Origin of the sequence: Mesorhizobium sp. M0663, assembly GCF_040320585.1 — a bacterium.
Taxonomy (GTDB): domain Bacteria; phylum Pseudomonadota; class Alphaproteobacteria; order Rhizobiales; family Rhizobiaceae; genus Mesorhizobium.
On the sequence record NZ_JAMYPX010000019.1, the window covers coordinates 1 to 57,671 of the forward strand.

Consider the following 57,671-nt stretch of genomic DNA (forward strand, 5'->3'; position numbering starts at 1 on the left):
TGCCGGTCGATGCCATACCAAGCCGTCGAAAACTGCTTTCCCGGCCTTCAAAAAAGCCCCATTAACTCACCAACCAGGATTTCGCTTCCCGTGCAAAGCCCTCACAAGGGGAGAAGGGAAGAACCAGGCAGCGTCGATCAGGAGCGCGGCCTGGTCTTTTGCGGGTCGTAATGGGCGAAGGCGACGACGCGCGCCGGCAGCCGCTTGCTGTGGCCGTCGAGCTTGCCGATCTCGACCTCGGTGCCGATCGCCGAATGCGCGACGTCGAGCCTGGCCAGCGCGATGGTCTTGTTCAGCACCGGTGAGCGCATGCCGGAGGTGACGACGCCGATCTGGGCCCGGCCGACATGCACGCAATCGCCGTGGCCGACCGCGATATTGGCGTCGATGTCGAGGCCGACCAGCTTCTTCTGCGGGTTTTCCTTGCGCCGGATCAGCGCCTCGCGGCCGATGAAATCGTCGCTCTTGGTCTTCAGCGGTACGGTGAAGCCGATGCCGGCCTCGAACGGATCCGTCTGGTCGGAAAACTCGTGAGCAGCAAAGATCAGCCCGGCCTCGATGCGCACCATATCGAGCGCCTGCAGCCCCATCGGCTTCAGGCCGTGCGGCTGGCCGGCCTGCCAGATCGCGTCGAAGACCTTTTCGGCGTCGCGCGGATGGCACCAGATCTCGTAGCCGAGCTCGCCGGTGTAACCGGTGCGCGAGACAACGACCGGAATGCCGTTGCCGCCGCCGATGCGGGCGACGGCGAAACGGAACCATTCGAGTTCGTCGATCGACGGCTGCAGCGGCGAGGTCCAGATGATCTGCCGCAGGACGTCGCGGCTTTTCGGTCCCTGCACGGCAACATTGTGCATCTGGTCGGTCGAGGAGCGCACCAGCACGGTGAGGCCGAGTTTTTGCGCCGTTTCGCGCAGCCATTCGCCGGATAGATCGTCGCCGCCGACCCAGCGGAAATTATCCTTGCCGAGCCTGAGCAGCGTGCCGTCGTCGATCATGCCGCCATGCTCGTAGCACATGGCGGAATAGACGACCTGGCCGACGCCGAGCTTTTTGATGTCGCGGGTCAGCGTGTATTGCAGCAGCGCCTCGGAGTCCGGCCCGGTGACCTCGAACTTGCGCAGCGGCGACAGGTCCATGATCACGGCGTCCTGCCGGCAGGCCCAGTATTCATCGATCGGGCTTTGCCTGGCGAAGGAATTGGCCAGCCAATAGCCCTTGTACTCGACGAAGTTGCGGGTGTGCTTGGCAAAGCTCGAATGAAAGGCGGTCTCGCGGGTCATTTTCGGTTCCGAATCGGGCGTCATGCGTCTGGCGATCGCTCGCGAGAATTTGTGCTGGCCGGGATAGGTTCGCACATGGATGTCGGTCAGGTTCCAGCCATTGGCCGGCGTCGTATCGTCGGGGCAGGCGGACGAGACGCAGACGATGTCCGTGAGCGCCCTGAGTAGCACATAGTCGCCCGGCCGCGACCACGGCTCGTCCGATACCACGACGCCATGCGCGTCGATGGCCGTGTTGAAGAAGAAGTTGATCGCCATCCAGCCGGCGCGAGGCGTGACACCCTTGTCGGCCAGCGCGCGGTTGAAATTCTCCGAGCAGTTGGGATGGCCGGGATAACCGATGTCGTCGTAATATTTGGCCGCGCAGGCGAGCGCGAATGCATCGTGGCGGCCGCAAGTGTCCTGCACAACCTCGACCAGCGGCTCCATGTCCTGGTCGTAGTATTTCGAGTGCAGACCGGGCATCGGATAGCTCGAACCCATCAGCGTGCGCGTCGTCGTCACGTCGAGCGGATGATCGCGGCCCTTGTCCAGCTTGCGCGCCGAAAAGCACTGGAAGTCGGTGCATTGACGCCCGTCGACATCGATGATCTGCAGATAGTCGCCCGCCTTGACGAAGTAGGCCTCCGCCGTCGCCGAATGGACGCGCAGGTCGAGCACGGGATCGGCCAGCGGGTCGGCAAGCCCGGATTTTGCCGCCGGGCGGATGGTGGCGCGGCGGACGATGACGCTAACCGGCGTCGCCGTATCGTGGCCGTCGACCAGCATCGGCCCGCCGGGCGCGGCAATCAGCATCGACCCATCGCGGGCGACGGTAAAAGCCTGTTCGGTACCGGCAGGGGTGGCGCCGCCGAAAACGCGAACCGCCTTCGCCTGGTCGATCTGCACCTGGCGCCGCTCGAGCCCCCGGCGCAAGGATGCGAGGCTGTCGTCGCCTTCGGCCAGCAGCGCCTTGATGCCGGCGGCATTGCTGTTCGATTTCTCGCCGAGAATGCCGGGATCGGTCGCGTCGCTGCTGTCCCATGCCAGCAGCTCGCAGGCCTGCCCGCCCTCGACATCGCGCACGGTGACAATGTCGCCGGCCTCGACCTCGATCAGCACCGCACCATTGCCCTGAACCGAGTAGCGCTCCATCCCGGCCGGCAGCGTAATCTGGCCTGGCCGCAGGATCAGGCTCGGCCGGGGCGGTCCGGCGACGACGGCGGGGTAGGGCGACTGGCTCATCTCAACCTTGGTTTCGAGAAACAAGTTTGCCTGTGTGTGAAATTATTTTAGCGGGAAGAATAGGATAGAAGAGCCGGAGTTGGCAAGTGAAGGCGGCGCGCGCGCCTCTTCCTTCTCTCCTTGTGGGAGAAGGTGGATCGGCGCGCAGCGCCGAGACGGTTGAGGGGTGTTGGACGGAGTGCCGTCATAGCCAAGCTGGAGCACCCCTCATCCGACCGAGCTTCGCTCGGCCACCTTCTCCCACAGGGGGAGAAGGGAAGGTGGCGCACAATCCTACCCCAATTCCTCGGAATGCCCGATCTCGACGCCATACTCGGCGGCAGCGTCCAGCATCGTATGCCACAGGCTTTCCGCGAAGGTGGCGAACACCAGAAGATTGAACACCGCCTGTCCGTTCGGCCGGTCATTGGCGCGCCAGAGATTGATGCTGGTGTGATCGACCGAGGTCGCCGCAGCGGTGCCGGCCGGGAACGCCGCGGGGTGCAGGTCTAGCGACGACAGTTTGGCCAGCATCGCGCGCGCCTTTTCTCCGGAAACGCTGATCAGCGCGCGCGCATGCGACTGGTCGGACAACGAGGCGGATTGCGCAAACGCCTGGCTCAGCGGTTCGCTCGCGTGCTTGCCGCCATTGGACAGGACCAGGAACTGATCCGGTCCCGACCAGATCAGCCTAGCGTCGGGAGTTCGGGTCGCCTTGGGCGTTTCCGGGGCGGCAACGCCGAAGCGGGTTTCGGCGGCCTTCGCCAGTTCTGCCGCTTTGCCGCGCCGCGCCATCACCTGGATCAGGTCGAAATTGCGGATCTCGGTGAGCGATACGCCGGCCGCCGTGCCGCGCGCGCCATAGGCGCCGACAACAAGCGCTTTCTCCAGCGGACTGCGGGCAATCCAGGAAAACTCAGCCACGCTGGCGCCCTCCATCCGGATCGTATAAGACCGGGCTGCACAGCTCGACGTCGTAGTCTTCGCCGCGTAGCGGATCGTGCGCATGGACGATCTCGCCGATGCGCTCGCGGCCACGCTCAACAAGCGCCAGCCCGATCCACTGGTCGAGCATGGGCGAGAAGCAGACCGAGGTGACGTAGCCCTGGTCGTTATCGGGGCCGGGCGTCTCGCCCTTCGGAATGATATGCGCGCCGGAGCGCAGGCGGCGCGTCTTGTCGACGGGCTTGATGCCGACGACGACCTGCCGGTCCGGGGCAATCAGCGCCTCGCGGCCGGCCATGACGCGGCCGATGAAATCTTTTTTGGTCGACATCATCTTGCCAAGGCCGAGGTCGGCGGCCGTCGTCGTGCCGTTCAGCTCCGGTCCGGCGACATGGCCCTTTTCGATGCGCATGACGCCGAGCGCCTCGGTACCGTAGGGCGTAACGCCGAACGGCTTGCCGGCCAGCATCAAATTGCGCACCAGCGCCTCGCCATAGCGGGCGGGAACCGAAATCTCGAACGCCAATTCGCCCGAAAACGAGATGCGGAACAGCCGCGCCTTGATGCCACCGCGAAGCGCAACTTCCCGCGCCCCCATGAAGGGAAAGCCTTCGTTCGACAAATCCTCCGCCGGATCGACCATTTCCCGAAGCAGGTCCCGGGTCTTCGGCCCGGCGATCGAGAATTGCGCCCACTGGTCGGAGACCGAGGTCAACTGCACGTCGAATTCCGGGAACAGCACCTGCCGGCAGAATTCGAGATGCTGCATCACCAGCCCGGCCTTGGCGGTGGTGGTGGTCAGGAAATAATGATCCTCGGCCAGCCGCGACGTCGTGCCGTCGTCATAGACGATGCCGTCCTCGCGCAGCATCAGCCCGTAGCGGGCTTTGCCGACGGCGAGACTGGAGAAGGTGTTGATGTAGACGCGGTCGAGAAAGGCGCCGGCATCCGGGCCGTGCACGTCGATCTTGCCGAGCGTCGAGACATCGCAGAAGCCGACGCCGGAGCGCACCGCCTTGACCTCGCGGGTGACCGATTCCAGCCAGTCCTTTTCGCCGGCGCGCGGATACCATTGCGCCCGCTTCCACAGGCCGGCGTCGACGAACACCGCGCCCTGTTCGGCTGCCCAGTGATGCGACGGCGTCAGCCTCGTCGCATGGAAGTCTTCGTCGCGATGATGGCCGGCGAAGGCGCCGATGGCGACCGGCACATAGGGCGGGCGGTAGATCGTCGTGCCGGTTTCGGGGATCGATTTGCCGCTGATTGCCGCCATGATGGCGAGACCGGCGACGTTCGAGGTCTTGCCCTGGTCGGTGGCCATGCCGAGCGTCGTATAGCGCTTGAGATGCTCGACCGATTCGAAACCTTCGCGCTGCGCCAGTTCGATATCGGACGCGGTCACGTCATGCTGGTAATCGACGAAGGCTTTCCCTTTGCCGGCCACATACCAAAGCGGCGTCAGCGAAAACGCCTCGCTGTCGGCGACCGGCGATGTGCCGGCATTGCCGCTGCGTCCAGCACCCTGCGCTGCCGCAGCACCCGCGGCAAAGCCCTGGCGCAGGCAGTCGCCCAGCCCGAAGGCGCCGTTGGCGGCGCCGACGGCCACCATGCCGGGCGGCGCACCATCCGGTACGAAGGCTGCGATATCGTCCTGCCATTTCGGCCGGCCGCGATGATAGGAGGTCAGCCCGACCGCCGGATTCCAGCCGCCGGACACGGCAAGCCCGTCGGCTTCGACTTCCGCCCGTGCGCCGCCGGCGAGCGACACGGAGATTTTCCGGACCTCGTCCTTGCCGCCTTCGACCCCGCTGACCGAGCCGTTGAGCACGGCAAAGCCGCCTTTGGCGGCAAGCGCGCGATGCGCGGCGGAGACGTCCGGGCGCGCGTCGATCACCGCCGCGATCTGCAAACCGGCGGCAAGCGCGGTCTCGACCGTGCGCCAGCCATCCTCATTGTTGGTGAACAGCGCGATCCTCTTGGCAGGGGTAACCGCGTAGCGCGCGACATAGGTCCGCATCGCCGAAGCCATCATCACGCCCGGCGTGTCGTTACCGGCAAAGACGATCGGCCGCTCGATGGCGCCGGCGGCGACGACGCAGCGCTTGGCCACGATCCGCCACAGCCGCTGGCGCACCTGGTGCTCGGGCGGCGAGGGCAGGTGGTCGTTGACCCGCTCGATGGCGCCATAGGTGCCGCAATCATAGACGCCGAACAATGTCGTGCGGGTCATGATGCGGACATCGGGCAGTGCGGCGAGTTCGGCCAGCGTGCGCGTAATCCATTCGGCCGCCGGCGCGCCGTCGATCATGCCGCCGTCGGCGAGCAGACGGCCGCCAAGCGCAAAATCTTCCTCGCACAGGATGACGCGGGCGCCGCCGCGCCCGGCCGCCAATGCCGCAGCCAGCCCGGCCGGGCCGGACCCGGCAATCAGCACGTCGCAATGCGCCCAGGCCTTGTCGTAATGGTCGGGATCGGCGACGCCGGGGGCGCGGCCGAGGCCGGCGGCGCGGCGGATCGCCGGCTCGTAGACCGCTTCCCAGAATTTCGCCGGCCACATGAAGGTCTTGTAGTAGAAGCCGGCGACGAAGATCGGCGCGAACAGCTGGTTGACCGCCATCAGATCGTGGCGCAGCGACGGCCAGCGGTTCTGGCTGGCGGCTTCGAGCCCGTCATAGAGTTCGGCCGTGGTCGCCTTGGTGTTCGGCTCGCGCCGCGCTCCGCTGCGCAGTTCGACCAGCGCGTTGGGCTCCTCCGAACCAGCGGTCAGGATGCCGCGCGGCCGATGGTATTTGAACGAGCGGCCGACCAGCTTGACGCCATTGGCGATCAGCGCCGAGGCCAGCGTGTCGCCTTGGAAGCCGGCAAAGCTCTTGCCGTCGAAGCGGAAGCTCAGCGGCACGGCGCGATCGATGAGACCGCCGCTCTCCAGCCGGTGTGTCTGCGCGGGGCCAACCATCAGACCCCAACCTCGGCGGCACCAACGCCTGCAGCCGGTTCGACCGCCGAAATCTCATGGGTCAGCGTGTTGCGGGCGACCTTCAGCCAGGCCCGGCAGCCGCCGCCATGGTACCAGTATTCGCTCATCGGCCCGGCGATGTTGTCGCGCAGATAGACGTAGTCGAAGACCTCGTCTTCGGTGGCGCCGGCCGCCGGACGCACGGGCTTGGCGTCGCCCAGATAGGTGAACTCGCCGAGTTCGCGTTCGCCGCAGAAGGGACAGACAATGCGCATGCTTCTTCAGCCAGCCTTCAATGCAGGTTCGGTTGGGCGCCTTGGCCCTTTTCGTCGATCATCGCACCTCGCCGGAAGCGGTCGAGGCGAAAGCCGATAGCCTCCTTGTGCGGCTCGTCGCGCGCCAGAAGATGGGCAAAGACCAGGCCGGAGCCGGGCGTCGCCTTGAAGCCGCCATAGCACCAGCCGGCGTTGAGATAGAGCCCGTCGACCGGTGTTTTGTCGATGATCGGCGAGCCGTCCATCGACATGTCCATGATGCCGCCCCACTGACGCAGAAGCCGTATCCGGCCGATCATCGGCATCAGCGCCATGCCGCCTTCGCAGACGTCTTCCATGACAGGCAAATTGCCGCGCTGGGCGTAGGAATTGTAGCCGTCTATATCGCCGCCGAAGACCAGGCCGCCCTTGTCGGACTGGCTGACGTAGAAATGGCCGGCGCCGAAGGTCATGACATTGGGGATCAGCGGCTTGATCGCCTCGGAGACGAATGCCTGCAGCACATGGCTTTCGATCGGCAGCCGCATGCCGGCCATCGCCGCGACGCGCGACGAGGAGCCGGCGACGGCCATGCCGACCTTGCCTGCGCCGATCCTGCCGCGGCTCGTCTCGACACCGGTCACCTTGCCGTCGGCGTCGCGGACAAAACCGGTCACTTCGCAGTTCTGGATGATGTCGACGCCGAGCGCGCTCGCCGCATGCGCATAGCCCCAGACCACGGCGTCGTGCCGTGCCGTGCCGCCACGTCGCTGCAAAAGCCCGCCTTGCACTGGAAAGCGCGCATTGTCGAAGTTCAGGAACGGCATCATCTTCCTGACCGCCGTCAGATCGAGCAGTTCGGCATCGATGCCGTTGATGCGCATGGTGTTGCCGCGCCGCGCATAGGCGTCGCGCTGCGCGTCGGAATGGTAGAGATTGATGACGCCGCGCTGGCTGACCATGGTGTTGTAGTTGAGGTCCTGCTCCATCCGCTCCCACAGCTTCATCGAAAGCTCGTAGAAACCGGTATTGCCGGGCAGCCCGTAATTGGAGCGGATGATGGTGGTGTTGCGGCCGGCATTGCCGGAGCCGATCCAGCCCTTTTCCAGCACCGCGACATTCCTGATGCCGTATTCGCTGGCGAGGAACCATGCCGTCGCCAGGCCATGGCCGCCGCCGCCGATGATCACCACGTCGTAGTGGCTCTTCGGGCTGGCGTCGCGCCAGGTGCGCTGCCAGTTCTTATGGCCGGAAAATGCCGCCCGGGCGAGGGAGAAGATCGAGTATTTCATGAACCTGTTTCGCGCCGGGCGTGCAACAATTCCGGATCAGATGTCGAGCGTGTGGTCGCGCTCCCACTGGGTGAAGTGGGAAGCATAGGAATTCCATTCCTGCTGCTTGAGCTTTAGATAGGCCGACGAGAATTCCTCACCCAGCGCCGTCTTGAGCGATTTGTCATTGTCGAATTCGCGCAATGCGTCGAGCAGGTTGAGCGGCAGCTTCGGCGCCCCTTCGACCGTATGGCCGAACTGGTACATGTCGATGTCGTAGCGCCTGCCGGGGTCGGCCTTCGAGCGGACGCCGTCAAGGCCGGCGGCGATGATGACGGCCTGCAGCAGATAGGGGTTTGCCGCGCCGTCCGGCAGGCGCAGCTCGAAGCGGCCTGGCCCAGGTACGCGCACCATGTGGGTGCGGTTGTTGCCCGTCCAGGTCACCGTGTTCGGCGCCCAGGTGGCGCCGGAGATGGTGCGCGGTGCGTTGATGCGCTTGTAGGAATTGACCGTCGGGTTGGTGATGGCGGCAAGCGCGGACGCATGTTTCATGATGCCGCCGAGGAAATTCCTGCCCTTGGCCGACAGGCCGAGCTCCATCGCATTATCGGCAAAGACATTGGTCTTGCCGTCTTTGTCCCACACCGAGATATGCGCATGGCAGCCATTGCCGGTCAGGCCCTGGAAGGGTTTAGGCATGAAGGTTGCGCGCAGGCCGTGCTTTTCGGCGACCGATTTCACCATGAATTTGAAGAAGGAATGCTTGTCGGCGGTCGCCAGCGCATCGTCGAAGGCCCAGTTCATCTCGAACTGGCCGTTGGCGTCCTCGTGGTCGTTCTGGTAGGCGCCCCAGCCGAGCGCCAGCATGTGGTCGCAGATCTCGGCGATCACATCGTAGCGGCGCATCACCGCTTGCTGGTCGTAGCAGGGCTTCGACGCCGTGTCGTATTCGTCGGAAATCGTCTTGCCATCCGGCGAGATCAGGAAGAATTCGGCCTCGACGCCGGTCTTGATGTGCATGCCGTCGCCGGCCGCCTCCGCGATCAACCGCTTCAGCGTGTTGCGCGGCGCCTGCTCGACCGATTTGTCGTCCATGATGCAGTTGGCGGCGACCCAGGCGACCTCCGGCTTCCAAGGCAACTGGATCACCGAGGCCGGATCCGGCACCGCCAGCATGTCGGGATGCGCCGGCGTCAGGTCGAGCCAGGTGGCAAAGCCGGCAAAGCCGGCACCGTCCCGCTGCATGTCGGCGATCGCCTGCGCCGGCACCAGCTTGGCGCGTTGCCCACCGAACAGGTCGGTGTAGGATATCATGAAATATTTGACGCCCTTCTCCTTGGCGAAGGCGGCGAGATCGTTCCCCATTATAGTTCCTCGCTTACTGGCATTTGGTTGGTTTTAGAAGCCGTTCTTGCCCGGTATCCAGTTGGTGCCGGCCAGCGGCACGCCGGCCATGGCGGCGGCTTCGATCGTCAAGGCGACAAGATCCTCGGGCTCGAGATTGTGCATGCTGTTCTTGCCGCACGCGCGTGCGATTGTCTGAGCCTCAAGTGTCATCACCTTAAGATAATTCGCCAGCCGCCGTCCGGCCGCAATCGGATCGACCCGTTTCATTAGCTCGGGATCCTGCGTGGTGATGCCGGCCGGGTCGCGACCCTCGTGCCAGTCGTCATAGGCGCCGGCGGTGGTGCCGAGCTCGTTGTATTCCGCCTCCCAGCGCGGGTCGTTGTCGCCGAGCGCGACAAGCGCTGCCGTGCCGATCGACACCGCGTCGACGCCGAGCGCCAGCGCCTTGGCGACGTCGGCCCCGTTGCGTATGCCGCCTGAGACGATCAGCTGCACCTTGCGGTGCATGCCGAGATCCTGCAGCGCCTGCACCGCCGGCCTGATACAGGCAAGCGTCGGCTGGCCGACATTTTCAATGAACACTTCCTGGGTCGCCGCAGTGCCGCCCTGCATGCCGTCGACGACGACGACATCGGCGCCCGATTTCACCGCAAGCGCGGTATCGTAATAGGGCCGCGCGCCGCCGACCTTGACGTAGATCGGCTTTTCCCAGTCGGTGATTTCGCGCAGTTCGAGGATCTTGATCTCGAGGTCGTCCGGCCCGGTCCAGTCGGGGTGGCGCGAGGCCGAGCGCTGGTCGATGCCTTTCGGCAGCGTGCGCATTTCGGCGACGCGGTCGGAGATCTTCTGGCCGAGCAGCATGCCGCCGCCGCCTGGCTTGGCGCCCTGGCCGACGACAACCTCGATCGCGTCGGCACGGCGCAGATCGCGCGGGTTCATGCCGTAGCGCGACGGCAGATACTGGTAGACCAGCGTCTTCGAATGGCCGCGCTCTTCCTCGGTCATGCCGCCGTCGCCGGTGGTCGTCGAGGTGCCCGACAGCGTCGCGCCACGGCCGAGCGCTTCCTTCGCCGGGCCGGACAGCGAGCCGAAGCTCATGCCCGCAATGGTGATCGGGATTTTCAATTCGATCGGTTTTCTCGCATAGCGCGAGCCGAGCACGACGCTGGTGTCGCAGCGCTCGCGATAGCCTTCGAGCGGATAGCGCGAGATCGAAGCACCGAGGAACAGAAGGTCGTCGAAATGCGGCAGCTTGCGCTTGGCGCCGGCGCCGCGGATGTCATAGATGCCGGTCGCCGCGGCGCGGCGGATCTCGGAAAGCGTGTAGTCGTCGAAGGTCGCGGATTTGCGCGGCGTCGTCGGCGGGTTGCGATAGGTCATTGAGCCTCAATACGCGTCGGCGTTGTCGATATTGAAATTGTAGAGGGTACGAGCCGAGCCATAACGCTTGAACTCCGCCGCCTTGACGCCGGTCACGCCGGCGCGGTCGAGCAAGCCTTGCAGCAATTCGAGATGCTCGGGCCGCATCTCCTTGGCGATGCAGTCGGCGCCGAGGCTTTCGACCTTGCCGCGCACGAAAAGCCGCGCCTCGTAAATGGAATCGCCGAGCGCATCGCCGGCGTCGCCCAGCACCACGAGGTTGCCGGACTGCGCCATGAAGGCCGACATATGGCCGATATTGCCATGGACGACGATGTCGATGCCTTTCATCGAGATGCCGCAGCGCGACGACGCGTTGCCTTCGATGACGAGCAACCCGCCCCGGCCGGTGGCGCCGGCATACTGGCTGGCGTCGCCTTTGACGATGATTGCGCCGGACATCATGTTCTCGCCGACGCCGGGTCCGGCCGAGCCATGCACGGTGATGGTGCCGCCGTCGTTCATGCCGCCGCAATAATAGCCGACGCTGCCGCGCACATCGATGGCGACCGGCTGGTCGACGCCGACGGCGACCGAATGGCTGCCTCGCGGGTGGAGCACCTCCCAGGCGGTCTCGTTCGAACCGGGCGCCAGATCGTGCAGCGCCTGGTTGAGCTCGCGCAGCGACATTTCGGCCAGGTCGAAGACCCGCGATGCCTGGCCCGGCTCGCGCGCGGCCTTGGAGAGGTTGCCCGTATTGAAGGCATTGCTTGCCGGCATTGGTTCAATGCTCCCAGAAATAGACGGTTGCGGGCTCGGGTTCCCAGACCTTCGCATTGTCTATGCCGGGCAGTTTGGTGAGCGCACGATATTCCGAGCCGAAGGCGACATACTGGTCGGTTTCGGCCATTACGGCGGGCTTGCAGGCGATCGGATCGCGCACCACGCCGAAGCCGTTCTTGGTGCCGACGACGAAGGTGAAAAAGCCGTCGAGATCGCTCAGCGTGCCTTCCAGTGCCTCGCCCAGATTCTTGCCATGCGCCATCTGCGAGGAGAGATAGGCGGCAGCGACCTCGGTGTCGTTCTCGGTCTCGAATGTCATGCCTTCGCGGATCAGCTCGCGGCGGACATTGTTGTGGTTGGACAGCGAGCCATTATGCACCAGGCACTGGTCGGCGCCGGTCGAGAACGGATGCGCGCCCATCGTCGTCACCGCCGATTCGGTCGCCATACGGGTATGGCCGATGCCGTGCGTGCCGGTCATCTCGCGGACGCCGAAACGGTCGACGACCGCTTCCGGCAAGCCGACTTCCTTGTAGATTTCGACGACGTCGCCGGCGCCCATGATGCGGATGTCGGGGCGCAGCGTCTGGATCGCCTCGCGCGCTTCGTCGATCTTGGCAGGCGTCGTCCGGACCACGGCATGCGTCGACTTCGCAGCAATGCTCACCGGCGCGCCGATTGCCTTGGCGAGTTCGGCGTCGAGGCCGCGGAAATCGCGCTCCGGCTTGGCCGACTGAATGGTGATCTTGGCTTCATTGGAGGGCGCGCCATAGATGGCGATGCCGGCGCTGTCGGGACCGCGATCGCTGAGCGAGATCAGCATCTCCGACAGCATCGCGCCAAGCTGGGGCTCGAGCGACTTGTCCTTCAAAAACAGTCCGACGATTCCGCACATGTCAGCCTCCGCGAGTTTGTTCCCTCCGAGATGTATCGAATGAGTCCCGGGAATTCAATGGTATGAAAAAAATTTTCCTGTCGTTATATATCGGCTGAGGCGCCGCCGGCCGCACTATCGCTGCGCTGGCCGCCATTGTGAACCCATTTGGCATAGCGGATGCGGGCGATCTTGTAGGCATCCAGGATCGACAGGGCATAGATCAGGAAGCCGCCGGCATGGCGTCCGACGAAGCTGGCGTCGGGCGGCGCGATCTTGGCGGTGACCCAGGCAAGGATCACCATGAAGAACAGGAATTGCAGGCCGCGCACCGGCACGCCGAGCACGACCTGCCCGCTCGCCGGCAAGACAATCGCAGCGCCCAGAACCAGATAGGGGCTCGGTGGTGCGGGGGAGGTGGTGATCTGGCTGGTCATGCTGCTTGCCGTTCGCTTTGATTGATGGCATCGCGCAGCGCCGAAGCCGACGACAGCAGCCTCTCGATCAGCACCGGATCGAGCCTGACCGTGCCGAATTCGGCTTGCCGGAATACGCCGTAGCGCGCCCGCTCGGCCTCGGCCAGCAGCCAGACGATGCGCACGCCGTTCGGCGTGATCAGCAATTCCTTGGCGCGCTCCTCGGCAAAGACATCGAGGTGGCCGGCGATGACGGCTTCGGGGAAGCGCACGCCCTTGCGGTCGCTCCGCAGCACCGCCTCGGCCGGAAACCCCGCCGCCTTCGGCAGCGTATGGACGAGATGATCGAAATTGGAAAAAGTCGTCGGCGATCCCGGCCGCATCATCATATCGAAAGTGCCTGGTATCGCGACCTTTTCGGTGATCGAAACGCTCAGCCAGCGCGCCGGCAGCTTCCTGATCGCCAGCGTGTCGACGATGGTCCGCACCTGCACCCGCCGGCCGTTCCACGAGCCGGCGAAGGTAACGACGCCGGCAGTGCCGTCCGAGACGTTGGCCGCGTCGGGGATGACGGCGCGGACGCCGGCTTCGTCGGCGGCAAGCCCGGTCGAAGCCTTGGCGCGGCTGGCCCGCGCAAGCCAGGCTATATGGAGGACGAGAGCCAGGGCAACCGCCCCGGCGAGCAATGCTGAGATCACCTAACGCACCTCGTCACGCAAATGCCCGCCCAGACCGGGCGCGCCGTCAGTAGCCCTGCGGCTTCGGCCACGGCATAGTGAACTGGGCACCACGGCGCACGAATTTGTAGCGGTAGAAGTGGAACCACAGCGAGATCAGGAAGTAGAAAGCGACCATGGCGATCAGCTGCGAGCCGAAGCCGAGGAAGATCGCAAAGAAGGTGACGACGCAAAGGCAGAACAAGACGATAGCCGGCAGCGGATGGAACGGATGGGTGTAGCCGCGGCGGATCGAGCCGAGCGGCCACTTTTTCCTGAACATGATGATGTTGATGCTCATGAAGGTGTATTGCAGCACGCCCGACAGGATCGAGAAGGTGATCGCCTGGTTGAGGTCGGCGATGAAGGCAAAGGCAAGCGCGATCGGCAGCAGAAACAGGATCGAGCGATAGGGCGTGCGGTATTTCGGATGCACCGCCGAGAACCAGGTCGGCAGATAGCGGTCGCGGCCGAGCGAAAACCAGGCGCGCGCGGCGTCGTTGATGCAGCCATTGGCGGAGGCGAGCGCGGCAAGTAGCGTCGCGATGAACAACAGGTTTTCCAGCAGCGCACTGCCGGTCAGTTTGCCTGCGTCCCACAGCGGATAGTAGGTGATGCCGAGATATTCCCAGGGCATCAGCGAGGCGCAGACATACCAGGTCATGGCGGCCGCGATCAGAAGCGTGATCATGCCGGCCATCGTGCCGTAGGGCAGCGAGCGCGCCGGCGAGCGCACTTCCTCGGCCGCCTGCGTGGTGCCCTCGATGCCGAGATAGTACCAGATGCCGAACTGGAAGGCGGCGATGACGCCGATCCAGCCATAGGGCAGGGCGTTGCCCGGGGTCACCAACTCGTTCAGCTTGAGCACGGCGCCTTGCGTCCACGGGCTGACCGAGAAGAACAGGATGACGATCGAGACATAGGCGATGGCGGTGATGACGAAATTGACGTTGAGCGTCATCAGCACGCCGCGATAGTTCAGCCATGCCAGCACGACGATGGTCGCGGCGATGAAGGAATTGTGGTTGAGCCCCTCGACGCCGGCTTTGGCGACGATGGTGTCGCCGAGCAGGATCGCGTCCGACACTTCGAGCATGGTGTAGGCAAAGACCAGGAACAGCGCGACGTTGAAGGCCATCAGCGGCCCGACAATGTGCTTGGCCTGGGCATATTGGCCGCCGGCGGCGGCAACCGTCGAGGTAACTTCGGAATCGATCATCGCGACCGACGTGTAGAGCAGGCCGACGATCCAGCAGACGATCAGCGCCGCCAGCGCGCCGCCCTTGTCCGCCGCGAAATTCCAGCCGGTGAATTCGCCGACCAGAACGATGCCGACACCGAGCGCCCAGACATGGGCGGGGCCGAGCACCCTGAGCAGTGAAACCCTGTCGCCTTGCACTTGCACCGCTGGTTCAGCCGTGATCGTCATCGTTCAATCCCCCACTCAGATCCGGTGTTTTTCGGACACGGCTTCAAGTTCGCCTTCCCTGGACGAGGTCAGCATCTCTTCGGAATAGGTCGTGTCGATCTTGAACCAGTCGTAGAGCATCCACAGCGCGAGCACGATCGAGATGCCCCAGCATGCGTAAGAGAGTGCCACCCACATGACGATGCTTCCTATCTATTTGTCGCCGAACTTTTCGTCGATGACGTCGCGGTATTCGCGGTCCGATGCGCGGAACAGAAAGATGAAATAGCCGATCAGCACTGCCGCCATGATGATCAGCGTCGGCCAGTCGATGATGTAGTGGAACCGGTTCTGGATGATGTCGTGCGCGGTTTCCGGCGTGTAGCCGAGCTTTTCCCAGATCGAGGCCATGGTCGGGTTTTGTCCGAGCGCTTCCCACGTCTTGGCGTCGAGCGCGTCAATGGATTTTGCCGCCCCTGCCAGACCTAGTTTCAGCGGCAGCCACAGCGCGACGAAAATCGCGACCACGACGACGGCGATATCGAAAACCTGTCCGGCCTTGCTCTGTTCGGGCGGTGTATAGCGGGCCATGCGTCTCCCCCTCAGGACTTGCGGTTGCGGTAGGCGTCGGCGTTCTTGATGTCGAGGCCGTAGATGAAGTCCTTGTCTTCCTTGTAGTGGTTGACCATCGCCAGGATCGCGGCCGTGTTGAAGATCAGCACCGCGGCGGCGGCGACCGCGACGACGAGCTTGATGCCGGCGTCGGGGACGTATGGCCATGTCATGAACAGGACAAAGAGGATCGTCGCCCACAGGCAGACGATCAGGAGCATGGATCCACGCACGTCGGAACGGTACAACGCTTCCACGCGCTGTTGCAGGTCGGACATCGGCTTTCCCCTTTTTCAACGCCGGTCCGGATTGGCCGGTCATTGCCCTCTTTCAAGAGAGTGAAATTTTTTTCATAAAATCCGGCCGAATTCTGGAATTGTCAAGACGATTTTACGCGACGTTAACCGTTAGTTTGGGCGCGCCGGATTTGCCTGACAATGAAATTATTTGCTTACGGGTATTGCAGGCTCCCGGCGTTTGCGATCAATATTCAAGGCAACGCTCCCGCCTGTGTGCAGGGAGCAGGGGAAAGCAAAAAAGTTTCTTTCGAACGGAGGACAGCGGATGACGGCATCCTGGAGATTTTCGACGCTTGCGGATCGCCATCGCGCGCTCGGCTCGAAGCTCGAGGACTGGAGCGGCATGGGCACCGCCTGGACCTACGACAAGGACGCGGACGAAGAGTATATCGCCATCCGCACCAAGGCCGGCCTGATGGATGTGTCCGGCTTGAAGAAGGTTCACATCACCGGGCCGCACGCCTCGCACCTGATCGATCTGGCGACGACGCGCGACGTCGAAAAGATCTATCCCGGCAAGTCGGCCTATGCCTGCATGCTCAACGAGGCCGGCAAGTTCACCGACGACTGCATCCTCTACCGCACCGGCCCGAATTCCTGGATGGTCGTGCATGGCTCGGGCACCGGCCATGAAGAGCTGCAACGCGCTTCGGTCGGTCGCGACGTGTCGCTGCGCTTCGACGACAATCTGCACGACCTTTCGCTGCAGGGGCCGCTAGCCGTGGATTATCTGGCAAAGCATGTGCCCGGCATTCGCGACCTCAACTATTTCCACCACATGCAGACGCAGTTGTTCGGCTTTCCGGTGATGATCTCGCGCACCGGCTACACCGGCGAGCGCGGCTACGAGATTTTCTGCCGTGGCCAGGACGCCGGAACGATCTGGGACAGGATCCTCGACGAGGGCAAGAGCGCCGGCATCATCCCGTGCCGCTTCACCACGCTCGACATGCTGCGCGTCGAGAGCTACCTGCTGTTTTACCCCTACGACAATTCGCAGAAATACCCGTTTGAGAACGAAGGCCCCGGCGACACGCTGTGGGAGCTTGGTCTCGACTTCACCGTCAGCCCCGGCAAGACAGGCTTTCGCGGTGCCGAGGAGCACTACCGCCTCAAGGGCAAGGAGCGCTTCAAGATCTTCGGCGTGCTGCTCGAAGGCAAGGAGCCGGCCGACGAGGGCGCACCGGTCTATCGCGACGGCAAAAAGGTCGGCGTGGTGACCTGCGCCATGTATTCGCCGCTGGTCAAAAAATCGATGGGCATTGCCCGGCTCGAGGTCGACTGCGCGGTACAGGGCACCAGGCTCGAGATCCGCAACAAGAGCGGCGCCATCAGCGCAACCGCCGAGCCGCTTCCTTTCGACGATCCGAAGAAGACCAAGCGCACGGCGAAAGGCTGAGGCATACTGCGGGTATGGCAGCGAAAAGCATCATCAGCCGGCCGGTCTATGGGACCCTGTCTCCGCAGCCCGGCAAGCATCATCTTTTCATAGCGGATGCAGAAGGAGCGCTGGCCATTGCCGATCTGGCCGCCAAGGCACCGGCGGATTTCTTCGGCGGCGCCCGCATCATCTTCATTCCCGGCCGCGACGGAAAATACGCCGATGCGGTCGAAGCCCTGAAGCCGGCACAGTTCTACCTCGGTCATTCCTTTGCCAGCGCCCTGCCGCGGCTGAAGCAGATGCTGGCCAACGCGCATATGGGCCTCAGGCTCTATCTCGCCGGCACCGAGGGGCTGATCGGCCAGGCCATGCAGGCGGCGCTCGAAGCCGGCATCGACCACACCTCGGTTCAGACCGAGCATCGCGGCTCGCTGGCGCGCCGCATGCAGTGCGTCCATTGCAAGGGCATCACCGAGAACGTGACGACGCAGCCGGCAACCTGTTCGCATTGCGGCCTGCTGCTTCTGGTGCGCGACCACTATTCGCGGCGCCTCGCCGCCTTCCAGGGCGTCTGCATCAACGCCGAGGACCGCAGCGAAATTCCTCCGATCGAGGAGGTCTTTCGATGAGCGCCGGCACAACTAAGCTCGATGTCGTCGTCAGCGATGTCGTCCCGGTCAACGAGCTGGTGACGCGCTTTCATTTCCGCCGGCGCGACGGCGAGCTTTTGCCGACCTTCTCCGGCGGCGCCCATGTCGTCGTCGAGATGCGCGATGGCGAACGCACCAGGCTCAATCCCTATTCGCTGATGGGCTCGCCGCTAGACACCCGCGAATACACCATCTCGGTGCGCCGCGACGACGCCGGCCGCGGCGGCTCGTTGTTCATGCACAGGCAGGTCAGGCCGGGCACGGAGATGGTGGTCAGCTATCCCGTCAACCTGTTCTCGCTCGATCTGCGCGCCAGGAAGCATCTGATGCTGGCCGGCGGCATCGGCATCACCCCGTTCATGGCGCAGACCGCGCAGCTGGCGGCGGAAGGCGGCAATTTCGAATTGCATTACACCTGCCGCACCGCCTCGCTCGGCACCTATGCCGACCTGCTGAGAGAGCGCTACGATCACCGGGTCAGGCTCTATCACGACGACCGCGACGAGCGCGTCGATCTCGACCGGCTGTTGTCATCGCAGCCGCTCGGCACGCATCTCTATGTCTGCGGCCCGTCGGGCATGATTGGCTGGGTGCGCGAGCGTGCCGCGGCGCTCGGCTGGCCTCCGGAGACCGTGCATTTCGAGCATTTCGCGGCGCCGCAGCCCGGCGCCCCCTTCGACGTGACGCTGGCGCTCAGCGGCAAGACCATCCGTGTCGACGAGCAGCAGAGCCTGCTCGAGGCGATCGAGGCGGCCGGCGTCGATCCGCCCTATCTCTGCCGCGGCGGCGTCTGTGGCCAGTGCGAGACCAACGTCATTTCGCATGACGGCAAATTCATCCACAGCGACCACTGGCTGAGCGAGGAAGACCACCGTTCGGGCTGCAAGATCATGCCCTGCGTCTCGCGCTTCGAGGGCAGGTCGCTGGTGCTGGAAAGATAGGAGGCGAGCTTGGGCATCACCTTTCGCAAGGAAACGTTCCGCGACGACTTCACCTTCAGGAACAGCCCCGAGCACATCAGGCGGTTCCCGTTCCCGTTCCATGAAGACAGCTACATGTATGCCGTCAACATCGAGCCGCATGTCGTCGGGCCGAAGGGCAGCGTGCTGGAGAATTTGATCGACGTCGACGAGCACTATGTCGCCGAGATGCAGGACCGCGCTTTGGTGCTGGCCGAGGATCCGCTGCGCTGCCAGTCGCTGCCGCACATGACGCTGGCCGGCTGGGATCTGCTCGAGCTTTTGATGGAGCAGCAGGCGCTGGGCTATCCCGAGCATTTCACGCTGACGCGCGACGGCGACCGCTGGCGCTGGATCAACCGGCCGCTTGGCATCGACGACAGCTTCACCTTTGGCGATGTCTCGACGCTGCCCTATGGGCCGATGGAATACATCACCCGCCAGAGCCAGGGCGATTTCTGCATTCTCGACCAGCGCGACGGCAACCTGTGGATGGATGCCGGCATGGTCACCACCCAGGCAGACTGGTCGCTCGATTTCGACATCGGCATGAACTTCTTCGAATGGCACGCGCCGGTGCCGCTGGCGCATGAGAAGGGCATATTCGTCCGGGCGCTGAAATTCCTCACCAACATCCAGCAGGGCAAACCGGCACGCCGGCTGAACTGGACGATGACCATCAATCCGCGCCTCGATACCAGCCCGGAAAATTACCACAAATGGGGTCCGGACCGCGCCACGGTGACGCCGGAAAACGTCGGCGACAAGGTTCATCTGCGCGTCGAGCTGCAGAGCTTCTGGCGGCTGCCGCGCTCGAATGCGATCGTCTTCCCGATCCGCTGCTACCTGATCAAGATGGACGAGCTGGTGACGCAGCCGAAATGGGCACGGCGCCTGCACCGCGTCATCCGCGACCTGCCCGAGGAACTCGCCAACTACAAGGGCCTGACGCGTTACCGTGCGACGCTGGTCGAGTGGCTGTCGAAGTTGGATGACGGCAGTGCGACGTCGCCGGGGTTTGGGCCGGATTGAGGTTCTGTTTGCGAGGTTCGCGCTGCCCGTCAAGCTGCCAATCTCCCCCCAAGAGGGGGAGATGCCCGGCAGGGCAGAGGGGGGCGCCGTAGAGCGCCGGCCTTTAGCCCCCTTGCGACCAATCGAGGACGAGCTTGCCCTGCAGTTCAACGTAGCAGCGCGTGGAGGTTACGGCATGGATCCTAGGGTCTCCGCTACGTCGCTTCGCTCCTGCTCCGCCCTAGGATGACGAAGTGAGGGACGCTTCAGCTAACCTCGAAACTTGCGAATTGCCGTCGGCCACCAACCTCTAAGCCGCGATGCAACTGCCAATCTCCGACATCCGCGATTAGCCTTGGACCCCACGCCTTCGTCATCCTAGGGCGAAGCAGGAGCGAAGCGACGTAGCGGAGACCCTAGGATCCATGCCGTTACCGTGGCCGTGGAGTGCAGCGATCCAGGATTGCTTGTGCGCCCTCATCTCCGGCTCACCCCGCGCTCTGCGGGTAGCAGATGATCGACAGATAGCGCATCGGCAGAACGCTCAGCACTTCCGGTCCGTGCGGCGCGTCGGCGTCGAAGAACAGGCTGTCGCCGGGCTTCATCGGGTAAAGATTGCTGCCGTGCCGGTAAACCACCTCGCCCTCGAGCATATAGAGGAATTCCATGCCCTCGTGCTGGAAGGTCGGGAACACGTCGGAATCCTCGGTCAGCGTGATCAGATAGGGTTCGACGACGACGCCGCTGGTGTTGGAGCCGATATGGCCGAGCAGATTGTACTGGTGGCCGGCGCGCGTGCCGCGGCGTTCGACGTCGAGGCCTTCGCCGGCCTTGACGAAGACGGCGCTGCGCTCTTCCTCGAAGCGGCGGAAGAAGGCGGTGACGGGAACGCCGAGCGCCCGTGACAGCGCCTGCAACGTGGTCAGCGATGGCGAGGTGATGCCGTTCTCGATCTTCGACAGCATGCCAAGCGAAATGTCGGTGGCGGCAGCCAGATCGGCCACCGTAATGCCGAGCTTCTTGCGGAAGGCCCGCACCTCGCGGCCGATGGCGACCTCCAGGACCTTTTCGCGGGTGTCGCGAATGGCGTGCGGGTTCTGGGTGAGCGGCGCGCGTATCTTGCGCGGATCGATTGCAGCGACCGACGGCTTGGCTTTGGCGGCGACGACGGCCGCAGCGGGCTTTAGACTGGATGCTTTTTTCGCCATGTTGCCACCCCGGACCTTGCCGATTCATTTCACTCACGGTGAACATATTCGGTGCCGATACAGAAGCGCAACTGCCACGGCAAGCCACCCGTGTCGAATTGCGCAATGTCCGGATTTCGCCCGAGCTACTGCGTCGCTTGGAAATCCAGCTGGGCGAAACGCGGTTTCGCGACAAGCCCTGTTGACAGCATCGAAGGGGCAATTACTGTCCTGTCAGTGAAATTTGTTTCGTTAGGGAAATGAGATCGGGAGGCCCGCAATGAAAGATCGTGTTGCCGTCATCGGAGCCGGGCCGTCCGGCATGGCCCAGCTCAGGGCCTTCAAGTCGGCCGCCGACAAGGGCGCCGATATTCCCGAAATCGTCTGCTTCGAAAAGCAGTCCGACTGGGGCGGCCTGTGGAACTACACCTGGCGCACCGGCCTCGACGAGCACGGCGACCCGGTGCACGGCTCGATGTACCGCTATCTCTGGTCGAACGGCCCGAAGGAATGTCTCGAATTCGCCGACTACACCTTCGAGGAGCATTTCGGCCGGCCGATCGGCTCCTATCCGCCGCGCGCCGTGCTGTGGGACTACATCAAGGGCCGCGTCGAAAAATCCGGCGTGCGCCAATGGGTGCGCTTCAACAGCCCGGTGCGCATGGTCACCTTTTCCGAAACGACAAAAAAATTCACGGTCACCGCGCATGACCGCACCAGCGACGTCACCTACTCGGAAGAGTTCGACAATGTCGTCGTCGCTTCGGGGCATTTCTCCGTGCCCAACGTTCCCTATTTCGAGGGCTTTTCGACCTTCAACGGCCGTATCCTGCACAGCCACGATTTCCGCGACGCGATGGAATTCAAGGGCAAGGACATATTGATCATCGGCCGCTCCTATTCAGCCGAGGACATCGGCTCGCAATGCTACAAATACGGCGCCAGATCGATCACCTCCAGCTACCGCTCGAAGCCGATGGGCTTCAAATGGCCGGAGAACTGGAAGGAAGTGCCGCTGCTGCAGAGGGTCGTCGGCAAGACGGCGCATTTCAAGGACGGCAGCACCAAAGACGTCGACGCCATCATCCTGTGCACCGGCTACCTCCATTCCTTCCCGTTCCTCACCGAGGATTTGAAGCTGAAGACCGCCAACCGTATGTGGCCGGACGGGCTCTACGAGGGCGTCGTCTGGGAGAAAAACCCGAAGCTGTCCTATATCGGCATGCAGGACCAGTTCTACACCTTCAACATGTTCGACGCGCAGGCCTGGTTCGCCCGCGACGTGATCATGGGCCGCATCAAGCTGCCGTCGGCCGAAGCGATGGCCGAGCACGGCCGGAAATGGCGGGCACGCGAGGAAACGCTGGAAGACGCCGAGCAGATGATCTGGTTCCAGGGCGACTACACCAGGGAGCTGATGGAGCAGACCGACTATCCCGGCTTCGATGTCGAGGCCGTCAATCAGACCTTCATGGAATGGGAGCACCATAAGGCGCAAGACATTATGGGCTTCCGCGACCATGCCTATCGCTCGCTGATGACCGGCACGATGGCGCCGCTGCACCATACGCCCTGGCTGCAGGCGATGGACGATTCGATGGAGAGCTATCTCGAGGTGAAGGGCGTCGCGGCGGAGTAAGCAGTCCGAACGGCGATTGACTTGCCTCAGACAACTTCCCGCGCCGGGCCGGCTGCCAGCGCCAGGGAATTTGCGACGTGCTCGAGGTGCTCCTCGCTCAGGATGCTGGTCGCGACGCGGACAGCGTTCGTTTTTCCCGTCGAAAACTTCGCCCCGGCATGGACCGCGATGCCGTGTGCGGCCAGCTGGGCGTCGACCGAAAACATTATCCCGACAAGTGTTGTCGACGGGGGCCGATCGGCACTCCCGCCGCAACAAGCCTCATGTGGTTTTCTCGCGGCCGGGCCGATTTAGGGTGCTCGCGTATGTGTGAATCTTCGCGATATGGGCGAGCACCTCGGCCTTGCTTGGCCCGCGAGCTATGACAGCCCAGTCGGTTGAGGACGGGCGGGTATCCTTTCCAAATGAACGAGACATGGTCTGATCTCCTGTGGTTTCGGTTGCGAAGCGTTCTCGGCGCTTACGGGAGATCGCACCGCGCGAGGAAGCAAAGCGTTTGAAGGCCCGCCGTTTCGCTGATTGCGGATCCGGCGCTGTTCACGACTGGTTGACGCAAAAAAACCTCTCGTTTTCCCACTGTTGTTCCCACTGCACGTCAAACGCTGCCGGCCGAGGTTTAGCCGTCCGGGGCGATCCCGGTCGCGCAACATCCGAACCCAGGAGTGAATGACATGCAGGACGATACAATGGTCATGGAAAAGGCTTCCGTTAAGAAGGCGTCGCGGGAGCCGAGGAACGGCGTCAATACGCCCACCCTTCTGGCCACCATCAATGCCGTCGCGGGCCAGCCGGAGCTTGCCAAGTTCCAGTTCCGGGCCAAGAGCCGCTGGATCACCGGCACGCACAGCCGCAGCACGATGGCCAACTTCTTCGGCGCCGGCGCCGAGCAGCCGCATGTGACGGCATACCAGGCCGACAGCGATCATCCGGCGGTCCTGTGCGGCGAAGACAACGGCCCGACGCCGGTCGAATACCTCCTCCACGCGCTTGCTTCCTGCCTCACCGCCGGCATCGCGAACATCGCGGCCGCGCGCGGCGTGACGCTGCATGAGGTGGAATCGACCGTCGAAGGCGACATCGACCTTCGCGGCATCCTCGGCATCTCTAACGAAGTCCGCAACGGCTACCAGGGCATCCGTATCTCCTTCAAGATCAAGGGCGATGCTTCGGCTGAGAAGCTCGAGGAAATCGTAATGCAGTCGCGCGCCCGTTCCGCGGTGTTCGACGTGCTGACCAACGGCGTGCCGGTCTCGGTTGCCGTGAAAGGCTGACTTCGGTCCGCAAGAGCAATATCGCCGGCCTCGTCCTGAAAAGGATGGCGCCGGCGATCTGTTGCCCCTGCTTACAAGGCGCGGATTCCATGCAGCATACAGACGTAGCCATTATCGGCGCCGGACAGGCGGGTTTAGCCATGAGCCGGTGCCTGTCCGAGCGCGGGGTCTACCACGTCGTGCTGGAGCGCGGCCGCATCGCTGAGCGCTGGCGCAGCGAACGGTGGGATTCGCTGCGCCTGCTGACGCCTAACTGGATGACACGCCTGCCCGGCGGCGGTTATCGCGGAGCCAATCCCGACGGCTTCATGACAATGGCCGAGACGGTGGGGTTCCTAGAGGATTACGCGTGCTCGATCACCGCACCGGTGGAGGACGGCGTGGAGGTGCTTTCGACCGAAAGGGTCGACGGAGGCTTCCGGCTGCTGACCGATCGCGGCCAATGGAGCGTACGTGCGGTCGTGGTCGCGACCGGATACAGCAACAGGCCACGCATTCCGCCAATCGCAAAGCAGATCTCCTCTCGTATCAGGCAAATCGTGCCGCGGGACTATCGCAATCCTCAGCAACTGCCCCAGGGTGGCGTTCTCGTGGCCGGGGCCTCGGCGACCGGCATACAACTTGCGGAGGAGATCAATCGCTCCGGGCGCCCGGTGACCCTGTCGGTCGGCAGTCATACACGCCTACCGAGGCTTTACCGCGGGCACGACATCCTGTGGTGGCTCGACCGGCTGGGAATGCTTGCCAAGCCTGTCGCTGAAATTCCGGATCTCACCGCGGCACGGCGGCAGCCCTCCCTGCAGCTGATAGGCACACCCGAGCGCAGGACGCTCGACCTTGCCGGTCTTCGGGAGCAAGGCGTTCGTCTTGTCGGTCGAGCGGCTGCCGCCTGCGATACACGCATTCGGTTCAACGGCGATCTCGCCGAAACGACCATGGCGGCGGAACGCAGGCTGAGGCGCGTGCTGGCCAATATAGACCGCGCGGCCGCCGGCGATGGCCTCTACTCGATCGATCCCGGTTCCATTCCGAGCCTGATTCTGAGCGCCGAACCGACCGAAATCGACCTCATCGACCAGGGTATCCAGACGATCATATGGGCTACCGGCTATCGCCGGGAATACCCATGGCTGAAGCTGGATGTGTTCGACGCCCGGGGCGAAATCCTGAACGATGGCGGCGTCTGCGCGTATCCGGGACTCTACGTGCTCGGCCTCAATTTCATGCGCCATCGAAGCTCCAGCTTCCTCGACGGCGTCGGCCGCGATGCGGAGGCGCTGGCGGCTCACCTGGCAATGTTTCTCGACGTCTCCCGCCGAGCAGCGGCCTGACCGCCGAATACAACGCTAGCGCGGCAAAAATCGACGTTGCCTTCAACGATGAAGCTCACGGCGGACAACGACAAGGGCTCCACTGGCGCCGTAGTCAGCGCCCGCAACCATGGAGAAAATCAAAATGAGTGAAATGGTGAACCCATCCCTGTGCCTCACCAGAACGCGAGGTTTGCGCTGGGCTGGCGGAACAATGTTGGCCGCAGTCTGGCGTTTCATTCGTATCCAACGGGACCGTAGACAGCTTTATGAGTTGCCGGACTACATCTTGCGCGACATCGGCATCACCCGCTTCGAGATCAACTGGATCACTTCGTTTGCCGGGCGTGATCCCAGCCGCCGCACGCGTTTTTTGAGGGCGGAGGAGGGCGGGGCTCGATGATTGCCGCATCGACGTCCCACGTCACGCATAGGGCGTGTCAGGCACCGCTTGTCATCGCCCTGCACTGCTCAGGCGGCAGCGGACGGCAATGGCGCAGCCTGGCGGAGCGGCTCGATGACAGCTACCGGCTCATCGCACCCGATCTGATCGGGGCGCCGGGCGGCGGCACCTGGACTGGTACCGGCGCTTTCCGTCTGGCCGACGAAGCCGCCGGGATCCTGGAGATGATCGACCACCATGACGGGCCTGCGCATCTTGTTGGCCATTCCTATGGTGGTGGATTGGCCCTGCATATAGCAGCGATGCGTCCAGACCGGCTGGCCAGCCTCTCCCTTTATGAGCCGTCTGCCTTTCACCTGCTGCGCGAGCTGGACTGTGAGGGCCACAAGGCGCTCGGCGAAGTCTTGGCGATCGCAGGCACCGTCCATGACGGCCTGATCAACGGCAGTTACCTGACCGCGACAGCTCATTTCATCGACTACTGGGGTGGGGCCGGCATCTTCGCGGCGATGAAGCCGGAACTTCAGGCCGCACTCGTGCGGTTTCTGCCGAAGGCCAGCCTGGACTTCCACGCATTGATCCATGAATCGACGCCAGCAAGCGAATATGCCCGATTTGGCTTTCCGGTCTTGGTATTGCGCGGCGAATTTGCACCAGTTCCGACGCAGCTCATTGCTCGGGAACTCGTTTCCCGCGTTCCGGCCGCGATCGGGGCGATTGTTCCTGGCGCCGGACATATGGGACCGCTGACCCACGCAGACGTGGTGGCGGATCGTTTGGTCCGGCAGATATCGTTCCATGACACCGCGGGGTCGCGAGCTGCGTGATCGCGGCTTGCTTGCCCTACAGGCAGCGCAAACCTTCGAAGCAGATCCCTGGATGCGGAGGGATCAAGCCGTAACCGCCATGGGAACGCGATCGGGCAGGACACTTCCGGCCGGCTCCTCCATGCCGGAGAAATCCTCCCGCATCTGCATTTCTCTGTAGAGCTTGGCCGCTTCCGCGAGAGTGGCATCCACGCCAGCGATTTTGCCGCGCCGCTTCGCGAGCCCGAGAGCTAGCAAGGAGCGGGCAAGCTCTGGCCGTAGCTCAACCCGCCTGGCAAGGCTGCAGGCCTGTTCGAGCCAACTAATGGCCGATCTGGAAGATTTCAGCTCGGCAAGGCCGCGCAGTACGATGATCTCGCTCCACGGATCGCCGCGTCCCCGCGCAAGCTCGAGCGCATGGCCGAGATTGGCCGCAGCTTCCGGCTCATACAGGCGCGCACGCACGCATGCGAGCACCGCGCGCGCGTGACATTCGAACTGGGCAAGATCGAGCCGCTCAGCCTCGGTCACCGCCATTTCCAAGGTGGCGCCCGCGTCGTGGTTGCGGCCGAGCAGGAATTCCGCATGCCCGAGCACGGTCAACAGCCATGGCCGGAGTAGGATAGATGCGCTGGTAGCGGCTTCGGAGGACCACAATTGCAGCGCCTCGACAAGCGCCGGCTCGGGGCCGCGCAGGACGCCCACCACACCGGTGAAATAGGCGGCCGCGCAGCTGTCGATCGGGCGCGCCACTTCGGCGGCGACCTTCTGCAGTTCGGCAAGCGAACGTTCCGCATCGTCGAACCGGCCAAGCCGCGCTTCCGCCTGCGCGCGGTGCCCCAGGTACCAAACCGCACGCGCACCGAGCTGTCCGAAACGCTCCAGACGCCAAGCTTTGGTGAACCTCTCCTCATGCGGAACAAGCCGCTCCAGCACCTGCCGCGCCTCGCTGCGGATCAGAAGCGCCTGTGAGGCGGCCAGGTCCGACTCGCTTATGCAGCGCTGCACGCCATTTGCCGTCGCGCCGCGCTTGAGTGTGTCGGCCGGTTCCAGCGCCTCCTCGTAGCGGCCGTGGGAGCTGTTGAGATAGCTCAAGTGGAGCAACACGTCGGAGATGAGTTGCGGATCGCCCAGTTCCACGGCCAGTTCGCGCGCTTCCAATAGCTGCGGCAGCGCCTTCCGATAGGCACCCAGGGCGCCGTAGGCGGGCCGCATCCGCACCCGCAGGTTGATCGCCTGGGCGAGAGTTTTCGGATTTCGGGGCAGCGCGGCGACTGCTTTGCGGGCGTTTTCGAGGAACTGGACCGCGGCGGAATAGGCCGAGCGTTCCTCAGCCCGACCCGCCGCTTGCAGCAGATAGTCCGCGGCCGGTTCCCATGCCTCGGCACGAAGCGCGTGTTCGGCCAGTTCCTCGATGTGGTGGTTCAGCGATCCGGCATAGAGTCTGTCCATCGCAACCAATGCAGCCCGATGCAGCCTTTTTCGGTCCTCCCCCAGCAGGGATTCGTAGGTCACCTTGAGCGTCAACGCGTGCTTGAACGTATACTCCACGTGAGGATAGCTCTGGACCTCGAACAGGAATTCCAAACTCTGCAGTTTGGCCAGGCATACCCCCAGCTCCGCCTCCGAGAGCGGCGAGAGTGCCCTCAGCAGGGGATACGGAACATTCTTGCCGATAACCGAAGCGAGTTGGAGTGCCTGCCTTTCCGAGTCACCCAGCTGCTGGATACGTGCGGCGATGAGCGATTGAACCGTCGACGGGATGGTGATGGAATCCACTGGCCTCTTGAGCTCGTAGCGGCCGGACTGGCCGGCAAGTGCACCGTCCGCAACCAGTCCGCGCACCATTTCTTCCAGGAATAGCGGCGTGCCCTCGGCCCGCTCGGCAAGCGATTGCCGCAGTTCCCCCAAGCTGGGATCGGATCCCAGCAATTCGGTGAGGAACTGCTCCATTTCGTCCCGCGCGAACCGCTCCAGCCTTATCTGCTGGAAATAGCCGCGGCGGTTCCATTCGTGCCGGTACTGCGGCCTGTAGGTGGCGAGCAGCATGATACGGTTGGCGCCCATGACCTCGACCAGCCTGTTCATTACGGCCTCGCTCTCGGCATCGATCCAGTGCAGATCCTCGATAAGCACGGCTACGGGCGAGGCCCGGCTCAAGGCAACGAGAAATGCGCTCATCGCCTCGGATACCCGTGAGGTCCGCTCCCGCGCATCGAGATGCCACCAGGAAGAATCGTCGACCGGCAGGTCCGCGAGGAAGGAAAGCGGCGCCGTATGACTTGGATCCAGGTCCAGTTCAGCCCGTTTGAAGGCAAACAGACGCTGGGCTTCCGCCAAGCCGTCTTCGCCACGAATGCCACAAGCCGAGAGCAGCAGCTTCTTTACAGCACCCAGAGTAACTGATGAATCAAACTCCAGACCGCCACATTCAAGCACAGTAAAACCGGCCACCTCGTCGAGGGAAAGAAATTCATGGGCAAGCCTCGACTTGCCCATGCCGGCGTCGGCGACGATCCCGGCGACCTGGCCGTGGCCCTCCCTGACCCGGCGCCAGGTTGCAAGAAGGATTTTCAGCTCGAGCTCGCGCGCCACCAGTCCTGTGAGGCCGCGGTTGGCCCTCAGGTGCCAGCGCGACAAAGCGTGATTTTCGCCCAACAGCTCGTAAATGCGTTCCTCGTGGCCAAGTTGCGGATGCTCCGAATGCGCTAAGCGGTGCATCTGCACATAGCCCCCGGCGGCTGCGCGCGCCCGGCCTGTCGCGGCGATCGTCGCACGGTGCAAGGCACGCATCAGCCGGTTGGCCGCACGCGGCGCGGCTCCGGCCAGTTCAACCTTGCTGGCTTTGGTGGTCCATTGCTGCCGCACGATCACCTCGCCGGTGTCTATTCCGGCCCTCAACTGGATCCCGCCCTGAGAAAGCTCCTCCACTGCCAGCTTGGCCGCAAGCGCGGCGCGGCATGCAAGATAAGCGTGATCCTCGGTGGCGCGAGCGAGACCGAATGCTGCGGTGATTGTCCCGTCAGCAGCCGACGTGACGACGCCGCCATGGCTCTCCACGACTTCTATCACCCGATCCTCGACGGGCTGGAATTCGCGGATCGCCACTTCCGGATCCTCCGTTTCGAGGAGATGCATGGGACTGACCACTTCCGCGGCCAGCACTGTTATGTATTGCCGAGAGCGGTTGATTCCCAAGGACGCCGGAGGGCCTGCCAGTTGCTGCGTCTGTTCGGGGTCGGCAAGGAAACGACGCGTTTCGTCGACGAAGGTCGCGAATGCCGGTTCGTGGCCAAGCAGCACGTGGTTGACGCTGTCTAGCGCAACGAAACGCGCGCCGGGGATTTTCCCAGCCATCGCCTGGCCATGATCGAACGGAATGACCGCGTCTCCCGTAGCATGCATCACCAGGGTCGGGACGCGGACCCGCGGTAACAGCTCGTCAACGTCAATGACGGCGCCTTCCTCGAAGATGCGATGGGCAATCTCCGGCGAGACGGTATTGCGTTGCAACTCGTTATACCAATTCCTCTGTTCCGGCCTTGCTTCCGGAATGAAGAGGGAGGTGAACATTTGCCGGAACACCGGGTCGTCTTGGCCCCAGCCTTCCTGAATCAGCGCTCCCATCGCTTCGCGGCGCGCTATTTCGCGCTGATTGCCCCGTTTGCGCCAACCTTTGGTGAATCCGCCATACAGCACCATCCCCGCCACGCGCTCTGGATGCCGGACGGCATAGGCTATCGAAACGGCGCACCCCTGGGAAATGCCAAGCAGGGAAACGCGGCGCAGACCAGCGGCATCGATGATGCTCTCCAGGTCGGCAACCATGGCCTCGAAGGACAGGTCGGCGGGATACCGGTCCGACAGGCCGTTGCCGCGCTGGTCGTAACGTATCAGCTGGTAGTGCGCGGAGAGGCCCTCGATCCAATGCTTCCACACCGGACTGTCCCATTCGAGCTCGAGATGGGACATCCAGTGGGCGGCCCTTACCAAAGGGGGGCCTTGACCACTCAAGGAATAGGCCAAGCGCGCGCCGTCGGGCGTCGTGCACCGGCGAATCTCCTGCGCAAGGATTCGCTCCGGCGGAGAGGCAAGCTGTATCTCCGACGCAGGCAAAACACGCGTCGGAAGGACGTTCTCATCGGCGGGAGCGACCCCGATGTCGCTACTCGAAGCGCGGCTCTGGACCATGGCGGATTGCCGTGCTGCCTCGCTCAGCCGGCGGATGTCCGCTCGAAGAGCCTCGTCCCCAGGCTCCAACCCGTCCAGGACATGCGCGTACGGAAGTGCCCGCGCCGGCTCAAGCCGGTCGACGAGCACCCGAAGGATGCGCAGATGCGTCACGTGCAGTTCGTCGGCGGTCGCAATGCGCCAGGCTTCGAATTCCGGACAGCGCGGCAGTGAAAGATCATCCAGGAAACGGCCGCGGAACGCTCCGGCGAGGGCCTCCAGTTTCTCCGGTTCGAGAGCCTCTATGTCACGACCGCCGAGGCCCCGGAGCGGCGCAATGTCCAGCACGACTTCGCTGGTGTTCAGGCGAACTGCGTTGCGGTCGGCTTGCAGGATCTCGCCGTTCCCGAGGTCGACGACCTGTCGGATCTTCGAGAGACTCCAGCGCAGGGCGCCGCGAGGATCGTCCGGTACCTCCCAGAACATCTCGCAAAGGCGCTCGCGCCGCTGCGGGCGCTCTACGAGCGCAAGATAGGCCAGTAGCGCCCGCGTCTTTTTCGAAGGCGGCAAGGAAACGACCTCGCCAAGGCGAAGGACGGTCAGATCTCCGAGAACGCGAATTTCGAGCGACACTTTGCCAATCCCAGTCGCTGCTAAATTAGCCATGGATTGTATCAAGTCCGTGCCGTTGCCGAAAGCTTTCGTTTCCGGAAGCGTGAGGTTTCCGCCTGCGCTCTGATTTGCCTTCCCTTCGTGGGAAGGCCGACACGGACAAGTCCACATGAATGCCGAGCCGGAACGGGATCACGCCCGTTCCGGCTCGCTTTGATGGTGGCGACCGCACTCTGAAAGGCCCGGAGGCGGGGTCTCACGCTGCCGCGCGCACCCATCGGGGCAGCAGGCTCTCGGGATTTGCGCATGCGCCGGGCGTGTAGTTTGCGCCAACGAACTCCAGCCGGGCGGCGAGCGTGCCGTCCCGCCAGGCCGCAAGCGTCTCCATGCAGCCACCGATATGCTCGCCGCCGACAAAGACCTGCGGAATTGTAGGCGAACCGATCCGGGCCCTCAGAGCCTTGCGGATTTCCCCGTCCCGGCCGTTCTTCTGGAATTCCGGAGCATCGATGTCGATGGACCTGTAGGCGATTCCGGCACGGTCGAAAAGCTTTCTTACCGTCCAGCAGAATTCGCACCATGTCAGGGCGAATATGACCACCGGATGCTCCGCATCATAGATCGCCTCATCGACAAACGCATGCGCCGACTGATCGATTTGGATTTCGTTCACGGGCGCCGATGAAAGGGCGAAGGACGGCGGCCGGTCGAAGCGGTAGCCGGGTGTGGAGCGAGAGATCGCCTCTTCGGCGGGCGACATTTCCTCGCTGATGTGATCGAACAGGATCGTGCTGAGATACCGCTCGCCCGTGTCAGGCAACATACAGAGCACGTTGCGGTCCGGTCCGACGCGTCGAGCGATTTCCAGTGCGCCGCTCAAGGTAGCCCCGCCGGAGATCCCCGCCAGTATTCCTTCTTCCGTCGCAAGCCGGCGCGCAGCTTCCAAAGCGCTGGCGCCTGAAACGGGCAAGATTTCGTCCACAAGATCGTCAGCCATCGCGTTGCCGACGATCTGCGGAATGAAATCAGGGCTCCAGCCCTGCATCGGGTGTGGCCGGAAGCGAGTGTGCGCCCGAGTGGGCAGTCCGTGTTCGTCGAAAGTTTGGGGAATGCCACTCGACAGCAGCGCCGAATTGTCGGGCTCGCAGACGATGATCCGCGTTTGCGGGCGCTCGCGCTTGAGTACTCGCGCCACACCGGCCAGCGTTCCGCCGGTCCCGGTGCCGGTGACCCAGTAGTCGAGTGGACGGTCTTGGAACGCCGCGAGGATTTCGAGCGCTGTCGTGCGGGCATGGACATCGGCGTTGACGGGCGTCTCGAATTGCCGGCAGAGGAACCAGCCGTGCGCTCCGGCCAGCTCGACCGCCTTGGCGAGCATGCCGCTGCCGCGCTCGACGGCAGGGGTCAACACGACCTTGGCACCGAAGAAACGCATCAGCTTGCGGCGTTCGAGGCTGGCGTTCTCCGGCATTACGATGACGAGAGGATAGCCTTTCCGCGCGCAAACCATGGCAAGTCCGATGCCCGTGTTGCCGCTCGTCGCCTCGATCACCGTCTGGCCAGGCCGAAGTGCACCCGAACTCTCCGCTTCTTCGATGATCGCGGCGGCAAGACGGTCCTTGACCGAGCCGCCAGGATTGAACGCCTCGATCTTGGCATAGAGCGAAGCGGCACCATTGTTGATGCGGGAAAGGCGGACGACCGGCGTGTCGCCGATCGTGTCGAGAATGCTGTCGTAGATACTGCTCATCTCAGCTGTCCTTGCCTGGTGATGACGGTGCTCCGCCCTCTTCGATCTCTGAGGTTGGCAGGAAGGGCGTGGTTTGCAGCGTTCGAACCAACGTGGAATTAAATGGATTTCGACGTTTGAATCAGCGGCTCATCGCAGGGTCCGGAAGGCGGCCGCATGGGACCTGCGCTCTCGCGCCGGATGACGCCGCCAATACGCCCAGAACCACGAGATTGGCCGCGCCTGCGACAGATGCCACCAGAAAAGCGCGCCCATAGCTGCCGAAGGTGTCATAGACGAAACCGCCGAAATAACCGGCCACCCCCATGCCCAGCCAGGCGATCAGCATGACGATGCCGAGTGACTGGCCAAAGCGTTCGGCTGGCGCAAACTGGCGCACGCAAAGGATCAGGCACGTCATGTTTCCGGCGAAGCCGAAGCCGAAAACCGCCGACAGCGCCAGCAGGCTCAGCTGCTGGTCCAGCGCGGGAAAAATCGCAACGCATGCCGTCTGAATAAACGACGCCAGGGCATAGGCGGCAAGATTGCTTGCCCGGTCGGCGAGGAGCCCGAACGCGATCCGCCCGACGGCGCCGAACAGCATGGCGGTCAGCAGGCTGAGCGATCCGACATCCGAAGACCCGCACACAGCCGTGACGAAGCTCGTGAGGTGCATCAGCGGGACGCCCATGCAGGCGCAGCAGAGGAAGGCTGCGGCAGATAGCAGCGTCACCGGGGAAAGGCGGCCACCTTGGAAACTTGGTTTCGCTGAAAAATGCACCGGTGCGACAACGGTCCGATCGACGGGCGGCGTCTGAACCGCTGGCATGGAGATCGCCAGCGCAGCCATCGTCGCCACAGCCATAATCGCGTATGCGAGGCGCCAGCCGACGCCGTCGATCAAGGCATTTGCGGCGTAGGGCATTATGCCTTGGCCTAGGGCTCCGCCTGCTGTGACGATCCCTATCGCCAGGCCGCGGCGGCGGTCGAACCAGAGTCCGGTCACTGCAAGTACCGGCGCGTACAGACAGGCAAAGCCTAGCCCGCCCAAAGCGAAGTTGGCCGCATAGATCTGCCAGAGCGAAGTGGCGGAGGAAAGCGCGGCGAGCGCGATCACCATGCCGGCTGAGCCGATGAATAGCAGGCTTTTGACATTCAGGCGGTCCGACAGCCGGCCCCAGAACAGCCCGCCCAACGCCATGCCGACGCTTGATAGCGTGTAGGCAAGGCTGATGTCGGCTCGCGACCAGCCAAACTCCGCCTCAAGCGGTCTGATGAAGACGGATGTGAGCGCCAGGCTGCCAAATCCGAACGCCATGGCGGTCGTGGCGCCGGCCGCAGCCAACAGGCCGCGTAGCCGTATTGCGCCGTCCCGAACCTCCCTGCCTCCAGTTGGTGGTGATTGACGATTCGACATGTTTCTGCCCTCGAAGGACCTCTTCGAAACTGTCATCGGCCAGCGGTATGGAAGCAGGCGTGTGCGTCAGCGTGGAAAGCTCCAACGCGGGCCGTGGAAACGCCCCGCCTAAGCTTGCAGCCTCCTCTCGGTGAACGGCGGATCAGGGAGATCTTATGATCATCGCCAGCGCCACCATGACGGACTGGTTGACGCCGAGCATGATCTCGGGACCGGCCAGCGGCAGTTGAACGCGAAAGAAGACAGGGTCTGTATATGGCCAGTCGCCAACTATCCGTCGGAGCAGCTGACCCTTTAGCTAACCTCCCGCGCCGGATCGGCTGCCAGCGCCAGGGAATTTGCGACGTGCTCGAGGTGCTCCTCGTCCAGAATGCTGGTCGCGACGCGGACAGCGTTCGTTTTTCCCGTCGAAAACTTCGCTCCGGCATGGACCGCGATGCCGTGGGCGGCCAGCGTGACCATCGCGTAAGGTTCCGAAGCAACCGGAATGAGGACGCTGAGACCGTGTCCGGCGTCGATATCGACATTGCGTTTGGCCAGTTCGCCGGCGAGCCGTTCGCGACGGCCGCGGTATACCTCCTTCGCCTGCTCCACCAGGGCGGCCGTGGCCGGGTCTTGCAGCAGCCAGGCGGTGGCTGCCTGCAGGATGCGGCTGGTCCATCCCGAGCTGAAGCTGCGGTAGGACTGGATCTGCTCGACGATCGTCGCCGATCCGGACAGCACGGCGAGCCGCAGATCCGGGCCGTGGGTCTTGGAATAGGACAGGATATTGACGACGCGATCGGGAAAACGCCGGCCAAGCGAAATGCGCGGCGCCGAGGCAATATCGCCGACGCCGTCATCTTCGACAATCAGCACGTCGGTGCCGGCGAGCAGGTCGCCGATGACTTCCAGCCGCGCCGACGACATGCAGGCGCCGGTAACCGAATGGACGCGCGGCTGGAACAGGAACGCGACGGGCCGCTGCCGCAGAGCGTTGGCAAGTGCATCCGGCAAGGGACCGTCGCTGTCGCAGTCTACCGGGATGATCGGCACATCGAGATCCTCGAGGATGTCGAGCAGGCGAAGCGCCGTCGGGTTCTCGATGGCCACCGGCGCCCCCGGCGGGACCAGCGCATGCAGCAAGGTGTAGATGGCGTTGTAACCGCCATTGGTGGCCAGGAACGCGCCGGGATCGTACGGCCATGACGGGCGCACTGCGGCCTCCAGCTCGGGCAGGATGCGCACCCGCTCGTAGCTGTTGAGCTTTTCGGCGCGCGCACCATGCGCCAGCGCGATGTCGAGCGGCGGCAAGAGCCTCACATCGGGCTCCGCGATCGCCAGGTTCAAAATATCCTGTCCGTAATTGCCGCCGCTCATGTGGCGCTCGGGCCGGGCGGCAAAGCGGTTGCCCATGATCCAGGTGCCGTTGCGTCCGCGGCCGCCGATGATCTTGTAGCGCCGTAACTCGCTCCACGCCTGCGAGACCGTCGCCGGGCTGACGCCAAGCACATAGGCCAGATCGCGCACCGGCGGAAGCTTTGCGCCGACAGGCAGCGCGCCGCTTCTGATCAGCGCACTGGTCTCGCGCGCGATGCCTCGCATCGTGCGGTCGCCAAGGCGATCAGCGAACCACCCTGCATCGAAATCCATCGGCACTCGCGACCATTAAAGCTAATGTTCAATAACATAATAACATTTGATCGGCCAAAAATAAACATTTACCAATCGCCGGTCAAACATAGCGTTGAAGTTCATGCCGATGCCCGTTTCCATCACTGTAGCCACCCGCGATTGGGACTATCTCACCCCTTTGGTGCTGGGTGACGTTACTTCGAGCCGCTTGTCGGTGAAGGTTGATCGTGTCGCCACGCTGATCGCGGATATCGGTACCGATCCGAACTACGATGCGGCGGAGGTCTCATTCAGCCGTTATGTGTCGGCGATGGCTTCGGGCGTCGATACGGTGGTTGGACTACCGTGCTTCATCATGCGCGGCTTTCGCCATCGCTGCATTATAACGATCGAGACCAGCCCGCTGGAACGGCTTTCCGACCTTGCCGGCAAACGCATCGGCGTGACCGGCTGGCGCGATTCCGGTAACACATGGACGCGAGCAGCACTTCGCCGGGAAGGCGTCGGCGTCGAGGATGCCTATTGGTTCGCCGGCAGGCTGACATCGGGGCACCCGATCGCCGACCGCCTCGACGGATTCGGCAGGCCGGGGCGCATCGAAGCAGCACCGGGCGAGCGCCCGATGATGGAGCTGCTGGCGCAAGGCGAGCTCGACGCCGTTTTCACGCCCTTCATGCCGGACGGCTTTTTCGGCCCGGCTTCCGGCTTCCGGCAAGTGCTGCGCGACTTTCGCGCGGCCGAACGCGCCTATTTCGCCGACGTCGGTTATGTCCCGGGCATGCATCTGGTCGCCGTCAAGGCCGCCCTGGTCAGGGAGCACCCCTGGCTGCCGCAGGAACTCGCCAGGCTGATCAACGAAAGCCAGCGCGTCTGGACGGCAAAGCGCCGAAAATATGCCGATACCTCGCCCTGGATCCTCGAGGAGCTGCTTCATGCGGGTCGCGACCTGCCTGCCTCCTGGAACGCCAGCGGCCTGCCGGCCAACCGGCGCATGATCGAGGATTTCGTCACCGAGCTCCATGCCCAGGGCATTCTGGCGGAACCGATTTCCGCCGAAGCCTTGTTTCCTTTCGAGGCCAGATCGCGGGCCACCGCAGCCTGACAACGCACAACGAAGAACACGAAGGAGAATGCCATGAGGACAATCAGCTTCATATTCGCCTCGCTCGTCACCATGCTGGCGCAGGCCAGCTTTGCCCAGGATATCCAGAAGCAATCGGTGAACGAGGATTTGCAGGCCCGGCTGCCGGAAGAGATCCGCACGGCGGGAAAGATCACAGCCGTCAACAACGGCTCGTTCCCGCCCTATGAGATCGTCACCGGCACCGAACTGTCGGGGGCGACCAAGGACATTTCCGACGCCATCGGCCAGCTGCTCGGTGTCGAGATCGATCATGCCTCGGTCGCCGGCCTGCCGGCTTTGCTGAGCGGCATCAATGCCGGCCGTTATCAGTTCGCGATGGGGCCTGTCGGCGACTATCCCGACCGGCAGAAATCCAACGACTTCATCGATTGGGTGCGCGAATACGTCGTCTTCGCCGTCGAGAAGGGCAATCCGCAAGGCATCACCTCGCTCGACACCGCGTGCGGCAAGCGCATCGCCGTCATGTCGGGTGGCTCGGCCGAAAAGGTCATCAAGCAGCAGGCGCAGAAATGCACCGAGGGGGGCAAGCCGGCCGTCGAGGTGCAATCCTTCACCGACCAGCCGAGCTCGATACTGGCCGTCCGGTCGAAACGCTCCGACGCATTCTTCTCCTCGCAGGCGCCGCTGACCTATTTCGTCGAGCAGGCGAAGGGCCAGCTGGAACTCGCCGGGGTCGGCCAGGCCAACGGCTTCAAGGACATCTATCAAGGCGCCGTCGTCAAGAAGGGCTCGCCGCTGGGCGGTGTGCTGCTCGACGCCTTCAAGGTCCTGATGAAGAACGGCACCTACGCCGCGGTCATGAAGAAGTGGGGTCTCGAGAAGAACATGATCGATGCGCCAGGCATCAACCAGGGCCAGTAGAGGCTGCCATGACCGACGCCACCGCTGCCTACGCGGCCGGGCTGCCGCGACGTCCCGACGACGCGCTGCGCGACGTCAAACGAGCCCACCGGCCGTTTCCGCTCGTCCGGCTGGCGCTCTGGGCGTTCACCGTCGCCGTGGCAGCCGGCTTCGCCTATATCGTTGCAGTCAACCCGAATTTCGGCTGGCCGGTCGTCGCCCAGTATTTCTTCGATCCGACGGTCATGCAGGGGCTTTCCGTAACGCTCGGCCTGACGGTCGTGGCGATGATCCTGGGTATCGTGCTCGGCCTGCTGCTCGCCATCGCGCGCATGTCGAACGATAGGCTGGCATCCCTTCTCTCCGGCCTGTTCATCTGGTTCTTCCGGGGAACGCCGCTGCTGGTGCAATTGATCCTGTGGTACAACCTTTCGACGCTGTTTCCGCGCATTTCCATTGGCTTCGCCAGTTGGAACACCAACGACCTGATCACGCCTTTGACGGCCGCCGTTCTTGGTCTGGCGCTGAACGAGGCCGCCTACATGGCCGAGATCATCCGTGGCGGGCTGCTGTCGGTGGACAAGGGACAGGCCGAAACGGCTGAAGCCTTCGGCATGACCCGCGCGCGGTCCTTGCGGCGCATCATCATCCCGCAGGCGATGCGGTCGATCGTGCCGCCGACCGGCAATCAGCTGATCAGCATGATCAAGGCGACGTCTCTTGTCAGCGTCATCGCCATGGCCGACCTGCTCTACTCGGTGCAGTCGATCTACAACCGCACCTTCGAAATCATTCCGCTGCTGATGGTTGCAGTGCTGTGGTACCTGCTGATCACCTCGGTCCTCAATGTCGCGCAAGGCGCGATCGAACGCCACTACAGCCGCGGCGACCGCGGCGCGCGCGAGAAGACGGCGACCGCCACCCTGGAGGCCGCCAATGAGCGCGCATGACACGCCCCTGGTCCGGGCGCGCAACGTTCACAAGGCCTTCGGCCCGCTCGAGGTGCTGAAGGGCATTGATCTGGACGTCGCGCCTGGTGAGGTGGTGGTCATTCTCGGACCGTCCGGCTCCGGAAAGTCGACCTTCCTGCGATGCATCAATCATCTCGAGGCGATCGACCAGGGGTCGATCGAGGTGGACGGCGAGCAGATCGGTTACCGGTTGCACGACGGCCGCCTCGACAAGCTTTCCGACCGCGCGATCGCCGCGCAGCGGCGCAAGATCGGCATGGTGTTCCAGCAGTTCAATCTCTATCCGCACATGACGACCCTGCAGAACGTCATCGAGGCTCCGGTCGGCGTTCACCGGGAGAACCGCAAGGAGGCGATCGGCTACGCCCGCGAACTGCTGACCCGTGTCGGTCTTGCCGACAAGATCGACGCCTATCCGCGCCAGCTTTCAGGCGGCCAGCAGCAGCGCGTCGCCATCGCCCGTGCGCTCGCCATCCGCCCGAAATTGATGCTCTTCGACGAGCCGACGTCGGCGCTCGATCCGGAGCTGGTGGGCGAGGTGCTCGCCACCATGCGCGATCTCGCCAGGCAGGGCTTGACCATGATCGTGGTCACGCATGAGATCGGGTTCGCCCGCGAAGCGGCGGATCGGGTGGTGTTCATGGACGACGGTAATGTGATCGAGGCCGGGCCTCCTGATGAGGTTCTCGCCAAACCCAGGCACCCCCGCACGCGGGCTTTCTTAAGCCGTTTCATCTAAAAGCAAAGCCGGCGCGGCACCTGCTCGGCCGGCAAAGGACCTCCCATGCCAAAGACCTCCAACCAGTTCGCCGACATTTCCGACTTCGCCGACAAGGCCGCCGAGCTTGCAGCGGCCCGCCAGCACCTGCACGCGCATCCCGAGCTTTCATTCCAGGAGCACGAAACGGCTGCATACGTTGCCGAACTGCTCGAAAGCTGGGGCTATGAGGTGACGCGCAATGTCGGCGGGCTCGGGGTCGTCGGCCGCCTGCGCCAGGGCAGCGGCCGCAGCATCGCCATCCGTGCCGACATGGACGCTCTGCCGATCACCGAAGCTACCAATCTCCCTTATACCAGCCAGGCCAGCGGCAAGATGCACGCCTGCGGTCATGACGGCCACACCACGATGCTGCTCGGCGCCGCCGAATACCTGGCGCGCACACGGCATTTCAACGGCACGGTGAACCTTGTCTTCCAGCCGGCCGAGGAAGCCGGCAAGGGAAGCGGGGCGCAGGCGATGATCGCCGACGGCCTGTTCGAGCGCTTTCCCTGCGATGCGATATTCGGGCTGCACAACCACCCGGGCGCCCCGACGGGTTCGTTCCTGATGCGCGCCGGGCCGCTGATGGCGGCGAGCGATACCGTCACCATCAGGATCGCCGGGCGTGGCGGCCACGCCTCGCGTCCGCACCTGACGGTCGACCCGATCGTCGCTGCCGCCAACATCGTCATGACCCTGCAGACGGTTGTGTCGCGCAACGTCAACCCGATCGAGACGGCTGTCGTCACCGTCGGCACGATTCACGGAGGCACGGCCTCCAACGTCATCCCGGAACACGCCGAAATCACGCTGAGCGTCCGCTCCTTCTCGGCCGAGATCCGCGACACGCTCGAGCAGCGTATTCGCAATATCGCAGCACTTGTGGCGCAGGCGCATGGCGCAACGATCGAGATCGATTACCAGCGCGGCTACCCGGTGGTGGTCAATTCCGAGCGCGAGACGTCCTTTGCGACAGACATCGCGGTCGAACTCGTCGGTCAGGACAAGGTGTCCGTCTGCCCGTTGATCCCCGGCAGCGAAGATTTTTCTTATTTCCTCGAACACAAACCCGGTTGCTTCCTGCGCCTCGGAAACGGCGAGGATTCAGCCATCCTGCACAGCTCGAAATATGATTTCAACGACGGCAATCTGACCGTCGGCGCAGCGCTCTGGGCTCGTTTGACCGAGAGATTCCTGGCCGCTTGATCCATACTTGCGGCTGGGATTGTCGATCGGCCGGTCGAGCATTATTGGGGCGACCGGCCGCGCGACGATGCTCAACGAATTCTCACGCATTCCCCCTCTTCGAATGCGATAATAGCTTCGCTTTCAGCCAAACAAAAAGTCACTCGTCGTCAGCGGGCTTGTAAAGTTTGCGAGAGTAACTTGATCGACTCCTGCGGTAATGATGGTGTCGGTTCCACTTTGCGCAATTGTGAGATCATCGAACGATTGCACGCCCTCCACCCCACTAAATACAATGGTGTCGCCTTGGGTCTGGCTGAAGTCGTAGATGGTGTTTTGGGTTCCGACCGTCATTGAACCATCGTCCTTGAATATGAATTGATCTCTGCCGCCCTGAGCCAGTTCGCTCAGTTGCCCGTCACCCCACATGTCGTTGATGACGGTGCAGCCGGGTGCCGCGCTCCCGGCGTACAGGGTATCGTTTCCGCCCAGAGCCGAACCGGACATTTGTAGAGCGTCGCCGCACAGGAAGTTGCGGACCTGGCCGCTTTCGCTGTTGTGGCCCCCGGTAAGAATGTCGTTGCCGCCCCTGGCGGAACCGGACATAGCGAGGGCGTCGCCGTACAACTCGCTTAGAACATCCGGACCGGAGTTCCTGTCGCCGCCGGTCAGGGAATCATTGCCGCCCACAGCGCTGCCGAGCATCGTGACCGCATCGCCATACCCCAAATTATGAGTGCCTTGCAGCACGGCCACGTCGTCGCCACCGCGAGCGTGGTCGGACATGTTGGCGCCCGCGTCACCGTAGAAACTTATCTGGGACCCACCAGCGCTCGTGAAGTTGTCGTTGCCGCCTTTGGCAAAACCGGAAAGATCACCGCCCGCATCGCCAAAGAGGGTTTTGTTCGGGATCGCCCCACCCAGATCCGTGTAATGGTCGTCGCCGCCCTGAGCATGGTCCGACATGTCACCGCCGGCATCGCCGAAGAAAGTGCTGGTGGAAAAGAAGGCGCCCGTGAAGGTGTCGTTGCCGCCCTTGCTGTTGCCCGACATATCGCCGCCGGCATCGCCGTAGAAAGTGTTGAGCGAGTCGGTCCGGCTCGTATAGCTGTCGTCGCCGCCCTGGGCATTGCCGGACATGTTGCTGCCGGAGTCACCGAAGAAGGTGTTCGTGGCCTGCCTGGAGCCCTGGAAGGTGTCGTTGCCGCCCTTGCTGTGATCCGACATTTCGCCGCCCGCATCACCGTAGAAGGTGTGGGTAGCTCCTTGTACAGTGCTGGTCAGGAAAGTGTCATCCCCGCCCCGGGCATAGCCGAACATCTTGCCGCCGGCGTCACCGTAGAAGGTATCGACTACCTGCCTTGCCACTCCACTGTTGAAGGTATCGTTGCCGCCCCTGCTATGGTCCGACATATCGTCGCCCGCGTCACCAAAGGCAGTGGTGGTGGAGGATGACAGCCCCGTGGTGAAGGTATCGTCACCGCCCCGAGCAAAATTGAACAAGCTCCGAGCCGCGTCGCCGTAGAAGGTGTAGGTCGACGGTGCGGTTTCCGTAAAGGTGTCGTTGCCGCCTCTTGAGAAATCGAGCAGGCTGCCGCCAGCGTCGCCGGTCAAGATATTCGTATTCGGATCGCCTGTGAGGGCGTCATCGATACCCCACTGATGATCTGCTAGATCACCGGTAGTAAAGGGAACGCGTGTAGACATTATCCGCTCTCCTGTTGAGCCTACCCGTCCCATAACAGCCGTACGATGTGAGGCAAAAACGAGCAATAATCCCGAATGGCTATGTCTTTAGGCGTAGGGATCGGTGCCTCGTTAACGGCGCGCTTGGCGGCAGCTTCCTGAGGCCGTCCTATTCCGGACTATCCCAGCCTTGCCCGAGCCTTCGCCGTCCAGGCGTTGAACAGCCGGTCTGCGACGATGCCGATGAAGGCGATGGCCAGGCCGGCGACGATGCCGCGACCGGAATCGGCCTTGGACAGGGCGATGAACACCTCCTGGCCGAGATCGCGCGTGCCGACCATGGCGCAGATGATGATCATCGCCAGCGCCATCAGGATGGTCTGGTTGACGCCGAGCATGATCTCGGGCAACGCCAGCGGCAGCTGCACGCGAAAGAAGGTCTGGCGCCTGGTGCAGCCCGAAACCTTCGCCGCCTCGATCAGCGCCGGCGGCACCTGTCGAATGCCGTGATTGGTATAGCGGATGGCCGGCACCACGGCGAACGCGACGGTGGCGATCATCGCGGTGACGTCGCCGACCCTGAACAGCATGACCACCGGAATGATGAAGCAGAACGACGGCAGCACCTGCAGCGTGTCGATGACCGGCGTGACGATCTTTTCGAAGCGGTCGCTGCGCGATGCGATCAGCCCGATCGGGATGCCGATCAGGCAGGCGATAAAGGCCGAGATGCCGCACAAATAGACCGTCGCCATGGTCTTTTCCCAAAGTCCGGTGGCGGCGCAGAACGCTGTCAATGCCGCGACCAGGGCGGCGAGGCGCAAGCCGCCGAGCTGGTAGCCGGCAAGGCCGAGGAGACACACCGCGCCCAGCCACGGAAAGCCCTCGCAGAAGGCGCGCACCGGGTTGAGCACATTGAGGATAAGCACCACGCGGAATGCTTCGATCGTGTCGAAGAAGTTGATGGTGATCCAGTTCACCGCCGCCTTCCACAAAGGCGCGGTGGTGAAGGTGATCGCTTTCGGCACCGCGGCGAACGCCGGCACGAACAGGCCGAGCAGCGTGGCGACGGCGAGGATGGCAACGGCCAGCGTCAGATTGGGATAGCGCCGCCAGAAACTCGTGCTGGCCTGATGGCGGACATTGCCCTTGGCGTGATTGTGCGCGATCGCCTGGCTCAGCCGGTCGAGTGCAATTGCCAGTGCGACGATGGCGAGGCCAGCTTCCATCGCCTCGCCGACCTTGAGCGCGCGCAACGCCAAAAGCACGTCATAGCCGAGCCCACCGGCACCGATCATCGAGGCGATGATCACCATATTGAGCGCCAGCATGATGACCTGGTTGACGCCGACCATCAATGTCGGCCGCGCCGACGGCAACAGCACCCGCCACAGCTTTTGCCGTGCCGTGCAGCCGGCCATCTCGCTGAAATCGTCGATCTCCGACGGCACCCGCGACAGGCCGAGCATCGTCGCCCGCACCATTGGCGGCGTCGCGAAAATTGCCGTCGCGATCATTGCCGAGACCGGGCTGTTGCCGAACAGAAGCAGCATCGGGATCAGATAGGCGAAGGTCGGGATCGTCTGCATCAGATCGAGGGCAGGGGAGATCAACAACCTCTCCGCCCAAGGCTTGCGCCATGCCCAGATGCCGGCGAACAGCCCGGTGACAATGCAAAACGGCACGGCGATCGAGATCAAGCCCAGCGTCAGCATGGCGCTGGTCCACTGCCCGAACAGCGCGATGTAGAGAAAACAGCCGCCGGCCAGCGCACCCAGCTTCCAGCCGCCGGCGGCGCGTCCGGCAAGGTAGGCGGCAGCGCAGACGCCGACCCAGGACAGGCGCGGCAAGACGATCATATCCGCGCCATGGCCGATCTTGAAATTCTTGGCCAGAAGACCGAGCGCGAAATCGAGCGGCACGCCGAGCACCGCGGTGATCGAGCGGGTCAGCCAGGAGAAGTTCGACTTCACCCAGTTCATCAGCGCACCGACCCAGTCTGCGACAGGAACGATCGCGCCGGCCGGGTAATTGACCGCCCAGGGCAGGCTTTCCTGCAGCAGGAAGACGATAAGCACGGCGGCGAGCGCGCAGGCCCAGATCGCCAGCCAGGTTTGAACCGGCCGGGGCCTCGCTGCGCTGCCGCTTGCCGTAACCGTCATGCGCCAGCCCCACGACGTTCTATGCCGGCGAGAAGATCGATCACTGCCTGCGGCGTGACTAAGCCGATCGGCTTGCCGGTGCCGTTGACCACCGCGAAGGGCTTGCCGGCAGAGACGATATCAGCCGAAAAACTTGATATCTTGGCATCCGGCGCGACCGTGCCGCCGTACTCGGCGCCGTCGCAGGCGCGCATCAGGCTGCGCGCCGATATCACCTTGGCGCGATCGACATCGCGGGTGAATTCGGCGACATAGTCGGTCGCCGGATTGACCACCAGCTCTTCCGGCGTGCCGATCTGGATGACCTCGCCGTCCTTCATGATGGCGATCCGGTCGGCCAGCCGGATGGCCTCGTCGAAATCATGGGTAATGAAGACGATGGTCTTGTGCAGCATGGTCTGCAGCCGCATCAGCTCGTCCTGCATCTCACGGCGGATCAGCGGATCGAGGGCCGAGAACGGCTCGTCGAGGAACCAGATTTCCGGCTTTGTGGCGAGGCTGCGGGCGATGCCGACGCGCTGCTGCTGGCCGCCGGAAAGCTCGCGCGGATAGAAATGCTCGCGACCGCGCAAGCCGACCAGCTCGATCACTTCCCGCGCGCGCGCCTCGCGCGTCGGCCGGTCCTGCCCCTGGATGCCGAGGGGGAAGGCAATGTTCTCCAGTACGTTGAGATGCGGCAGCAAGGCAAAATTCTGGAACACCATGCCCATGCGGTGGCGTCGCAGCTCGATCAGCGCGGCATCGGAAATCTTGAGCAGGTCCTTGCCTTCAAACTCGACCTTGCCGTGGGTCGGCTCGATCAGCCGCGACATGCAGCGCACCAGCGTCGACTTGCCTGACCCCGAAAGTCCCATGATGATGAAGATCTCGCCCTGGCGGATTTCGAGATCGACGGCGCGCACCGCGCCAACCAGTCCGGCAGCGGCGATGTCCGCCAGGCTGGCCTTGCCGTCGCGCCGGCGGATGAAATCGGCCGCGTCCGCCCCGAACAGCTTCCAGACATTGCGACAGGCAAGCTTTATCGGGCGGGCGTCGTTGCCCGCTTTCGCCGCCTGTTCAATCGTATCGGTCATGCGATCGTCCTTCTGGAACACGGGATCGCGACCCGGCCACGGATGGCCGGGTCATCGGATTTCCAGTCAGACGGTCACTCGGCCCAGGCTTTCCAGTCGGCTTCGTGGGCGGCGATCCAGGCGGCGGCGACGTCTTCCGGCGTCTTGCCTTCGAGATCGATCTCGCCGCTCATCTTGTTGAGCTCGTCGGTGTCGACCGTGTAGTTTTTCGCGACCTTGTAGGCGACAGGCCATTTGTCCTTCATGCCGGCCCAGGAATATTTCCAGATCTCGCCATGCGGCTTGCCGCAGTCATATTTCGCGTCGGGGTTCACACCCCATTTCGGGTCGGTGTAGCACTCTGTCGTATAGTCGGGGAATTCGACCCATTCGCCCTTGTATTTGGCCGGCGCCCAATGCGGCGAATAGATCCACAGCATGATCGGCGCCTTGCGCTGATAGGCCGAGTCCAGTTCGGCGAACATCGCCGCATCGGTACCGGCATGGATGACGGTGAAGGGCAGTTTCAGCGCCTCGACGCGTTCGTCGTCAAAACCTTCCCATGTCACGGGTCCGCCGAGATAACGCCCCTTCGGCGCGGTTTCGGCCGTCGAGAAGGCCTCGGCGCATTTCGGGTCTTTCAGCGCCTCCCAGTTCGGCAGGCCGGGGCATTTCTCTTTCATATATTCGGGAAACCACCATTCTTCCTTGGCCTTGGGTCCGAGCTTGCCGAGGCGTTCGGTCTGGCCCGTCGCGTCCGAGGCCTTCATCGCCTCGCCGGCCGTCGTGTCCCAGAATTCCAGGCCGACATCGATGTCGCCATTGGTCAGGCCGGTGGTCAGGCTGGAGAGATAGTCGGCGGTCGGATACTCGACGGTATAGCCGAGCTTTTCGAGGATGCCGCCGAGGATCTTGGCGTTCAGATTGACGCTGGTCCAATCGAACAGTGCGATCTTGATCGGGTCGTTGGATTCCGGCGCTGCCGCATAGGCCGAAGATGTCAGTGCGGCTGCGGCAAGTGTTAAGGCTCCCATTGAGAAATTCGAAATCATGCTCCGAAGTGACATGCTTGTTCTCCTGTCAAGCTCTGGTGGACGTTATCGTTAGTTCCCTTCTTGCGTCTTTTTTGATTGTGTTGGAACAGCTGGTCGTTGCGCAAGGCCGTAGGCGCCACAATGCTGCCGAAGCGGATGCCGGCGCAAAACGGGGTTGGTGCCCAAATTGGTGAAGATGTGGCGGGACCGGCCGCGTCATGACTGCCGAAGGATTGCTGCCAAGGCAGTCATCCACGGATCGATCGCCGGTCTTGAGGGGCAAACCATCAAAGTCCCATGATCTCGGCTGTTGGCTCGGCAACTCGCCCAGCGCCACTTTCATGGGATGAAATTATATATACCAACGTTCACGTCGCGCAACGATTAACGCCGGTGCCAATTTCACGGCCCGTCTTTTGCGTGGACCCGTAGATGAGTTTGAAAAAAGCCAAGATTGCCGGTCATCCCGTGTGCGAGCCGCAAGGACAGGGTACCGATACAATGCAGCACACCAAAATGCCTTACTTCTTCGCCAACCGCGGGATCGCCGCCGGCTTGTGACCTTTCAACACCAGATCATATCCGAGGCTTTCATGACCTCTCCCTTGAACAGACTGCGAATTGCCGTGCTCTTTGGCGGACGTTCCGCCGAACATGACGTTTCGGTGCTTTCAGCAACCAATGTCATGCGTGCGCTGCTGTCCGCCAAATACGATGCCCTCCCAATCTTCGTCACGAGCGAAGGACAGTGGCTGCTGAGCAGCTTCCAGGATGGTACGCTCGCAAAACCTGCGGCCGGCACGGAAGTTTGCCTGGTTCCGGGTGGGCGCGGACGGATGATGGCGATCCCGGCCGACGGCACGCCCTATGATCTGCCGAAGATCGACATCTTGTTTCCTGTCCTGCACGGCCCTCATGGCGAAGACGGCTCGGTACAGGGGGTGGCCGAGGTGGCTCGGGTGCCGCTCGCCGGCTGCGGCATCCTGGGTTCGGCAACCGCGCTGGACAAGGACATCGCCAAACGGCTCCTGGAAGCGGCGGGGCTGCCAATCGCGCGCTCAGTGACGATCCATGAAGGTGCGGCGCCTGTCCTCGCCATACTGGAAAGCGAACTCGGCCTGCCGTTCTTCATCAAACCGGCGCGTCAGGGATCGTCTGTCGGCGTCGGAAAAGTCCATGCCAGCCAGGAATTCGATGGAGCGCTTGCTGAAGCCTTCCGGCACGATTGCAAGCTGTTGGCCGAGGAATTCATTCGTGGGCGCGAGATCGAATATAGCGTGTTGGAGGACCCGGCAGGCGACCTGTTCGTCTCGCGGCCAGGCGAGATCGTGCCGGCCGAAAGCCACGATTTCTACAGCTACGATGCCAAATACATCGACGAGAACGGCGCGGCACTTAAAGTGCCGGCCGAACTGCCGCCGGAGGTCGAGGCAGCCATGCGGGACGTGGCCGCAAGGGCTTTCAGAGCCGTCGGCTGTGACGGGATGGCGCGCGTCGACTTTTTCCTGACACCGGACATGCAATTCTTGGTCAATGAAATCAACACCATCCCCGGCTTCACCGATATCAGCATGTATTCCAAGGCAATGGCGGCGAGCGGCGTCAGCTATTCCGAAATCATCGACCGGCTCGTGGAGCATGGATTGGCACGGGCCGGCCGACCGGTCTGAACGCGGCGAAGGGGGCTTTCAGATCCCGGTGGATGGTACGTTGGCCCGCGCCGCCGCTCACGACATGATCAGGCCGCCATCGACATTGATGGTCTGGCCGGTGATGTAGGCTGCATCGTCGCTGGCCAGAAAGCTGACCAGGCCGGAGACATCTTCGCCGCTGCCGGCGCGGCCCATCGGGATGTTCTTCACCCATTCGGCCATCAGCTCGCCGGGCTTGTACTCGCCCATCAACTTGCCCCATGCGGCGTCGTTATAGGCCCACATATCGGTGTCGATGATGCCGGGGCAGATCGCGTTGACGGTGATCTTCTCCTTGGCCACTTCCTTGGCCAGGCTCTGGGTGACGCCGACGACGCCGAATTTCGAGGCCGCATAATGCGGCGTGTAGATAAAGCCCTGCCGCGCCTGGCCGGATGCGGTGTTGATCAGCCGGCCGCCATCACCATGCTTGCGAATGCGCGCGATCGCCTCCTGGCAGCACAGGAACACGCCCTTGGTGTTGACCGCCATCACCTTGTCCCATTCGGCCTCGGTCATCGCCTCTATCCTGGCGATGGTGATGACACCGGCATTCTGCACGGAGATGTCGACGCGGCCGAACTGTTGCTCGGCCAGGTCATAGAGGGCGACGACCTCGTCCTTTTTGGTCACGTCCATGCGCAGCGATGCGACCCTGGCGCCCGTAGCCTTGAGATCGGCGGCGACCTCTTCGACGCGCGGGTCGATGGCGCTGACAACGACCGCGGCACCTTCCGCCGCGAAGCGCCTGGCCATTGCCGCGCCAATGCCGCCGCTGGCGCCGGTGATGACCGCCGTTTTTCCCAGGAATCGCTTCTGCATCTTTTCTCCTACCAGCAGACGAAGCCGCCATCGACGATCAGGTCGATGCCGGTGACGAAACTCGAGGCGCGGCTGGCCAGGAACACGGTCGGGCCGACCATCTCTTCCGGCGCCGCCATGCGGCCCATCGGCGTGTCGCGCTCAAAGATCCTGACCTGGTCGGCGACCTCCGGCCGCTTGTTCATCGGCGTCAGCGTGTAGCCGGGGCTGACGACATTGACGCGCAGGCCGCGATCGGCCCATTCCATGGCGAGGCTCTTCGACATGTGGATCACCGCGGCCTTCGACGAATTGTAATGCGCCTGGGTCAGGCCGCGATTGACGATCGAGCCCGACATCGACGCGATGTTGATGATCGAGCCCTTGCGCCGCGTCAGCATGGCGCGGGCCTCGGCCTGGCAGGACAGGAACACGCCGCTGACATTGACGTCATAGAGCTTCTGCCATTTCTCCAGCGACAGCGTCTCTGCCGGCTCAGCTCCGGCGACGCCGGCATTGTTGACGGCGATGGTCAACGCGCCGAGTTCCATCTCCGTACGCTCGATCGCGGCCGCGAGATCGGCCTCTGAAGTCACCGTGCCGTTCAGCACCAGCGCCTTGCGGCCGAGTGCCGTGATCCGGTGCGCGGTCTCCTGTAGCCCGCCTTTCGAGGCGTGGCCGAAGCAGGCTATGTCGGCGCCGGCCTCGGCCAGCCCAATGGCGATTGCCTGCCCGATGCCGCTGCCGGCGCCTGTCACAAGTGCCACGTCACCATGAAGGTCGAATAATTTCATCGTCGGTCCCTCTACTCCAACCGCCGTCCTCCGGAAATAAAGGGGCGCCAACTCTGTTGCTGGCGCCCCGCGCGGTCTGGTGCCCGGGAGGATACCACCTGCTGCGCTTTGTTTCGATGGGCTGTTCCTAGCTCGTGGCGAGTTCCATCACGGCGATATTGCTTGCTTCGCTGCGGTCGAGAATGCCGCGTTGCCGGCCGCGGCTCAGCACCAGCACGCGATGTGACAGGCCGAGAACTTCCTCGAGGTCGGAGCTCACCACCACCACCGCCATGCCGGAGCGGGCAAGGTCGGCGATGACATCATAGATCGCGGCGCGTGCACCGACGTCGATGCCGCGCGTCGGCTCGTCCAGGATGAATACCTTGGGCGGGCGCGACACCCATTTGGCGATGATCACTTTCTGCTGGTTGCCGCCGGAGAGCTTGCTGACCGCCTGGTTCGGCCGGCCCTTGACGCCGAGCCGGCGAATGCCGGCCTCGGCGAATTTCTGCACCGCCTTCGGGAACACCCAGCCATTCGGCGCGACATGGTCGAAATTGCCGATCGCCAGGTTCTCGCCGATCGTCTGGTCGAGCACCACGCCCTGCGCCTTGCGGTCTTCCGGTACCAGGACGACGCCGGCCTTGATCGCCGCCGCCGGGCCATTGAGATGCACCGGCTTGCCGGCGACGCGCACCGATCCCGATGAGATCGGATCGGCACCGGCGATCGCCCGCACCAGCTCCGTGCGTCCGGCGCCGATCAGCCCGGCAATGCCGAGGATTTCGCCGGCCCGCACTGAAAAGCTGACATTTTGAAAGCTGCGTTCCGGCGAGGACAGGTTCTCGACCTCGAGCAACGTGTCGTTGCCCGGCGCCGATACCGTAGGGAACATCCGCTCGACACTGCGGCCGACCATTTGCTCGACGACAGTGCGCACCGGAATGTCGGCGCGCTCGTGCCGGGCGACGATGCGCCCGTCGCGCATCACCACCACGCGATCGGCGATCTGGGCGATCTCGTCCAGCCGGTGGCTGATATAGATGAAGGACATGCCTTCCGCCTTGAGCTTGCGGATCTGCTGGAACAGGAGCTCCGTTTCCTCGCCGCCAAGGGCGGCCGTCGGTTCGTCGAAGATCAGCAGCTCGGCATTGAGCGTCAGCGCCTTGGCGATCTCGACCTGCTGCTGGGCGGCGATACGCAGCGTGCGCACCTTGCGCTCGGGCGAGACATCGAGGCCGAGGCGCTTCAACTGGGCCGATGCCCGTGCATTCATTGCCGCGCGGTCGATGCGGCCGCCACGCATCGGCAGGCGCCCGACATAGACGTTTTCGGCGACCGACAGATCGGGCAAGAGCTTCAGCTCCTGGTGGATCATGCCGATGCCGGCGTCGATCGCCGCGGCAGGATTGGCGGGGGAATAAGCGTTCCCCCGCCAGGTGATGGTGCCGGCATCGGGTTTCGTCGACCCGGCGATGATGTTCGAGACAGTCGACTTGCCGGCGCCGTTTTCGCCAAGCAGCGCCACGACCTCGCCCGGCCGCACCTCGAAGCTCGCATCGGCCAGGACCTGCACCGGCCCGTAGCTTTTGCAGAGGCCGCTGACGACGAGCCCGTTATGGGGGCTGTGCGTGTGGCGAGGATCGGTGGACATCGTTGCGCTCGTCGATTGCCGGACTGGTCTCAATCAGGGATGCTTGGCGATGAACTGCTCGACATTGTCCTTGGTGGTCAGCGTCGCATCCTGCAGCTGTTCGGCGGGAATGGTCTCGCCGGCCACCAGCTTGATTGCTGCATCGACGGCGAGCCGGCCCATGCCCTGGGTCTGCTGCGTCGCGGTCACGTCGAAGACGCCGTCCTTCAGTGCCTTGAGCGCCGCCACGTCGCCGTCGAAGCCGGCAACCCAGACCTTGTGGCCGGGATTGGCGACCTTGACGGCCTGCGCCGCACCGAGCGCCAGCGCGTCGGCCTGGCCGATGACGATCGACACGTCGGGGTGCGACTGCAACAGATCCTGCGTCAGCTTGAAGCCTTCGTCCTGGTGCCAGCCTTCGCTCCACAATTCTCCGACAACCTTGATGTCGGGATAGCCTTTCAGCGCTTCGCCGCAGCCCTTCGAGCGGTCGACTTCGGGCGTCGTGCCCTTCTGGCCGTGGATGATGATCAGCTCGCCCTTGCCGCCGGCCTGCTTGGCGATGTAGTCGCAAACCGCCTTGGCCGATGCCACGCTGTTGGTTGCGATGAAGGTATCGCCGGGCGCGCCATCGGCGTTGCGGTCGACATTGACGACTGGGATGCCGGCAGCCTTGGCGGTCTTGGTCGGCACGGTGGCGGCGGTGGCGCCGGCTGGAATATAGATCAGCGCATCGATGTTCTGCGTGATCAGGTCCTGCACCTGGCTGACCTGGGTCGCCGAATCGCCCTTGGCGTCGACGGTAACGACCTCGATGCCCTTTTCCTTGCCGTAGGCTTCGACGGACTGCTTGATCTGGTTGAAGAAGTCGGCCTGCAGATTGGCGACGGCGAGGCCGAGCTTTTTGGCCTCCTTGGCCGAGGCCATGTCGGACAGGCCAAGCAGCGGGATGACGGCCGCGGCGGCAAGCAGCAATGAACGTTTGGTCAGCATGTTTATTCCTCCGTTGATGTTCAATCTGTCCTGCCCGCGCATCGCGGCGCCCCTTGGCCGAACAACTCCCAGTTTCGGATCACCGATCCGTTTTCGCCCGAATATCGGGGCGAATCTCATTGAGCCCAATTCTTCATTGTGCCCCATTCTTCATTGTGCTCGGCGCCGCCACGTGTCGGTGGCCACCGCCAGCGCGATCACCACGCCGATAACCACTTGCTGGATGAAGGGCGAGACACCGAGCAGGTTCAGCCCGTTGCGCAGCACGCCGATGATGAGGACGCCGATGGCTGTGCCGCCGATCGAACCGACGCCGCCCGACAGGCTGGCGCCGCCGATCACCACCGCCGCGATGGTGTCGAGTTCGTAGCCAAGGCCGGAGCTCGGCTGGACGGAATCGAGCCGGGCGGCAAGCACGATGCCGGCGAGACCGGCCAGCACGGCGCAGATCGCATAGACCCAGTTTGTCAGCGACTTGACTGGTATGCCGGACAGCCGGGCGACTTCGGCGCTGCCGCCGATCGCGTACAGGCTACGGCCGGTAGCGCGATAATTCAGGAAGATCGCGAAAATGACGGCAAGCACGATCATCAGCCCGACGGTGACCGAGAGGAATCCGAAATGGCGGATTATCGACAGGCTGGTGAACCAGTCGGGAAAGCCGACGATCTGCGAGCCGTCGGTGATCATGTTGGCGAGGCCGCGCGCCACCGACATCATCGCCAACGTGGCGATGAAGGGCGGCAGCTTGGTGACCGTCACCAGCAGGCCCGAAACCAGCCCGCAAAGGCCGGCGACGACGAGGGCTGCGGCGATGCCGGCCGGCAGGCCGAGATTGAGATAGTCCGGATGGGCGACGAAGCCCATCACCATGGAAGCCAGCGCCAGCACCGAGCCGACGGACAGGTCGATGCCGCCGATCAGGATGACCAGCGTCATGCCGATCGCCATGATGCCGAGCACAGTGACCTGGTCGAGCACGTTGAGGATGTTGCGGATGGTCAGGAAGGTGTCGGTAGTCAGCGAGAGCGCCAGGCACAGCAGAACCAGCCCGATCAGCGGACCCATGGTTCCGGCAAAGACAGCCGAAAACCTTGCGCCCGCCGTAGCCTGCGCGCCAGAGCCTGCCTTCAACTCGCCTGCCTTCAAATTGCTTGCGTCGTTGCTCACAGCCACTTTGTCTCCTCCACAGCAATCCGGCGCTGCATCACCGGGCCACTTTGTTCACCAGGCCCCTCCCTGTGAACAATTTATCTTTAACATGCAATTTTGTTCAGCTAAACTGTTCGTCGGAAAATTGTCAAGACCTGCCCGCTTCATTCGAGCACGGTTTGCGCTGTTCGCCGGTTTGCCTTACGCAATGTCTCGGAAATCTTGGGCATTTCGAAGTCGCCGGATTGGAATATCATGAGCAGAGCCGGCGACTGCGGCAAGGCAAACAGATGACGATCATAGAGAACGAAAGAGCCTCGCGCTTCCCCGACGCCGAACTCAAGGCCCGCGCCGCCTGGCACTATTATGTCGAGGGTCTTACGCAGGAGCGGATTTCCGAAATTCTCGGCGTCGGCCGCATCAAGGTGCATCGCATTCTCTCGGCCGCCCGCGAAGAGGGTGTCGTCCAGTTCCGCATCCGCGACAGCGTTGTCGAATGCGTGATCCTGGAGGAAAGCCTCAAGCAGCGCTTCGGGCTCAGCCAGGCTGTTGTGGTACCGTCGGCGGCCGACCGAAGCAACGCGCCGCTGATGATCGGCCACGCCGCCGCCGCCTACCTGGCCGACCATGTGAACGCCGGCGATGTCATCGCGCTGGGCTGGGGGCGGACGCTGAAATTCGCCATCAATGAATTGCCACGGCGGCCGATCGCCAGGACAACGGTGGTTTCGATGCTTGGCGGCCTCACCCATGCACAGCCGCTCAACCCGACCGAAAGCGCCTGGGATTTCGCCGAGAAGATCGGTGCGGAGTGTTTCCTGCTGCCGGTGCCGGTCTATGCCGACAGGCCGGAGCAGCGCGATGCTTTCATGAGCCAGCGCAGCGTTCAGGATGTTGTTTTCCGCGCGCGCCGGGCAAACATCGCCGTGCTCAGCGTCGGCTCGTTTTCCAGCGACAGCCCGATCGCCAATTACGGCTTCATCAAGCCAAGTGAACTCGAGGAACTGCAGGCGGCCGGTGCCGTCGGCGATATTCTGTGTCATTTCATCGACGCCGAGGGCCGCCCGGTCGACCACGAGGTCAACCGCCGCGTCTGTGCCTATCCGCTGCAGGATCTGTCGGATATTCCTAGCATAATCCTGGTTTCGGGAGGGCAGGAAAAGATTGCCATCATGCGGGCGGCGCTGGCCAACACCAAGGTATCGGTTCTGATCACCGACGAGGATGCGGCCAAGGGGCTGCTCAACCGCTAGATTTCGTCGAGAGCGCCGAGGCGGGTGTGGATGTCGCGCGTCGCCTGATAAAGGTCGCGGTAGATTTCCTTGCGGCTGCGATAGGCGGCGACAAGCCCGTCGACCGGATCGACATGCCTGGTGGGAGCGGCAGCCATTACCTCTGCTGCGGCTTCCGGCGAAGCAAACCAGCCGACAGCCGCTGCCGCCAGCATGGCAGCGCCGAGTGCGGCGGCTTCGTTGACCGGCGAAACCGAGAGCGGCCGCTCGAGCACGCTTGCCATGATCTGCATTAGCAGCGCGCAATTGGTGCCGCCGCCGGCGGCAATCATCGCCGCCGGTCCGCCGGCCTGGGCTTCCATGGCCTCGGTGGCGACGGCCTGCTCGAAGGCGATGCCTTCCAGGACAGCGCGGAAGAGATGCTCCGGCCGGTGATCGAGCGACAGGCCGACAATGGCGCCGCGCGCCGCACCGTCCCAATACGGGCTCATGACGCCGGCCCAATAGGGCATGATGAGCAGGCCCTCGCTGCCCGCGGCAACATCCAGCGCCACTTTCTCCAGCGCTGCCGCCGAGGGCGAACCGGTGGTTCGCACGATCCAGTCGACCAGCTGCATGCCCGATCGCAGCACGGTCTCCAGCATGAATCCGGAGCCGGTCGGCGAGACCAGCGTGCGAAAGGCGTCCGAGGTTTTCACCTTGCCGGAATAGCAGCCGCTGACCACGCCGGAGCCGAGCGAGAGATAGCTCTTGCCCTCGCCGTAGACGCCCATGCCGAGGCCCATCGCCTGGCCGTCCCCAGCGCCGGCAACGACCGGCGTGCCGGCCCTCAGGCCGGTCAGCTGCGCTATGCTTGCGGAAAGACTGCCGCAGACCACGCCCGGCGCGACCAGCTCGGGCAATTGCTCCATCTGCAGTCCGGCGGCCGCAACGAGGCGGGGATGCCAGGTACCTTTCTCGACGTCGAGCAGCCCGAGCGGATCCGCACTTGCGGTGCTGGTGACCAATCGCCCGGTCAGCCGCTGGACGAAGAAACCGTGCACGTCGACCAGTGCCGCTGCCTGGCGAAGCACTTGCGGCTGGTGCTCGGCAAGCCAGGCAATGGCGTAGAGCGCCGGCGTCGGGTCCGGGGGCTTGCCGCTCCAGTCGCGGATCGCCTCGCGGCCGAGTTCGGCCGAAAGCCTGATAACCTGCGGCCGGGCGCGTTCGTCGAGCCACAGGATCGCCGGCATGAGTGCTTTGCCGGCGCTGTCCACCAGCGTGAAGGTCTCTCGCTGGTGAGCGATGCAGATCGCCGCCACCCGCGTAGCGCCGACCGCCTCGGTGACCTGCTTCAATGCGCCAAGCAGCGCCGTCCACCAATGTTCGGCGTCCTGCTCGAAATGGCCGGGCTTCGGATTTGAAAGCGGGTACGGCTCGCGCGCCTGGAACAGCTCCTCGCCGTCGCGCGCGAAGGCAATCGCCTTCACGGCCGTGGTCGAGGCGTCGATCCCGATTACGACATCGTCCATCAGGCGGAGATCCGGCGGGGTCAGGCTGCGTTTGTAACGAACCGTCCGTCCGACTGGTCGAGACGGCGGCGGATCTGGGTTATCACCATCGAATCGTCGGGTACACAATTTTCATAGGTCAGGAAGTCGCCGGTCTTGAGCGGCTTGACCACCTTGGCGCGTTCGGCAAGGCCGAGCGGCAGGGCGCCGCGGGCGCGCGCATCCCCCCAGGTCATGGCGAAGCCGCGATAGTCGTTCTCGCCGATCATGCCGAGCGACTGGCCAACGCCAAGATCGCTCTTGGCGACCGCCACCGCCTCGGCCACAGGATGGTCGAGCGGCTCCATGTCGGCCCGCTTGTAGACCACGGCGCGCGCCGCCGACAGCGGCACTTCCAGGCTGGTCAGATGATAGGGCCGGAAGATCGTGAAATAGGGGCCCTTGCCGACCTTGAGGTCGATCATGCGCTCCAGCACACGCGGATGCCGGGTCTCGATGATGCAGAACACGCCGGGCGCCACTCCCTTGCCGATCGAGTAATCGACCACGCCCTTGCGATGCAGCACGCCGCCATCCTCGCGCGGGCAAAGCACGCTGGCCAACTCCTCCAGCGTCGCGGTCGGGCCGTGCATGCCCGGCACGTCGGGCACCAGGCCGGTCGCATTGGCGATCGCCACCATCTCGATCGCCGTCTTCGAGCCGTCGACGAATTCGACCAGCATGCGCGCATTCATGTTGCGCTCGGCCGCCTCCTTCTCGTAGTCGGCCGGCATGGCGTCGATCTTCAGCGGATTGTTCTTGCCCTTGCCGGCGGCGATGATGTTGAAGCCGAGGCTTTTGGCAAAGCCGATGATCTCCAGCGTGCAGGCGGGCTCGTCGCCGGCGGCACCGGTATAGACGACGCCGGCCTTGCGTGCCTCCTCCTTGAGGAAGCGGCCGATGGTGATGTCGGCCTCGACATTGAGCATGACGATATGCTTGCCGTTCTTCATCACTTCGAGCGCAAACAGCGTGCCGATATTGGGATTACCCGTTGCGTCGATGATGACGTCGATCCGGCCGGCCGCCGCCAGCGCATGCAAATCTTCGGTCACCGCGATCTTGCCGGCCTCGATGGCGCGGTCGATCGCGGCCGCATTGCCGGCATGGACGATGTCGGAACGGTCATGGCCAGCGAGCAGCGC

Annotated in this window: 49 protein-coding genes (1 of these 49 running past the window's edge); 17 read left to right on the forward strand and 32 right to left on the reverse strand. The window is 63.5% G+C overall.

Features of this window, described 5'->3' with window-relative positions:
- Positions 1-137 precede the first annotated feature (137 nt).
- The 15 genes from NKI54_RS25440 to NKI54_RS25510 all read right to left on the reverse strand — a co-directional run bounded on the left by NKI54_RS25440 (position 138) and on the right by NKI54_RS25510 (position 15,705).
- Positions 138-2,507, reverse strand: coding sequence for a trimethylamine N-oxide demethylase (locus NKI54_RS25440; RefSeq protein WP_352692620.1), 2,370 nt, complete (start codon positions 2,505-2,507; stop codon positions 138-140).
- Positions 2,508-2,780: 273 nt separating this feature from the next.
- Positions 2,781-3,410, reverse strand: a complete 630-nt coding sequence (locus NKI54_RS25445; protein ID WP_352569359.1) for a sarcosine oxidase subunit gamma — start codon at positions 3,408-3,410, stop codon at positions 2,781-2,783.
- Positions 3,403-6,387: a sarcosine oxidase subunit alpha gene (locus NKI54_RS25450; protein WP_352692621.1), complete on the reverse strand. Its 2,985-nt coding sequence runs from the start codon at positions 6,385-6,387 to the stop codon at positions 3,403-3,405. The genes NKI54_RS25445 and NKI54_RS25450 overlap by 8 nt, the downstream gene beginning before the upstream one ends.
- Positions 6,387-6,662, reverse strand: a complete 276-nt coding sequence (locus NKI54_RS25455; protein ID WP_352692622.1) for a sarcosine oxidase subunit delta — start codon at positions 6,660-6,662, stop codon at positions 6,387-6,389. The genes NKI54_RS25450 and NKI54_RS25455 overlap by 1 nt, the downstream gene beginning before the upstream one ends.
- Before the next feature lie 17 nt (positions 6,663-6,679).
- Positions 6,680-7,933 carry a sarcosine oxidase subunit beta family protein gene (locus NKI54_RS25460; RefSeq protein WP_352692623.1) on the reverse strand — a complete coding sequence of 418 codons (1,254 nt, stop codon included), beginning with the start codon at positions 7,931-7,933 and terminating at the stop codon, positions 6,680-6,682.
- A 36-nt stretch (positions 7,934-7,969) separates the two neighbouring features.
- Positions 7,970-9,277 carry a type III glutamate--ammonia ligase gene (gene glnT, locus NKI54_RS25465; protein WP_352453796.1) on the reverse strand — a complete coding sequence of 436 codons (1,308 nt, stop codon included), beginning with the start codon at positions 9,275-9,277 and terminating at the stop codon, positions 7,970-7,972.
- A gap of 33 nt (positions 9,278-9,310) precedes the next feature.
- A complete protein-coding gene (locus NKI54_RS25470) occupies positions 9,311-10,639 on the reverse strand; it encodes an FMN-binding glutamate synthase family protein (protein ID WP_352692624.1) in 1,329 nt (442 codons plus the stop codon).
- A gap of 6 nt (positions 10,640-10,645) precedes the next feature.
- Positions 10,646-11,308, reverse strand: coding sequence for a GltB/FmdC/FwdC-like GXGXG domain-containing protein (locus NKI54_RS25475; RefSeq protein WP_352634727.1), 663 nt, complete (start codon positions 11,306-11,308; stop codon positions 10,646-10,648).
- A 94-nt stretch (positions 11,309-11,402) separates the two neighbouring features.
- Entirely contained in the window at positions 11,403-12,296 is an 894-nt protein-coding gene (locus tag NKI54_RS25480; protein WP_352692625.1) for a class II glutamine amidotransferase, read from the reverse strand.
- Between the two features lie 83 nt (positions 12,297-12,379).
- Complete coding sequence (locus NKI54_RS25485) at positions 12,380-12,712, reverse strand: hypothetical protein (protein ID WP_352590210.1); 333 nt, start codon at positions 12,710-12,712, stop codon at positions 12,380-12,382.
- A complete protein-coding gene (locus tag NKI54_RS25490; RefSeq protein WP_352590207.1) occupies positions 12,709-13,389 on the reverse strand; it encodes a hypothetical protein in 681 nt (226 codons plus the stop codon). Before NKI54_RS25490 ends, NKI54_RS25485 begins: the two co-directional genes overlap by 4 nt.
- Positions 13,390-13,435: 46 nt before the next feature.
- Positions 13,436-14,836: an APC family permease gene (locus NKI54_RS25495; RefSeq protein ID WP_292653875.1), complete on the reverse strand. Its 1,401-nt coding sequence runs from the start codon at positions 14,834-14,836 to the stop codon at positions 13,436-13,438.
- Between the two features lie 15 nt (positions 14,837-14,851).
- Positions 14,852-15,013 (reverse strand): hypothetical protein, encoded by a 162-nt coding sequence (locus tag NKI54_RS25500; protein WP_023673991.1) that lies wholly within the window; start codon positions 15,011-15,013, stop codon positions 14,852-14,854.
- A gap of 15 nt (positions 15,014-15,028) precedes the next feature.
- On the reverse strand, positions 15,029-15,406 hold the full coding sequence (locus NKI54_RS25505; protein ID WP_023673992.1) for a hypothetical protein: 378 nt from the start codon (positions 15,404-15,406) through the stop codon (positions 15,029-15,031).
- An 11-nt stretch (positions 15,407-15,417) separates the two neighbouring features.
- On the reverse strand, positions 15,418-15,705 hold the full coding sequence (locus NKI54_RS25510) for a hypothetical protein (RefSeq protein ID WP_023673993.1): 288 nt from the start codon (positions 15,703-15,705) through the stop codon (positions 15,418-15,420).
- A gap of 286 nt (positions 15,706-15,991) precedes the next feature.
- Here NKI54_RS25510 and NKI54_RS25515 point away from each other — a divergent pair, with 286 nt between their 5' ends.
- The 4 genes from NKI54_RS25515 to NKI54_RS25530 are packed head-to-tail and all read left to right on the forward strand — an operon-like array spanning position 15,992 to position 19,748.
- Positions 15,992-17,125 (forward strand): aminomethyl transferase family protein, encoded by a 1,134-nt coding sequence (locus tag NKI54_RS25515; protein WP_352692626.1) that lies wholly within the window; start codon positions 15,992-15,994, stop codon positions 17,123-17,125.
- Positions 17,126-17,139: 14 nt separating this feature from the next.
- Complete coding sequence (locus NKI54_RS25520) at positions 17,140-17,736, forward strand: dimethylamine monooxygenase subunit DmmA family protein (RefSeq protein ID WP_352634386.1); 597 nt, start codon at positions 17,140-17,142, stop codon at positions 17,734-17,736.
- On the forward strand, positions 17,733-18,698 hold the full coding sequence (locus NKI54_RS25525) for a PDR/VanB family oxidoreductase (protein WP_352692627.1): 966 nt from the start codon (positions 17,733-17,735) through the stop codon (positions 18,696-18,698). The genes NKI54_RS25520 and NKI54_RS25525 overlap by 4 nt, the downstream gene beginning before the upstream one ends.
- Before the next feature lie 9 nt (positions 18,699-18,707).
- Entirely contained in the window at positions 18,708-19,748 is a 1,041-nt protein-coding gene (locus tag NKI54_RS25530; RefSeq protein ID WP_352590195.1) for a heme-dependent oxidative N-demethylase family protein, read from the forward strand.
- A 467-nt stretch (positions 19,749-20,215) separates the two neighbouring features.
- On the opposite strand, the gene NKI54_RS25535 is transcribed toward NKI54_RS25530, so the two are convergent.
- Positions 20,216-20,935, reverse strand: coding sequence for a helix-turn-helix domain-containing protein (locus tag NKI54_RS25535; protein ID WP_352452528.1), 720 nt, complete (start codon positions 20,933-20,935; stop codon positions 20,216-20,218).
- A 259-nt stretch (positions 20,936-21,194) separates the two neighbouring features.
- Here NKI54_RS25535 and NKI54_RS25540 point away from each other — a divergent pair, with 259 nt between their 5' ends.
- Positions 21,195-22,553, forward strand: a complete 1,359-nt coding sequence (locus NKI54_RS25540) for a trimethylamine monooxygenase (protein ID WP_352692628.1) — start codon at positions 21,195-21,197, stop codon at positions 22,551-22,553.
- Positions 22,554-22,579: 26 nt separating this feature from the next.
- On the opposite strand, the gene NKI54_RS25545 is transcribed toward NKI54_RS25540, so the two are convergent.
- Complete coding sequence (locus tag NKI54_RS25545) at positions 22,580-22,759, reverse strand: hypothetical protein (RefSeq protein WP_352692629.1); 180 nt, start codon at positions 22,757-22,759, stop codon at positions 22,580-22,582.
- Positions 22,760-23,224: 465 nt separating this feature from the next.
- On the opposite strand from NKI54_RS25545, the gene NKI54_RS25550 reads away from it, so the two are divergent.
- The 4 genes from NKI54_RS25550 to NKI54_RS25565 all read left to right on the forward strand — a co-directional run bounded on the left by NKI54_RS25550 (position 23,225) and on the right by NKI54_RS25565 (position 26,364).
- Positions 23,225-23,824: an OsmC family protein gene (locus tag NKI54_RS25550; protein ID WP_023674002.1), complete on the forward strand. Its 600-nt coding sequence runs from the start codon at positions 23,225-23,227 to the stop codon at positions 23,822-23,824.
- 44 nt (positions 23,825-23,868) lie between these two features.
- Positions 23,869-25,155, forward strand: a complete 1,287-nt coding sequence (locus tag NKI54_RS25555) for an NAD(P)-binding domain-containing protein (protein WP_352692630.1) — start codon at positions 23,869-23,871, stop codon at positions 25,153-25,155.
- Between the two features lie 124 nt (positions 25,156-25,279).
- Positions 25,280-25,537 (forward strand): YjiS-like domain-containing protein, encoded by a 258-nt coding sequence (locus tag NKI54_RS25560; protein ID WP_198023510.1) that lies wholly within the window; start codon positions 25,280-25,282, stop codon positions 25,535-25,537.
- Positions 25,534-26,364: an alpha/beta fold hydrolase gene (locus NKI54_RS25565; protein WP_352692631.1), complete on the forward strand. Its 831-nt coding sequence runs from the start codon at positions 25,534-25,536 to the stop codon at positions 26,362-26,364. The genes NKI54_RS25560 and NKI54_RS25565 overlap by 4 nt, the downstream gene beginning before the upstream one ends.
- Before the next feature lie 63 nt (positions 26,365-26,427).
- Here NKI54_RS25565 and NKI54_RS25570 read toward each other — a convergent pair whose 3' ends face one another.
- The 4 genes from NKI54_RS25570 to NKI54_RS25585 form a co-directional block, all read right to left on the reverse strand.
- Entirely contained in the window at positions 26,428-31,146 is a 4,719-nt protein-coding gene (locus tag NKI54_RS25570; RefSeq protein WP_352692632.1) for an alpha/beta fold hydrolase, read from the reverse strand.
- A 235-nt stretch (positions 31,147-31,381) separates the two neighbouring features.
- Positions 31,382-32,875, reverse strand: a complete 1,494-nt coding sequence (cysK, locus tag NKI54_RS25575) for a cysteine synthase A (RefSeq protein WP_352692633.1) — start codon at positions 32,873-32,875, stop codon at positions 31,382-31,384.
- 121 nt (positions 32,876-32,996) lie between these two features.
- Positions 32,997-34,199, reverse strand: coding sequence for an MFS transporter (locus NKI54_RS25580; RefSeq protein WP_352692634.1), 1,203 nt, complete (start codon positions 34,197-34,199; stop codon positions 32,997-32,999).
- 366 nt (positions 34,200-34,565) lie between these two features.
- Entirely contained in the window at positions 34,566-35,903 is a 1,338-nt protein-coding gene (locus NKI54_RS25585; RefSeq protein WP_352692635.1) for an aminotransferase-like domain-containing protein, read from the reverse strand.
- Positions 35,904-36,012: 109 nt separating this feature from the next.
- Between NKI54_RS25585 and NKI54_RS25590 the strand changes: the two genes are divergently transcribed.
- From NKI54_RS25590 to NKI54_RS25610, 5 genes are all read left to right on the forward strand, one after another.
- Positions 36,013-36,987 carry a substrate-binding domain-containing protein gene (locus NKI54_RS25590; protein WP_352692636.1) on the forward strand — a complete coding sequence of 325 codons (975 nt, stop codon included), beginning with the start codon at positions 36,013-36,015 and terminating at the stop codon, positions 36,985-36,987.
- Positions 36,988-37,059: 72 nt separating this feature from the next.
- Positions 37,060-37,890, forward strand: coding sequence for an ABC transporter substrate-binding protein (locus NKI54_RS25595; RefSeq protein WP_502898248.1), 831 nt, complete (start codon positions 37,060-37,062; stop codon positions 37,888-37,890).
- An 8-nt stretch (positions 37,891-37,898) separates the two neighbouring features.
- Entirely contained in the window at positions 37,899-38,819 is a 921-nt protein-coding gene (locus tag NKI54_RS25600; RefSeq protein ID WP_023674013.1) for an amino acid ABC transporter permease, read from the forward strand.
- The gene (locus tag NKI54_RS25605; protein ID WP_023674014.1) at positions 38,806-39,579 is read left to right on the forward strand and encodes an amino acid ABC transporter ATP-binding protein; all 774 of its coding nucleotides are present in this window, start codon (positions 38,806-38,808) and stop codon (positions 39,577-39,579) included. Before NKI54_RS25600 ends, NKI54_RS25605 begins: the two co-directional genes overlap by 14 nt.
- A 45-nt stretch (positions 39,580-39,624) precedes the next feature.
- Entirely contained in the window at positions 39,625-40,806 is a 1,182-nt protein-coding gene (locus NKI54_RS25610) for a M20 aminoacylase family protein (RefSeq protein ID WP_352692638.1), read from the forward strand.
- Between the two features lie 123 nt (positions 40,807-40,929).
- On the opposite strand, the gene NKI54_RS25615 is transcribed toward NKI54_RS25610, so the two are convergent.
- The 4 genes from NKI54_RS25615 to NKI54_RS25630 all read right to left on the reverse strand — a co-directional run bounded on the left by NKI54_RS25615 (position 40,930) and on the right by NKI54_RS25630 (position 46,752).
- Positions 40,930-42,492 carry a hypothetical protein gene (locus NKI54_RS25615; RefSeq protein ID WP_352692639.1) on the reverse strand — a complete coding sequence of 521 codons (1,563 nt, stop codon included), beginning with the start codon at positions 42,490-42,492 and terminating at the stop codon, positions 40,930-40,932.
- 158 nt (positions 42,493-42,650) lie between these two features.
- Complete coding sequence (locus tag NKI54_RS25620) at positions 42,651-44,633, reverse strand: ABC transporter permease (protein WP_352692640.1); 1,983 nt, start codon at positions 44,631-44,633, stop codon at positions 42,651-42,653.
- On the reverse strand, positions 44,630-45,706 hold the full coding sequence (locus NKI54_RS25625; RefSeq protein WP_031211022.1) for a quaternary amine ABC transporter ATP-binding protein: 1,077 nt from the start codon (positions 45,704-45,706) through the stop codon (positions 44,630-44,632). The genes NKI54_RS25620 and NKI54_RS25625 overlap by 4 nt, the downstream gene beginning before the upstream one ends.
- A gap of 74 nt (positions 45,707-45,780) precedes the next feature.
- Positions 45,781-46,752, reverse strand: a complete 972-nt coding sequence (locus tag NKI54_RS25630; RefSeq protein WP_352473408.1) for an ABC transporter substrate-binding protein — start codon at positions 46,750-46,752, stop codon at positions 45,781-45,783.
- A 399-nt stretch (positions 46,753-47,151) separates the two neighbouring features.
- On the opposite strand from NKI54_RS25630, the gene NKI54_RS25635 reads away from it, so the two are divergent.
- Entirely contained in the window at positions 47,152-47,280 is a 129-nt protein-coding gene (locus NKI54_RS25635) for a hypothetical protein (protein ID WP_352569390.1), read from the forward strand.
- A 32-nt stretch (positions 47,281-47,312) separates the two neighbouring features.
- The gene (locus tag NKI54_RS25640) at positions 47,313-48,389 is read left to right on the forward strand and encodes a D-alanine--D-alanine ligase family protein (RefSeq protein WP_352569392.1); all 1,077 of its coding nucleotides are present in this window, start codon (positions 47,313-47,315) and stop codon (positions 48,387-48,389) included.
- Positions 48,390-48,446: 57 nt separating this feature from the next.
- Here the strand turns inward: NKI54_RS25640 and NKI54_RS25645 are convergent, their stop codons facing one another.
- From NKI54_RS25645 to NKI54_RS25665, 5 genes are all read right to left on the reverse strand, one after another.
- The gene (locus NKI54_RS25645; protein ID WP_352692641.1) at positions 48,447-49,232 is read right to left on the reverse strand and encodes an SDR family oxidoreductase; all 786 of its coding nucleotides are present in this window, start codon (positions 49,230-49,232) and stop codon (positions 48,447-48,449) included.
- 8 nt (positions 49,233-49,240) lie between these two features.
- Positions 49,241-50,005 carry an SDR family oxidoreductase gene (locus tag NKI54_RS25650; protein ID WP_352569396.1) on the reverse strand — a complete coding sequence of 255 codons (765 nt, stop codon included), beginning with the start codon at positions 50,003-50,005 and terminating at the stop codon, positions 49,241-49,243.
- A 127-nt stretch (positions 50,006-50,132) separates the two neighbouring features.
- Positions 50,133-51,641 carry a sugar ABC transporter ATP-binding protein gene (locus tag NKI54_RS25655; protein ID WP_352455178.1) on the reverse strand — a complete coding sequence of 503 codons (1,509 nt, stop codon included), beginning with the start codon at positions 51,639-51,641 and terminating at the stop codon, positions 50,133-50,135.
- A gap of 33 nt (positions 51,642-51,674) precedes the next feature.
- Positions 51,675-52,613, reverse strand: coding sequence for a sugar ABC transporter substrate-binding protein (locus tag NKI54_RS25660; RefSeq protein ID WP_023674026.1), 939 nt, complete (start codon positions 52,611-52,613; stop codon positions 51,675-51,677).
- Between the two features lie 150 nt (positions 52,614-52,763).
- The gene (locus tag NKI54_RS25665) at positions 52,764-53,747 is read right to left on the reverse strand and encodes an ABC transporter permease (protein ID WP_198023514.1); all 984 of its coding nucleotides are present in this window, start codon (positions 53,745-53,747) and stop codon (positions 52,764-52,766) included.
- A gap of 308 nt (positions 53,748-54,055) precedes the next feature.
- Here NKI54_RS25665 and NKI54_RS25670 point away from each other — a divergent pair, with 308 nt between their 5' ends.
- A complete protein-coding gene (locus NKI54_RS25670; protein ID WP_352621190.1) occupies positions 54,056-55,018 on the forward strand; it encodes a sugar-binding transcriptional regulator in 963 nt (320 codons plus the stop codon).
- Here the strand turns inward: NKI54_RS25670 and NKI54_RS25675 are convergent.
- Together NKI54_RS25675 and NKI54_RS25680 are read right to left on the reverse strand one after the other, a co-directional pair.
- Positions 55,015-56,508 (reverse strand): xylulokinase, encoded by a 1,494-nt coding sequence (locus tag NKI54_RS25675; protein ID WP_352692642.1) that lies wholly within the window; start codon positions 56,506-56,508, stop codon positions 55,015-55,017. The two genes, NKI54_RS25670 and NKI54_RS25675, sit on opposite strands and share 4 nt — an antisense overlap.
- A gap of 20 nt (positions 56,509-56,528) precedes the next feature.
- Positions 56,529-57,671, reverse strand: partial view of an NAD(P)H-dependent oxidoreductase gene (locus NKI54_RS25680; RefSeq protein ID WP_352590126.1) — the 3' portion only. 180 nt of this gene lie beyond the right edge of the window; 1,143 of the gene's 1,323 nt are visible here — the last part of the coding sequence; its start codon lies off the right edge, out of view — the gene reads right to left on this strand; it ends in the stop codon at positions 56,529-56,531.

What these genes read in the sequence shown, in the direction of transcription:
- NKI54_RS25440 (WP_352692620.1), bottom strand. Translation starts at nt 2,507, where the DNA reads ATGAGCCAGTCGCCCTACCCCGCCGTCGTCGCCGGACCGCCCCGGCCG.
- NKI54_RS25450 (WP_352692621.1), bottom strand. Translation starts at nt 6,387, where the DNA reads ATGGTTGGCCCCGCGCAGACACACCGGCTGGAGAGCGGCGGTCTCATC.
- NKI54_RS25455 (WP_352692622.1), bottom strand. Translation starts at nt 6,662, where the DNA reads ATGCGCATTGTCTGTCCCTTCTGCGGCGAACGCGAACTCGGCGAGTTC.
- NKI54_RS25460 (WP_352692623.1), bottom strand. Translation starts at nt 7,933, where the DNA reads ATGAAATACTCGATCTTCTCCCTCGCCCGGGCGGCATTTTCCGGCCAT.
- glnT (WP_352453796.1), bottom strand. Translation starts at nt 9,277, where the DNA reads ATGGGGAACGATCTCGCCGCCTTCGCCAAGGAGAAGGGCGTCAAATAT.
- NKI54_RS25470 (WP_352692624.1), bottom strand. Translation starts at nt 10,639, where the DNA reads ATGACCTATCGCAACCCGCCGACGACGCCGCGCAAATCCGCGACCTTC.
- NKI54_RS25475 (WP_352634727.1), bottom strand. Translation starts at nt 11,308, where the DNA reads ATGTCGCTGCGCGAGCTCAACCAGGCGCTGCACGATCTGGCGCCCGGT.
- NKI54_RS25480 (WP_352692625.1), bottom strand. Translation starts at nt 12,296, where the DNA reads ATGTGCGGAATCGTCGGACTGTTTTTGAAGGACAAGTCGCTCGAGCCC.
- NKI54_RS25485 (WP_352590210.1), bottom strand. Translation starts at nt 12,712, where the DNA reads ATGACCAGCCAGATCACCACCTCCCCCGCACCACCGAGCCCCTATCTG.
- NKI54_RS25495 (WP_292653875.1), bottom strand. Translation starts at nt 14,836, where the DNA reads ATGACGATCACGGCTGAACCAGCGGTGCAAGTGCAAGGCGACAGGGTT.
- NKI54_RS25500 (WP_023673991.1), bottom strand. Translation starts at nt 15,013, where the DNA reads ATGTGGGTGGCACTCTCTTACGCATGCTGGGGCATCTCGATCGTGCTC.
- NKI54_RS25505 (WP_023673992.1), bottom strand. Translation starts at nt 15,406, where the DNA reads ATGGCCCGCTATACACCGCCCGAACAGAGCAAGGCCGGACAGGTTTTC.
- NKI54_RS25510 (WP_023673993.1), bottom strand. Translation starts at nt 15,705, where the DNA reads ATGTCCGACCTGCAACAGCGCGTGGAAGCGTTGTACCGTTCCGACGTG.
- NKI54_RS25515 (WP_352692626.1), top strand. Translation starts at nt 15,992, where the DNA reads ATGACGGCATCCTGGAGATTTTCGACGCTTGCGGATCGCCATCGCGCG.
- NKI54_RS25520 (WP_352634386.1), top strand. Translation starts at nt 17,140, where the DNA reads ATGGCAGCGAAAAGCATCATCAGCCGGCCGGTCTATGGGACCCTGTCT.
- NKI54_RS25525 (WP_352692627.1), top strand. Translation starts at nt 17,733, where the DNA reads ATGAGCGCCGGCACAACTAAGCTCGATGTCGTCGTCAGCGATGTCGTC.
- NKI54_RS25535 (WP_352452528.1), bottom strand. Translation starts at nt 20,935, where the DNA reads ATGGCGAAAAAAGCATCCAGTCTAAAGCCCGCTGCGGCCGTCGTCGCC.
- NKI54_RS25540 (WP_352692628.1), top strand. Translation starts at nt 21,195, where the DNA reads ATGAAAGATCGTGTTGCCGTCATCGGAGCCGGGCCGTCCGGCATGGCC.
- NKI54_RS25545 (WP_352692629.1), bottom strand. Translation starts at nt 22,759, where the DNA reads ATGTTTTCGGTCGACGCCCAGCTGGCCGCACACGGCATCGCGGTCCAT.
- NKI54_RS25550 (WP_023674002.1), top strand. Translation starts at nt 23,225, where the DNA reads ATGCAGGACGATACAATGGTCATGGAAAAGGCTTCCGTTAAGAAGGCG.
- NKI54_RS25555 (WP_352692630.1), top strand. Translation starts at nt 23,869, where the DNA reads ATGGCGCCGGCGATCTGTTGCCCCTGCTTACAAGGCGCGGATTCCATG.
- NKI54_RS25560 (WP_198023510.1), top strand. Translation starts at nt 25,280, where the DNA reads ATGAGTGAAATGGTGAACCCATCCCTGTGCCTCACCAGAACGCGAGGT.
- NKI54_RS25565 (WP_352692631.1), top strand. Translation starts at nt 25,534, where the DNA reads ATGATTGCCGCATCGACGTCCCACGTCACGCATAGGGCGTGTCAGGCA.
- cysK (WP_352692633.1), bottom strand. Translation starts at nt 32,875, where the DNA reads ATGAGCAGTATCTACGACAGCATTCTCGACACGATCGGCGACACGCCG.
- NKI54_RS25585 (WP_352692635.1), bottom strand. Translation starts at nt 35,903, where the DNA reads ATGGATTTCGATGCAGGGTGGTTCGCTGATCGCCTTGGCGACCGCACG.
- NKI54_RS25590 (WP_352692636.1), top strand. Translation starts at nt 36,013, where the DNA reads ATGCCCGTTTCCATCACTGTAGCCACCCGCGATTGGGACTATCTCACC.
- NKI54_RS25595 (WP_502898248.1), top strand. Translation starts at nt 37,060, where the DNA reads ATGCTGGCGCAGGCCAGCTTTGCCCAGGATATCCAGAAGCAATCGGTG.
- NKI54_RS25600 (WP_023674013.1), top strand. Translation starts at nt 37,899, where the DNA reads ATGACCGACGCCACCGCTGCCTACGCGGCCGGGCTGCCGCGACGTCCC.
- NKI54_RS25605 (WP_023674014.1), top strand. Translation starts at nt 38,806, where the DNA reads ATGAGCGCGCATGACACGCCCCTGGTCCGGGCGCGCAACGTTCACAAG.
- NKI54_RS25610 (WP_352692638.1), top strand. Translation starts at nt 39,625, where the DNA reads ATGCCAAAGACCTCCAACCAGTTCGCCGACATTTCCGACTTCGCCGAC.
- NKI54_RS25615 (WP_352692639.1), bottom strand. Translation starts at nt 42,492, where the DNA reads ATGTCTACACGCGTTCCCTTTACTACCGGTGATCTAGCAGATCATCAG.
- NKI54_RS25620 (WP_352692640.1), bottom strand. Translation starts at nt 44,633, where the DNA reads ATGACGGTTACGGCAAGCGGCAGCGCAGCGAGGCCCCGGCCGGTTCAA.
- NKI54_RS25625 (WP_031211022.1), bottom strand. Translation starts at nt 45,706, where the DNA reads ATGACCGATACGATTGAACAGGCGGCGAAAGCGGGCAACGACGCCCGC.
- NKI54_RS25630 (WP_352473408.1), bottom strand. Translation starts at nt 46,752, where the DNA reads ATGTCACTTCGGAGCATGATTTCGAATTTCTCAATGGGAGCCTTAACA.
- NKI54_RS25635 (WP_352569390.1), top strand. Translation starts at nt 47,152, where the DNA reads ATGAGTTTGAAAAAAGCCAAGATTGCCGGTCATCCCGTGTGCGAGCCG.
- NKI54_RS25640 (WP_352569392.1), top strand. Translation starts at nt 47,313, where the DNA reads ATGACCTCTCCCTTGAACAGACTGCGAATTGCCGTGCTCTTTGGCGGA.
- NKI54_RS25645 (WP_352692641.1), bottom strand. Translation starts at nt 49,232, where the DNA reads ATGCAGAAGCGATTCCTGGGAAAAACGGCGGTCATCACCGGCGCCAGC.
- NKI54_RS25650 (WP_352569396.1), bottom strand. Translation starts at nt 50,005, where the DNA reads ATGAAATTATTCGACCTTCATGGTGACGTGGCACTTGTGACAGGCGCC.
- NKI54_RS25655 (WP_352455178.1), bottom strand. Translation starts at nt 51,641, where the DNA reads ATGTCCACCGATCCTCGCCACACGCACAGCCCCCATAACGGGCTCGTC.
- NKI54_RS25660 (WP_023674026.1), bottom strand. Translation starts at nt 52,613, where the DNA reads ATGCTGACCAAACGTTCATTGCTGCTTGCCGCCGCGGCCGTCATCCCG.
- NKI54_RS25670 (WP_352621190.1), top strand. Translation starts at nt 54,056, where the DNA reads ATGACGATCATAGAGAACGAAAGAGCCTCGCGCTTCCCCGACGCCGAA.
- NKI54_RS25675 (WP_352692642.1), bottom strand. Translation starts at nt 56,508, where the DNA reads ATGGACGATGTCGTAATCGGGATCGACGCCTCGACCACGGCCGTGAAG.